Origin of the sequence: Faecalibacterium butyricigenerans (genome assembly GCF_020687345.1) — a bacterium.
GTDB lineage: Bacteria > Bacillota > Clostridia > Oscillospirales > Ruminococcaceae > Faecalibacterium > Faecalibacterium butyricigenerans.
Genome location: NZ_JAJEQL010000001.1, coordinates 170,388 through 225,522, shown reverse-complemented (window position 1 = coordinate 225,522; position 55,135 = coordinate 170,388). Strand labels below are relative to the sequence as shown.

The following is a 55,135-nucleotide window of genomic DNA, read 5'->3' as shown; positions in this document are numbered from 1 at the left end:
TCTAAAAATACTGGACAGATACACAGAAATGTGATATACTGTGTCAGTCATATGGTCGGTGACGATGACGGTGAGGTTCCACCTGTTCCCATTCCGAACACAGTAGTTAAGCTCACTCGTGCCCAAGATAGTTAGCTGGAAACGGCTTGTGAAAATAGGTAGCCGCCGACTTGAATATACCGCTCTGAGAGTTCTCAGGGCGGTTTTCTTTTACCCAGAAAAGAAGGTGGGCAGTGCGCCATGCGGTGCGCGGTGCGACAGACCTCGTCTGCTGTTGCATCGAAAAAGGCTGATCCCATGCTGCGGCTGGATAGAGCGAAGGAATTTACAGAAAATTCATTCAATAACCGGCTAAAATTCACGGTCGGGTTTGACGGGATGCCGCTTTTGGTGTATCATATATCTGTATGTGAATATTCGTTTTGAGGCTGAAAAAAGCCCGGACGTTTGCTATTTTAAAGAATCATGAGGTGTGACCAATGTCCTTAGCTGAAAAACTCTTTGGCAGCTTCTCTGACCGGGAGCTGAAAAAGATCAACCCCCTCACCAAACAGGTGCTGGCACTGGAAGGCAAGTATCAGGCCATGTCCGACGCCGAGCTGCAGGCCCAGACCCCCGCGCTGAAGCAGCAGCTGGCCGACGGCAAAACGCTGGACAATATCCTGCCCGACGCCTTCGCCGTCTGCCGCGAGGCCGCATGGCGCGTGCTGGGCATGAAGCACTTCCCGGTGCAGGTCACCGGCGGCATCGCCCTCCATCGGGGTGACATCGCCGAGATGCAGACCGGTGAAGGCAAGACCCTTGTGGCGACCCTGCCCGCCTACCTGAATGCGCTGACCGGCGAGGGCGTCCACATCGTTACTGTCAATGACTACCTCGCCAAGCGCGACAGCGAGTGGATGGGCAAGCTTTACCGCTGGCTGGGCCTGTCGGTTGGCCTGATCGTGCAGGGCATGGATGGCGATGCCCGCCGTGGGGCTTACAACGCCGACATTACCTATGGTACCAACAACGAGTTCGGCTTCGACTACCTGCGCGACAATATGGTGACCTACAAGGACAATATGGTGCAGCGCGGCCATGTCTACGCCATCGTCGATGAGGTGGACTCCATCCTTATCGATGAGGCCCGCACCCCCCTGATCATCTCCGGCCGCGGTGAGGATTCCTCCAGCCTGTACACGCAGGTGGACCGCTTCGTCCGCACCCTGCGCAAGAGCGTCGTGGTCGAGCTGGAAGACAAGCTGGAGGCTGACGAGCAGGCCGACGGCGATTACGTCGTGGACGAGAAGCACAAGACCTGCACCCTGACCGCCAAGGGCATCAAGAAGGCGGAGGAATATTTCAAGGTCGAGAACCTCGCCGCTGCTGAGAATATGACCCTCGCCCACCACATCGATCAGGCCATCAAGGCCTACGGCGTGATGCAGCGGGACATTGACTACGTCGTGAAGGACGGCGAAGTCATCATCGTCGATGAGTTCACGGGCCGCCTGATGATCGGCCGCCGGTACAACGAGGGCCTGCATCAGGCCATCGAGGCTAAGGAGGGCGTGAAGATCGCCGCCGAGAGCAAGACGCTGGCCACCATCACCTTCCAGAACTACTTCCGTATGTACAAGAAGCTGGCCGGTATGACCGGCACAGCCAAGACGGAGGCTACCGAGTTCACCGAAATTTATGGCCTGAACATCGTCACCGTCCCCACCAACCGTCCCAATGTCCGCAAGGACTACCCGGACGCCATCTACAAGACCATCAACGGCAAGTACAACGCGGTCATCCAGCAGGTCATGGAGTGCCATAAAAATGGTCAGCCTGTTCTGGTGGGTACGGTCAGCGTCGAGAAGAGCGAGACTCTCGCCAAGATGCTGCAGAAGTATACCCGCGATTTCAATGTGCTGAACGCCAAGAACCACGAGCGAGAGGCTGAGATCGTCGCACAGGCCGGCAAGAAGGGTGCGATCACCATCGCCACCAATATGGCAGGCCGTGGTACGGATATTATGCTGGGCGGCAACGCCGAGTATATGGCAAAGGCCCAGATGCGGAAAGAGCACTTCTGCGAGAAACTGCTGAACCCCGAAAAGCCCGAAGAGGCCCTGCCCGCCGCTGTGGAACAGCTGCTCATCGAGGCCGACGGCCACGGCGAGACCAGCGACGCCAACATTCTGGCAGTCCGCAAGCGTTTCGATGAGCTGTATGCCCAGTACAAGCCCCTGACTGAGGCGGAGGCCGAGGAGGTGCGTGCCGCAGGCGGTCTGTTCATCATTGGTACCGAGCGCCACGAGAGCCGCCGTATCGACAACCAGCTGCGCGGCCGTGCAGGCCGTCAGGGCGACCCCGGTGCATCCCGCTTCTACCTGAGCCTCGAGGACGACCTGATGCGCCTGTTCGGCGGCGACCGCGTGCAGAGCCTGATGGGCACGCTGGGCATCGACGAGGACACCCCCATCGAGAACCGGATGATCACCAGCACCATCGAGACGGCCCAGAAGAAACTCGAGGGCCGCAACTTCGAGATCCGCAAGAACGTCCTGAAGTACGACGACGTCATGAACCAGCAGCGTGAGATCATCTACGGCCAGCGCCACAAGGTGCTGAACGGCGAGGACATCAGCGCCGAGATGCACAATATGCTGAAGGAGAACATCGAGTCCAGCTGCAAGCAGTTCCTCGCAGGCGACGTGAAGGATGAGTGGGACTTCGGCGCACTCCGCCGCCACTATCTGGGCTGGCTGACCACCGACGAGGACTTCCACTACACTGTGGCCGATTACGACAACATCTCGCAGGAGAGCATCGCCGATATGCTGTATCAGCGCGGCATGGACATCCTGAACGACAAGGAGCAGCGCTACGGCGCACCTCTGATGCGGGAGCTGGAGCGTATCTGCCTGCTGAAGTGTGTAGACCGCCAGTGGATGGACCATATTGATAATATGGACCAGCTGCGTCAGGGCATCGCCCTGCGCGGCTACGGCCAGAAGGACCCCGTCGTCGAGTACCGCATCGAGGGCTTCGATATGTTCGACCAGATGGTCGATTCCATCCGGGAGTCCAGCATCAAGATGCTGCTGACCATCGAGGTGCGCGAGGCGGGCGCAGCCCCCAAGCGCGAGCAGGTGGCAAAGCCCACCGGCGAGGGCTATGTGCCCGGCAACGGTGCCCCCGGTGCCAAGGGCGCGCCCAAGGGCCAGCCTGTCCGGGTCATCAAGATCGGCCGCAATGACCCCTGCCCCTGTGGCAGCGGCCTGAAGTGGAAAAAGTGCACCTGCGCCAAGTACCACCCCGAAGGAAGCCACACGGAGGGCTGAATAAGACCATAGCAAGAAAGCTCTCCCTCGGGAGAGCTTTTTCTGAATCAAAAACAAAGGAGCGGATGAGTATGAATATCACACCGGAAGAGCTTCTGAAGGAGTCCCGCACGCTGGAACCGCAGCTGCAGCAGTGGCGGCGGACGCTCCATCGTCACCCGGAGGTGGGCTTCGACCTGACCCAGACGAAGGCGCTGGTCAAGACGGCACTGACGGAGATGGGCTATGAGCCGAAGGACTGCGGCAGGGCCGGCGTCCTCGCGCTGGCGGGCGGAAAAAAGCCCGGCAGGACCATCCTGCTGCGTGCCGACATGGACGCGCTGCCCATCCCCGAGGAGTCGGGCGAGGAGTTCCGCTCGGAAGTGCCCGGCAAGATGCACGGCTGCGGCCACGATATGCACACGGCCATGCTGCTGGGTGCGGCAAAGCTGCTCAAGGCCCACGAGGACGAGCTGGAAGGCACGGTCAAGCTGGAATTCCAGCCTGCCGAGGAGATCTTCCAAGGCTCGCCGGATATGCTGGCCAACGGCCTGCTGGAGGACCCCCATGTGGACGCAGCGGTCATGTTCCACGTGCTGGCCGGGATGCCGCTGCCGACGGGCACGGTGCTGGTGCCGGGCGGCGGCATCACCATGGCCAGCTGTGAGCAGTACCACATCGTGGTCAGGGGCAAGGGCGGCCACGGCTCGACGCCGGAAAACTGCATCGACCCCATTACGGCTGCGGCCCACATCCACATCGCTTTGCAGGAGATCAACAGCCGCGAGCTGAAGCCCGGCGACGTCGGGGTGCTGACCACCGGCCACTTCGAGGCGGGCGCAGCCTCCAACGTCATCCCGGACGTGGCCCAGATGTGGGGCACCATCCGCACCACCGACCCGGAAAACAAGGTGGGCGAGCAGATCCGCACCCGGATGACCGAGATCGCGCAGGGCGTGGCGGCGGCATTCCGCTGCACGGCGGAGGTGTCCTTCGCCGACTTCTGCCCCTGCATGGTGGTGGACAAGGCCCTCGCCGGAAACGCGATGGCCTATATGACCGAGCTGCTGGGCCGGGGCGCGATGGATATGACCGCCCTCACCGGCGGCAAGCCCGGCGGCGGCAGCGAGGACTTTGCCTTCGTGAGCCACGAGGTGCCTACGGTGAGTATGTTCATCGCCGCAGGCAGCCCGGAACAGGGGTACTGCTACGGCCAGCATCACCCCAAGGTGAAGTTCGATGACAGCATCCTCTACGAAGGCTCTGCGGCCTTTTGCTGGTTCGCTCTGCGCTGGCTGAAGGATAAGTCCTGATACGAAGAGAAAGCCCTCTCGGCGCCGCCAAGAGGGCTTTCTCTGTTTCAATCGTTCTTTACGGCGATGAGCACGCGGATCTTTTTGCCCGCTGCGCAGCCGAGATCATCGTAGTGTATGATTCCTTTCCTGTGCTGCTTTGGTATCAGTATAGCAGATATTTTCTGCTTTGGGGACAGCTTATCACATACTTCTTGGGATTTGGGGGATAAAATCCTAAGGAATTCTTAAGAATAAAGCGGGTCCCCCTCTTGCGGAGCGGAGCAGGAACGTGTATTCTTATAAAAGAACGATCAGGAAGTGAGGGTATCCCTATGCATAAAAAAGTTTTGGTCTGTCTGCCCCTGAGCGACGCCCGCCGCGCCGCGCTGGAGGCCTCTGTGCCGGAGTTTGAATTCCGCTTCAATGCGCTGGACGATGTCCACGCCGAAGACGTGCTCTGGGCCGATGTGGTGCTGGGCAACGCCCCGGTGTCGATGATCTCTCAGAACAAGCACATCGAGTGGTTCCAGTCCAACTCCGCCGGCCCGGACCCCTACCTGAAGCCCGGCGTCCTGCCCGAGGACTGTGTAGTGACCAACGCCACCGGCGCGTATGGTCTGGCCATCAGCGAGTGGATGCTGGCCATGTGGCTTGGCATCCAGAAGGATATGTTCCTCTACCGCGACCGCCAGAACCAGCGCGAGTGGGCCCCCATCGACCGCCCTGTGAGGGGCATCACCGGGGCGCGGGTGCTCTGCGTCGGCATGGGCGACATCGGCTCCAACTTCGCCCGCCGCGCTCATATGCTGGGCGCTGAGGTGGTGGGCGTCCGCCGTACCGTCCACCCCGACACCCCCTGCCCGGACTATTGTCTGCGGGTGGTGGCCCAGAGCCAGCTGGATGAGGAGCTGCCCGAAGCCGACCTTATCGCCCTGAGCCTGCCCGGCACCGAGGAGACCTACCATATGTTCGACGCTGGGCGCTTTGCCCGCTGCAAGGATGGGGCCATCCTCCTCAACGTGGGCCGCGGCACCACCGTGGACAGCGACGCCCTTGTGGAAGCCCTGCGCAGCGGCAAGATCTTCGGCGCGGGCCTCGACGTCACCGACCCCGAGCCGCTGCCCGCCGACCACCCGCTGTGGGGTGAGCCGGGGGCCATCATCACCCCCCACAACTCCGGCAAGTTCAGTCTGCCCAAGACGCTGGACAACATCGTGGACATCTTCGTCCACAACCTCAAGCGCTACGCCGAGGGCCTGCCGCTGGACAATCAGGTCAGCCGCACCACCCGCTATGCCGCCGACCAGAACGGCGGCCACCGCCTGCTGAGCACCCTGTAAAACGCGATAACGATGAAAACGCCATCTGCGCCGAGACGCAGATGGCGTTTTTGTTACTTCACGCGGATGACCGGTGGCGGGAAGCTGTCCAGCGCCGTCCAGTCGGGCTTGTAGATGCGGAGGAAGAGGTGGAACTTCTCGTCCGAGACGGGGAGCCAGTTGGTGGTATCCTCCGGCGCATCCTTGGAGAGGGTGACGTCGATGGAACCGTCCGGGTTCCGGTGGAGGCCGGAGCGGTCGTTCACGCAGTAGCGGCTGATGGGGTTATCGATGAGGAAGTTGTCCTCGCCGTAGGCCGTCACCGACCAGAATCCGGTGCCCACCGTGGGCGGCAGGGCGTCGAAGTGGAGGGTATAGGTCTTTTTGCCGGTGAGGTCGGCCCCGGTGCTGTCGGTGGAGGTGCGCGGGTAGATGGCGACGTCGGTGGTGTTGGCCCCAAGGCCCATCAGGGCCACCATGGTGCGGTAGTCGTAGGCCGTGCCGAAATCGCCGATGGGGTCGCCGTAGTAGGTCCACTGGCCCATCTGCCGGGCATAGCGTGCGGCCTGCGCCCGGAGGCTGCTCTTGAGCTGAAGGAGCATCCGCTTCCAGCGCAGCCCGCCGAGGGGGCCGAGGACGGAGGCGTCGAACCGCTCGCCCGGGCCGACGGAGAGGGCCGCGAGGCTGCGGAGAAGGGGCGCGTCCGCCTCGGCGGGCGGGTCGGTCTCCATCAGCCGGTTGGCGGTGTCGAAAAACTCCTGCGGCGTCATGGCGAGGACTTTTTCCACCGGGACGAAATCGTTTTCCGGGGAATAACTGCCCTCCGGCGCGGCGTCCGGCCCGGCGGGGTAGGCCGAGAGGGGCATCAGCTGCATCCGGCTCTGGAGCGCCGCCACGTTCGGCAGGTCGTCCGGCCCCGAGAGCATGATGCGGGCGATGGTCCAGACCGTCCGGGTGGGGACGTCGATGCGCCGGACGCCCTCGGGCAGGGTGCCCTCCCAGCCGGAATAGGCGATGGCGTAGGCCCCGGGCGCTTCCAGCACGGCGGCGGTGTTCGTCCATGCGTCCAGCACCTGCACGTTAAAGAAGCGGTCGGTCTCCGGCACGACGTAAATTTGCGGCTCGGCGCTGACGTCCAGCCATGCCTGCGTGTAGATGGTGTCCACATTGGGGCTGACGACGGTGCGGCTGGAAGCGTCCAGCAGCTTCCGGGCGTGGATGAACTGGTTGACGGGGGCGCGGTTGGCGGAGGGGGTCTTCGCGTTGGTGGAGACGGTCTTGGTGGCGTCCACGAGCACCAGCGGGAAGGTGTAGAGGTACGCTTCTTCCAGCAGGGTCTGGATCTCAGAAGCCGCATCGGCTTTCTGGGCCGGCAGAAGGGTGACGCCGCAGGCGGCGGCAGCGGCGGAAGAGAGCCTGAGAAAATCGCGTCGGGTCATTTTCATGGCAGGAGCCTCCTTTTTGCAGATTCAGCGGGCCAGAACGATGGAAAGGGTGACTTCCTTGGCGTCGGAGGAGAGGTCGAAGCTGCCGCCGTCCTGTGCGGGGACGCAGACGGTGTAGACCTTCTTCGCGCTGAAGCGGGCCGGGACGTCGTCAAAGCGCCAGCCGGACACCTCGTGGTAAAGACCGTCGGTGCCGAGGGCAAAGAGTTTGTAGTCGGCGGGGTTTCCGGTCAGGCCGTTGATGCGGAAGGCAACGGTGGTCTGGGGATGGAGATTGTCGAGGGTGACGGTGTGCAGCCAGCTTGCGGGGGTGCCTGTGCCGCCTGCGGCATGGAAAGCGTCGGCAGAAAGCACCCGGCGGGAGGTCTTGTCCAGATCGACCTTCCGGTAGGGCATCTCGGGCAGGAAGACGAAGCGGTCCTGCAGGCGGAGCAGCTCCTTGTAGCCGGTGGGGCAGTAGAGCTTGTTGCCGTCCCGGCCTGCATACATACCGATGGCCATGTTGTTGTAGCCGTAGAGGGAGGCAACGTCCACCGTGAGGACGGTCTTGCCGGTGTCGAAGTCCAGCACGATGTACTGCCACATACCGCTGTCCACATCCTGCACGAAGCCGTAGATGTAGCCGGTGGCGGTGGAGAGCTTCATCATGGAGGTGTCGCTGAGGTCGTCGCGGCACCAGATGCTCTTCATGGCCCAGCCGTCGGCGGTGCGGACGGTGTCCACACGCTCGACGCCGGGCATGATCATGCAGTTGCCCTTGAGCAGCCAGTTCCGGTCATAGATGTTCTCGTAGCTCTGGATGGAGGAATCGCTGTCGGGCTTTGCGAGGTTGGGGCTGCCTGCGCCGAACCAGTTGCAGACGATGGTGCTGACTCTGCCGTCGCCGTGGTCGTAGACGATGGCCGAGTTTTCGACGGAGACCGGCATATTGTCGGGCAGCTCGTCGATGACGGGATGGCTGGCCACGACCTCGCCGGTGCGGATGTCCACGGCCATGAGGCTGACGACCTCGAGGTTGTCGGTAAAAAAGACCAGCTCCCTGCTCAGAGAGGGCGAGCAGCCGCCGCCCCACGCCAGACCGCCGCCGGTAGTGGCTGCGCCCTCGCGGCTGTCCTTTGCGCCCACGCTGTCGTAGGGGGTGCGCCAGACGACCTCTACGCCGCCGTTTGCCCGCAGCAGGTAGCAGGCGAGGTTCGTGAGGATAACTGCGCCCTCCCGGCAGGAGGCGATGCCGTTTTCGGCACCCTCGCCGGGGGCGGGGGCGTAGACGTGCACCTCGCGGCTGAGGTCGGCGGTGCCGCCTGCAAGGATGGTGTCGATGGCTGCGCGGGAGATATAGCCCATCGCGCCCTGCTGGCCGCGGCTGGGGTAGATGCGGAAGCCGCCGGTGACGAACCAGAGGTTGCCGTCGTAGTCAAAGACGATGGAGAGCAGATTCTGCTCAAGACTGCGGCCCAGCACCCGCTCGGCAGCCTCCTTGATGTTGATGTCCAGCACCTTCTGGAAAACGGGCAGCGGCGTGCCGCTCTCGTCCGTGGCCCGCAGCATCAGGACGTGGTTGTGGCTGGTGGGGCAGACGATGAGGTTGCGCCCGTCCACGAAGGAATAGGAGCTTTGGATGAGGTAGCCGCCGCCGTCATGCTTTGCGGGGGAGAAAAAGCCGATGGTCCGTACCTCCTCTGCGTCGAGGTCGCGGATGGCCAGACCGCCGAGGAAGGGGCTGATGGGGTTGTCGAAGTTGTCGAAGAAGATGGCAGGGGAGGCATTGGGGTTCGTCTTTTCCATGGCCACATGGACCTCGGGGCAGATGCCTACGGGGAGGACAGCGTCGGTGGAGTCGGTGTTGTAGCAGTCGTGGTGGATGTTCGACTCGCTGCTGCCCATAAAGGGGTTCGCATCCACGCCCTTTGCCGTCAGGGGCTTCAAAGGCAGGGCGGTGTCTTGGCTGTGGAAAAGGCCGGCCAACAGGCTGTCGGACTTGGCCGCGCTGGCGGTGGGGGCCAGCGGACAGGACAGCAGAGCGAGAGCGGAAGCGCTGAGGAAGCTGCGTCGGGTCATTTTCATGGTGGAGTCCTCCTTTAATTAGCTGTGTCAACCTCTCCGTCATTGCTTCGCAATGCCACTGCCCGGGTTGCGGCACCCAGCATCCGCAGCGCTTTGCTTGCGTCTTGCTGGCCGCGGCCCCAACAGCGACTCCCTGTTTCCGCCACTGGCGGCGGTCGTCGTTGTTGCTCCTAACGAGGGGAGGCTTTGGCATTTCGTAAAGCTTTATCTCTTCGCCAGAGGCTCCCCTCGGTAGGGGAGCTGTCGAGCGAATGCGAGACTGAGAGGTTAAAGGTTCAATAAAATATTCACTCGGAACAGGCCGTTTTCGGTCTCGACGGTCATGGAGCCGCCGTATTTGGCTGCGGTGGTCTGGATGGAGACGAGGCCGATGCCCATGCCGTCGTGCTTGGTGGAGTGTAGCGCGCCTTTCTGGCGCTTGAGTACGCCGTCGTACCGGTTTTCGACTAGCAGGCCCAGCATGGCGGGGCTGAGCATCCGGGCCATCACCTTCACCTGCCGCTGCTCGGGCGGGAGCTTCTGGCTGGCATGGAATGCATTTTCCAGCAGGTTGCCCAGCATCATGCAGAGGTCGGCTTCCGGGACGGGCAGCTGGCGGGGCAGTTCCAGCCGCCATTCCACCGGCACGCCGAGCTGGCGGGCCTCATGGTCGTAGTGCCCGGCCAGCGCGTCCACGGCGGGGTTGGCGCAGAGGGTGGGGCGCTCCTCACTCAGCTCGGATTCGTACTGGCAGAGGTAGTTTTTCAGCTCCTCCAGCTGGCCGGCCTCGGTCAGGCCGGCGATGACGTGAAGGTGCTGGCGGAAATCGTGGCGCAGATGGCGCGTCTGCTCCATATAGGCCCGAAGCTCGGTGTAGCGGCGGGACTCCACAGCCAGAAGCTGGTTTTCCCGGTCCAGCTGGGCGCTGCGGGTGTACTCCCGGGCCACCTGATACATCTCATACAGCAGCAGGAAGATGCCCAGCAGTGAGATAGAGACGGCCAGCACGGAGATGATCATCAGCCGGTTGATGAGGATGACGCCCGGGTCCAGCGGCATACAGAACATGAGGAAGGCCGCGTAGATGGCGGGCAGCGGCCACGCCGACTGCCAGAAGGCTTCGCCCCGGTACTCCCGCAGCAGCCAGCGGCTCCATTGGACTGCGGTGAACCAGAAGAGGATGCAGAGCACCGCCGACAGCCCCAGCTTGAGCAGGGCAGTGGAGACAAGGCAGACCGGCGCGTCGTTGTCCACCTCGGCCCGGGCATTGAGCACGATGGAGAGCAGATTGCAGACGGCGATCATGACGGCAGAGAGGGAGAAGAGAAAGGCTGTCTGCCCGGTCGAGACTGCCGACTCCACCCGCCAGAGCAGCAGCCAGAATGCCGTCAGGAAGATGGGCAGGAGCATCATATTGCTGTTCAGCTCAAGGACAGTGCAGAAAGCCGCCGCCGCAAGGTCGATGACGGAGACGAGGAAGGCGGTCAGCAGGGCAGTGCGGCGGGGCGCTTTCAGATGCTCCCACAGCGGGGCGAGGCAGAGGAACGCCCCCGGGTAGAGGATGGAGAGGTCCAGAAAATAGCGTCCGAATAAAGTGATGTCCAAGGCAGGGCCTCCTTTCGTCGTCAAAGCTCCCGCCGCATATGGCGGAACTGGTATTGTGTGAACTGGGCGAACAGGGTGTTCTTATCCTTCAGGCGCACCGGCAGGTGGGTGCCATCCAGCATCTCGAAAGCGTCGCCGTCCAGCCGCAGCACCTTGTCCATGTTCAGGATGACGCCCCGGTTGCAGACGAGGAAATTTTCCTGCGCCCGCAGCAGCTGCTCCACCTGTGCGAAGGTGGAGACGGCCCGGCACTCGCCGTCATCGGTGACGACCCGGACATAGTGGTTCTGGGACATGGCGTACTGGATCTTCCGCAGTGGCAGCTGCACGGTCTGCCGTGCGATGCGGACGTCCAGCTCCGGCTCGGCCCGGAAGAGCACCCGCCGCAGCTCATCGGCCAGCTGAAAGAGCTTCTCTTCCCGGTAGGGCTTGAGCAGATAATCGAAGGGGTGGACGGGAAATGCATCCCACACATACTCCGGCGATGAGGTCACGAAGACCAGCGGCAGGTCCGGGTCGGTGCGGCGCAGGGTGCGGGCTGTGTCGATGCCGTTGGTTCCCTCCATGCAGATGTCCAGAAAAACGGCCTGATAGGCCCGGGAGGGGAACGCCTGCAAAAAGGCGTCGCCGCTCTCGAAGTGGTCACAGACCAGAATGTATCCATTGCCGAACGCCAGCCGGAGCAGACCTTCCAGCCGCTGGGCGTCGGGCAGGCGGTCTTCTACGACCGCGAATCGAAGCTCCATCCTCTCATATGCCTCCTTACGCTCCTATTATAACACACCCGCGCAGCCTTGAGGACAGTCATTCACGCAGGAAATGACCCCTTTCACGCAGGTTTGGCAGCAAAAAAGAGAGACCGGGCGGGCCGGTCTCTCTTTGGAAGAGGATATAGGATTCAGTGCCTGCTCATGGCGCAGACCATCCGGATGAACTCCCGCACCTGCGGCAGCTCACTTTCGCGCTTGCGGTAGAGCAGATAAGTAGAGCGGGTGAGAGGGGTGCCGTCGGCGAAGAAGAGCGGCTCCGAGATGCCGTCGAAGTAGTTCAGGCAGATGGACGGCACGATGCTCCAGCCAAGACCGGCATTGACCATGGCCACGCAGGTGGACAGCCCATCCACATTCAGCTGGGCGTCCGGCTCCATCTTGTGCTCCATCAGCCAGCGGGCTTTCATGCTCATGTGCTCCGGGTCAGAGTCCCGGCCGATGTACCGCAGCTCGCGCAGGGGCACGCTGGCATTCTCCCGGCTGCGGATGAGGCAGACCGGCTCCCGCTCTAACAGGATCTTGCCCTCGTCCCAGCCGTATTCACCCCGCACGATGGCGAGGTGGACGCTGCTGTCCTGCAGCGTCCGGAGACAGTCACGGCTGTGGTTGGTGGAGACTCTGAGGGTGACGTCCGGGCACTGAGCCGTGTAGGCCGCCAGAACCTGCGGTAGACGGTATTTGGAGTAGTCGATGGAGACCTCGATGCGCAGGGTGCCGCAGATGGTGTCCTTGCGCATCTGCAGCTGCTCCCGCAAGGTGTTGAGATCCCGGGCGGTGCGCTGGATGACCTCCCATGCGGTCTCTCCGGCGGGGGTCAGGGTGACGCCCTGTTTGCTGCGCAGGAAAAGCGCTGCCCCCAGATCTGCCTCCATGTTCTGGAGCCGCTTGCTCAGGGTGGGCTGGGAGAGGTAGAGCTTTTCTGCGGTGCGGGTCAGGTTGCCGGTGTCGGCCAGCGTCAGGAAGATCAGCAGGTCTTTTTCGTCCATGGGATGTCCCCGTCCTTTTCGTGGTATTTCTTTCAGTATACCGTTTTGCGGACGGAAGCGCAAGGCGGCAGAGCGGCGATCATTTATTGGCGGCGTGGTAGATGGCGATGATGTCGTCGAGGCTCAGCTTTTTGGCCGAGCCGAGGGCAGTGCCGGAGGCCTCGAGGCAGCGGCGGGCCATCTCGTCGATCTGTGCGTCGGTGGGGGCGATGCCCAGCTCGTGGAAGGAGGCGGGCATCCCGATGCTGTGGTAAAAGTCAACCATCGCGTCAATGCCCAGCAGGGCCACCTCTTCGTCGGTGCCGTCCGCCGTCACCCCCATGACATTCCGGGCAAAGCGGACGAAGCGGGGCAGGCAGTCCTTATAAACATACCGTGCCCAGCTGGGCCAGAGGGCGGCGAGACCCGCGCCGTGGGTCACGTCGAACATACCGCCCATCTCGTGCTCCATTTTGTGGGACATGAAATCGCCGCTGGCGATGCCGCAGCCGGTGAGGCCGTTGTGAGAGAGGCTGCCCGCCCACATCACCTCGGCCCGGGCTTCATCGTTGGCGGGGTCGGTGTGGAGGATGCGGGCGTTCTCCATCACCGTGCGCAGCAGGCCCTCGGCCAGCGCGTCGGTTAGCTCCATGTTGCCGCCGTTGGTGAAGTAGCGCTCCATCGTGTGCATCATGATGTCAGCGCAGCCGGATTCAGTCTGGTAGTCGGGCAGGGTCTTGGTCAGCTCGGGGTCCATGATGGCGAACTTGGGGCGGCTGAGGTCGTCGTTGTAGGCCCGTTTCTGGTGGGTGTCCTCGCGGGTGATGACACTGCTGTTGGATGTCTCGCTGCCCGCTGCCGCGATGGTGAGGATGCTGGCCACGGGCAGGCACTTCTGGGCCTTGCGGGTGTGCTCATACAGCTCCCAGACATCCTTGTCCGGCTCAGCGAGGCCGTAGGCGATGGCCTTGGCGGTGTCGATGACGCTGCCGCCGCCCACTGCCAGAAGAAAGTCGATTCCATTCTCCCGGCCGATGCGGATGCCTTCGTAGACCTTGTCGAGATGAGGATTCGGCACGACACCGCCCAGCGTCCAGCTGGACAGGCCGGCCTCCGCCAGCGACTTCTCGGCCCGGTCGAGCACGCCGGAACGGATGGCGCTCTTGCCGCCGTAGACCACGAGGACGCGGGTGCCGCCGTATTCGCGCACCAGCGCGCCCACGCGCTGTTCGGTGCCCTTGCCGAAGATGACCCGGGTGGGGGAGTAGAATTCGAAATTGCTTGCCATTGGCAGACGACCTCCTTTTTGGTTGGAACAAAATAAAACCTGCACTCTCCCGGCGGGAGGATGCAGGCTTCATTGGAAAACATCAGACAAAAAAACCTGCCGACACGAGGCGGTTGCAAGCCCTCTGTCGGCAGGATGCTTACTTCTTCGGAGTCATAGCCTCTTGACCTCGATTTCCTCATTTTTCGGTCTGTACCGGACGTTTCATGGAAGCTTCTCCTTTGAAACGATGAAGAACGATCAGCAGGGGAATGAATTTCTTAGTACATTGGAATGACCCTTTTCTTAACTGTTGGAGTGCGGGATACGAATCACAGAGATGAATTTCATATTACCACATTCTTTCGAGTTAGATTTGCGAAGGGAGCGTCATTACTAGTACATTGGAGTTTCTCCTTTGGAGTTATTCAAATACGATGCTCCGTACAAAAGCTTTCTTCATTTCGAATCACCTTCGGCGGATCTATTTGAACGCGAGGGATTTATTTCACAGACTGTACTGTTATCCGCTTTATTGAATGCTCAAGACCGGCTCTCGTTGTTGTGTTTTTATACGGGGGAAACATCCCGTTTGTGGTGAGCCTCTGTTTTGCTTCTCAGCGAACCCCGACAGTCTGTGCACACTGTGCGGGTTCCATATCAACCATCGGTCTTCGCTCCTTTCTTCTTAAAGTCAGCGGGGTGAGTTCTCATTTGAACTTCTGCTGTACTTCTCTGGTTTCTGGCTTTATTATACACGCACGAGCCTGTTTTGTCTATTCGCAGAGTGCACAATGAATTAGACATACTTTTTCAAGAAACGACTAAAAAACTGTGAGAGTCGTACAAATATCAGGACGAAAGATTTTCCCTGCGCCAAAACCGTCTGTGGCTCCGGGCGGGGGAGGCGGTGCAGTAACGAATCTGCCCGAAAATTTTGGGTCGTTCGTGGAAGGATTTGCGCAAAACGGGAGAAAACGGCGAAAAATGCTTACGCGGGGCGGGAGTTTGTGCTATCATAGCGGGCAATGAATGGTAGTCGTGCAAAGACAGACGAAGGTTCCGCCCTCGTCTGTCTTTTTTTGTGCGGCGAAAGTTCCAGAAGACATTTTACCCACAACCAAAAATGAGGAGAAAACAAAAATGCCCAAGACCCTGCTTGAAAAAATCGTCTTTACTCTCGTGATGGCCGCGATCATGGTCTACGGAATGATCGTCTACAATGTCGCCCTCGCCACCGGCGGTGTGACCAACGCCACCTTCGGCATGGCGCTGCATGAAATGCCCATCATGGTGCCGGTGGCCTTCGTGCTGGAGTTTTTTGTAGTGGAAAAGCTGGCCACCGCATTGGCCTTCACCTTTATGCGTCCTTCGGACAGCCCCCAGTTCATCACCTATGCCATCTCCCTGATGATCGTCTGCATCATGTGCCCCATCATGAGCCTTGTAGCGACCGTGCTGTTCAAGGAGCCCAGCTTTGGGATGTGGGCGCACACCTTCGGCTGCAACTTCCCGATGGCCCTGTGCTGGCAGATGTTCTACTGCGGCCCGCTGGCCCGCTTTCTCTTCCGGCACATCTTCCGCCGCGGGAAACAGTGAGCCTATTATAAACAGGTAATATTATATAAGTCTCCGGTTAACAAAATTTCAGGTATCAAGCGCTTGACAACTATATGAATTTTATATACACGATATACATGGAGTGTATATTTCTGCCGAGAGCGTTTCATATTACCTCAAAAAATGAAACGAATCGCTAAAAAATGGCTAAGAAATTGGTTGAAATGGACAGTTTGAAAGCGAAATATTGTGCAAGATGTACGACAGTTTCGGCACAAGCGTGAAATAAGATATAACAAAAAGTAGAATATCGACCGAAGGGCTTATCAAACCGGCCCAATCGTGCTATGATACCAGACGCAAAAGGATGCGCTGAGCGCGGAAAGAGGGTGTGTTTCCATGAAAAACGGACGCACCTTCTTTGATTTTCGGCGCGGCCTCTTTGACTAGAGAAACGAAAGGAGATAGAGTGAAAACGAACCACACCCTTACGCTTCAAGATAAGACTCTGCTCAGAAAGGAGGCAAAGCGATGAACGCATTGACTGCGGCCCTGAAAGAAGAGCTGAACGTGGAGATGGTCTCCATCGGCGGCTTGCAGGTGCCGGAATCCGTGGTGGTGAGCTGGGGCATCATGCTCTTTCTGGTGATCGTCTCCATCCTGCTCACCCGGAACCTCAAGGTGGATCACATCTCCAAGCGGCAGGCTGTCCTTGAGATGGTAGTCACCACCATCGACGGCTTCTTCATGGGCCTGCTGGGCGAGCAGGGAAGGCGGTATGTGCCCTACCTCGTGACGGTGGCTCTCTACATCGCCTGCGCAAACCTCATCGGCGTGTTCGGCATCAAGCCCCCCACGAAGGATCTGAATGTCACCGCTGCGCTGGCACTCATGAGCATCTGCCTCATCGAGTATTCCGGCGTCCGTGCCCGGGGCGGCAAAGGCTTCCTGAAAAGCCTCGCCGCTCCTACCCCCATCATGACCCCCATGAACATCCTCGAGATCGCCATCCGCCCCACCAGCCTGTGTATGCGACTGTTCGGCAATGTGCTGGGCGCTTTCGTCATCATGGAGCTGATCAAGCTGGTGGTCCCGGTGTTCGTGCCGGCCATCTTCAGCCTCTACTTTGATTTGTTCGACGGTCTCATCCAAACCTATGTTTTCGTCTTCCTCACCTCGCTGTTCATGAAAGAGAGCATTGGCGGAGAAGAGTGACCCACCCCAAAAGCCTCTCCCAAGGGGAGAGCCAAAGAAGAATATTGACCATAAAGGAGAAATAATTATGAACGGACTCGTAGCTCTGGGCGCTGGCATCGCAGCGCTGACTGGTATCGGCGGCGGCATCGGCATCGGCATCGCCACCGGCAAGGCAACGGAGGCCATCAGCCGCCAGCCGGAGGCTTCCGGCAAGATCCAGACCAACCTCCTGCTGGGCGCAGCTCTGGCCGAAGGTACTGCCATCTTCGGCTTCGTCGTTGCTCTGCTCATCATCCTGTTCCTGGGTTGATCACGGAGGCATGACGAATGCTGACTCTGAATCTGAACCTTCTGTATACAGTCGTCAACATTCTGGTTCTGTTTTTGCTGCTGCGCAAGTTCCTGTACAAGCCTGTCATGAACATCATCGCGCAGCGCCAGAAGCAGGTGGATGACGCCTTGAACGCCGCCGAGACCTCCAAGCAGGAGGCCGCAGCGGCCCTGAACGACGCGCAGGCTAAGCTGCACAATGTGGACGCCGAGGCAGCAGCCCGCCGCACGGCCTACGAACAGCAGGCCGAAAAGGACAAGCAGCAGCTGCTGGCCGACGCCCAGAAGCAGGCCGACGCCATTCTGGCCGAGGGCAAGGCCGCCGCTGAGGCCGAGCGCCAGCACAAGCTGCGTCAGGCCGACGCCCAGACCACCGCACTGGCCCGCGCCATGTGCGAGAAGCTGCTGGCCCGCAACCTGAACGAGCAGGACGACGCACGCCTGCTGGACGACCTGTTGGAGAAAGCGGGGACTGAAAATGGCAAGTGAATTCAGCAAGGAGTTCTTTGAGGCCAACCGCATCGTCAAAGCGGACCTCCGTGCCGCCCGAACCCCCCGCGAGGAGGATCTGGACCGGATCAAGAAAGAGGTCTGCAAGCTGTACGACGCCACCGAGGTCATCCTGAACGTCACGGTGGACGACAGCCTCCTCTCCGGCTATGTGCTCCAGATCGGCGACCGCGTCTTTGACAACTCCGGTCGTCACGCCATCGACCAGATGATGGCCGACAAGCCCTCTCTGGCCACCCTCAAGACCCGCATCGAGGACTACAAGCCCGCGGCCACCAGCGAGGAGGGCGGCGTGGTCGTCTCCTCTGCCGATGGCATCGTGGAAGTAGAAGGAATGGACCGCGCTGTCTACGGCGAGATCGTCACCTTCGAGAACGGTGCAAAGGGCATGGTGGAGAGCGTCGAGCCGGGCCGTCTGGGCATCATGCTCTTTGACGGCGCGGAGAGCGTCGGCGTCGGCACCATGGTCACCCGCAGCGGCAAGCGCGCGGGCATCCCGGTGGGCGAGGGCTTCCTTGGCCGTGTCATCGACCCGCTGGGCGAACCCATCGACGGCAAAGGCCCTGTCGAGGCTGTGGGCTACAACCCCATCGAGAAGCAGGCCCCCGGCATCCTCGAACGCCAGAGCGTGGACACTCCGCTCCACACCGGCATCCTCGCCATCGACTCCATGTTCCCCATTGGCCGCGGCCAGCGTGAGCTGATCATCGGCGACCGCCAGACCGGCAAGACCTCCATCGCCACCGATGCCATCCTGAACCAGAAGGACACCGGCGTGCTCTGCATCTATGTCGCCATCGGCCAGAAGGCTTCCTCCATCGCCCGCGTGGCCGAGGACCTGAAAAAGCATGGTGCCATGAGCTACACCACCATCGTGGCGGCGACCGCCTCCGACAGCGCCCCGCTGCAGTACATCGCCCCCTATGCGGGCACGGCGCTGGCCGAGTACTTCATGGCGCAGGGAAAGAGCGTCCTCATCGTTTACGACGACCTTTCCAAGCACGCGGTGGCCTACCGTGCCATCTCGCTGCTGCTCCGCCGCTCTCCGGGCCGTGAGGCTTACCCCGGCGATGTCTTCTATCTGCACTCCCGTCTGCTGGAGCGCTCCTGCCGGATGAGCGACGCGCTGGGCGGCGGCTCCATTACCGCTCTGCCCATCGTGGAGACGCAGGCCGGCGACGTGTCCGCCTACATCCCCACCAACGTCATCTCCATCACCGACGGACAGATCTTCCTTGAGAGCGCCCTCTTCAACGCCGGCAACCGCCCGGCCGTCAATGTGGGCCTGTCCGTCTCCCGTGTGGGCGGCGCAGCCCAGACCAAGGCCATGAAGAAGGCCAACGCCAACCTGCGCATCGAGCTGGCCCAGTACAAGGACATGGAGTCCTTCGCTCAGTTCAGCTCGGATCTGGACGCCGAGACCCGCCATCAGCTGGAACACGGCAAGGCCCTGACCGAGATGCTCAAGCAGCCGCTCTATCAGCCCAAGACCGACGCCGAGCAGGTGGTCATCCTCGTGCTGGCCTCCCACGGGATGCTGGACGATGTGCCCCTCGCGGAACAGCGGGCACGCACCGCCGCCTTTGTGCGCCAGTTCCATGCAGACGTGTCCGGCACGATGGACGCCATCACGGCCACCGGCAAGCTCACCCCCGAGCAGACCGACACCATTCTGAACGCATGGAAGGCCTACGAGGGAGGCGAGAATCATGGCGTCCAGTAAGCTGCTGAAAGAGCGCATCGAGAGCATTCAGGATACCCGCAAGATCACGAATGCGATGTATCTGATCTCTTCCTCCAAACTGCGCAAGGCACGCAGGAATTACCAGAACGTCCTGCCCTACTTCACCCGCATGAGGGACACCATCTCCCGTGTCGTCCCCCATCTGCCCGAGGAGCCGGTGCACCCGTATTTCCACGAGCGGCAGCGGGAGGACGGCAACCCCCGCCGCGCCTATCTGGTGCTGACGGCGGACAAGGGCATGGCAGGCTCTTTCAATCAGAACGTGCTGAAGCTCCTGCTGGAAAAGGCCGATGAAAACGACCGGTTCTATGTCATCGGTCAGGTGGGCTACCGCGCCCTCCGCAAGGACCCCCGGCTGGTGAAGGAGTTCCAGTACGGCGCGACGGCACCGTCTTTGCAGCGTGCCCGTGACATCACGGTGGACGCCATCGACGATTTTAAGTCGGGCAAGCTGGATGAGATCTATCTCATCTATACCAAGATCCAGAACGCGCTCACCAGTGAGCCGGTCATGGAGCGGCTGCTGCCGCTGGACCGCGAGCATCTGCAGCCCGCTCCCAAGGGTCTGGGCGATCCCCGCGGCGAGGTGGAGCTGGTGCCCGATGCTTGGACAGTGTTCGAGCAGACCGCGCCCATCTATATGCACGGCATGATCTTCGGCGCCATGACCGAGAGCTTCTGCGCCGAGCAGAGCGCCCGCATGACGGCCATGGACTCGGCCACCAAGAGCGCAAACGATATGATCCGCGACTTGCAGCTGGAATACAACCGCACCCGCCAAGGCTCCATCACACAGGAGATCACCGAGATCATCGGCGGCGCGTCGGCGGTGAAGAATCAAGAATAACAAAACGAGGCAAATCTATGATACAGGGAACTATTATCCGCGTAGCCGGCCCTGTGGTGGACGTCCAGTTCGCCGCAGGCCGACTGCCTGCCCTGCAGGAAGCGCTGACCGTGACCGCAGAGGGCACTGAGCGCACGATGGAGGTGGCGCAGCACGTCAACGAATCGACGGTGCGCTGCATCATGCTCTCGGCCAGCGAAGGTCTGGGCAAGGGCATGGTGGTCACTGCCACCGGCCACGGCCTGACTGCCCCGGTGGGCGAGGCCACGCTGGGCCGTATGTTCGACCCGCTGGGCCGCCCCATCGACGGCAAGGGTTCGGTGGACGAGGTGCCCCACTGGCCCATCCACCGCAAGGCCCCCAGCTTTGCAGAGCAGAAGCCCGCTACTGAAATTCTGGAGACCGGCATCAAGGTCATCGACCTGCTGGCTCCCTACGCCAAGGGCGGCAAGATCGGTCTGTTCGGCGGTGCAGGCGTCGGCAAGACCGTCCTGATCCAGGAGCTGATCCATAATGTGGCCACCGAGCACGGCGGCTACTCCATCTTCACCGGCGTCGGCGAGCGCTCCCGCGAGGGCTGCGACCTCTGGGGCGAGATGAACGCCTCCGGCGTCCTCAACAAGACTGCGCTGGTCTTCGGCCAGATGAACGAGCCTCCCGGAGCACGTATGCGCGTGGCCGAGACGGGCCTGACCATGGCGGAGTATTTCCGTGAGGAGACGCATAAGGACGTGCTGCTCTTCATCGACAACATCTTCCGCTTCGTGCAGGCAGGCTCTGAGGTCTCCGCCCTGATGGGCCGTATGCCCTCCGCCGTCGGCTACCAGCCCACGCTGGCAAACGAGCTGGGCGCTCTGCAGGAGCGCATCACCTCCACCCGCGACGGCTCCATCACCTCGGTGCAGGCTGTCTACGTCCCTGCCGACGACCTGACTGACCCCGCTCCCGCCACCACCTTCGCCCATCTGGACGCTACCACCGTCCTGAGCCGTAAGATCGTGGAGCAGGGCATCTACCCCGCCGTGGACCCGCTGGCCTCCACCTCCCGCATTCTGGAAGCAGACATCGTGGGTGAGGAGCACTACCGCGTGGCCCGCAAGGTGCAGGCGACGCTGCAGCGCTATCAGGAGCTGCAGGACATCATCGCCATCCTCGGCATGGATGAGCTGAGCGAGGAAGACAAGCTCACCGTCACCCGTGCCCGTAAATTGCAGAAGTTCCTCTCCCAGCCCTTCGCGGTGGCCGAGAACTTCACCGGCCTGCCCGGCAAATATGTGCCGCTGGCCGAGACGGTCAAGGGCTTTGCCGCCATCGTGGACGGCAAGTGCGACGACCTGCCCGAGTGGGCCTTCTTCAACGTGGGCACCCTCGACGACGCCCGCAAGAAGGCAGCGGACAAGCTGGCGGAGGAAAAAGGCGGTGAGGCCTGATGAACAGCTTCATCCTCAACATCACGGCCTCCAGCGGTGAGTTCTATCAGGGCAGCTGCGAGAGCATGGTGCTGCCCGTGAAGGACGGCGTCTACGGTGTGCAGGCCGGTCACAGCCCGGTGCTGGTGGCCATCCACATGGGAATGCTCAAGTTCACCGTGGACGGCGAGACCCGGGAAATTCTGGTCGGTGACGGCATCGCCGAGGTGACGCCCACCTTCGTGCTTTTGCTGGTGGACAGCGCCGAGCGGCCCGAGGACATCGACAAGAACCGCGCCGAGGCCGCCCGCATCCGCGCCGAAGAGCGCTTGCAGCACAAGCAGAGTATGCACGAGTACTATCAGACGAAGATCGCCCTCGACCGTGCCATGCAGCGGCTGCAGACCGCATCCAAATACAAGCGTTAAGACTCCTTTCGAACATAAGCGATATTTCTCCAATTTCTCCAAAGCAGAGGGCCTGCCTGTCCATTTTACGGATGGGCGGGGCCTTTTGCGTTTCCTTTGACAGAGAAGGGGGAAAGTGATATGATTCTGGTATCCCCAAAGGAAAGACGGCCCGCATGGGAAATGCGGAGCCGCCGGAGTCCATGGCAGACGGATATGGCAGACAGCAGAGAGCCGTACAGGCAGAAAGGGCGCAGTTATGACGCTTATGACAGTCCCCGCAGCAAGCATCGCAGGCATGGTATTTTCCCTTGTCGTCTCCTTCGCACTTCCCATAGGCCTTTTCATCTACGCAAAGAAGAAGCTGGGCGCGAAGGCGGCACCGTTCTTTATCGGGTGCGGCGTTTTCTTCGTGATGGTGGTGATGCTGGAAGCTGCCATCCATCGCATCGTGTTCCAGCTGGCCGGAGAAGCGCTGACCGGAAGCGTGATCCTATACGCGGTCTATGGCGGCCTGATGGCAGCACTTTTTGAAGAGACTGGCCGTTACATCGCCATGAGGTTTCTGGTGAAGCCGATGGACTTTCCGAACGCCTTTATGTATGGTGCCGGACACGGCGGCGTGGAGGCAATGCTTCTGTGCGGCGTGGCATCCATCAGCAACATCGCAAGTGCCGTGATGATAAACTCCGGCACCATGTCTGCACAGCTGGCGTCTCTTGACGCAAAGAAGGCGGCAGACACGGCAGCGGCTCTTTCGGCGCTGTGGACGACACCGAGCCTGACGTTTTTTGCAGGCGGCGTAGAGCGGCTTTTGGCGGTGGTGCTCCATGTGAGCCTTTCGATTCTGGTGTTCCAGTCCATCCGCAAAAAGTCCCGGAAAGACCTGCTCAATGCGTATCTGTTCCACTTTGTCATCGATTCGCTGGCCGTTCTGCTCAGTGCAGTGGCATCTGTCTGGGTGGTGGAGCTTGTCGTTGCACTCGTGACCGGCGGAGCTGTCCTGATGGCAAAGTATGCCTGTATGGAAGAGTGAACGCACGGAAATATTTTTGATATATAGGATATAAAAGTCCCCTCTTCGTCATTGGAGCAAGAACCGTGACGAAGAGGGGACTTTCGCTTTCTGTTACTTTTTCTCGTGGTCAGACCAGCCGCTGGAGCTTATAATATCGCCGTCCGGCGTGCACCAGAGGGCCTCCACGCCGTCGAGGGACTCGACGAGCTTCTGTCCCTCTTCCAGCGGCATACAGAACAGGCCGGTGGTGAGGCAGTCGGCCGCGCCGGAGTCGGGGGAGAGGACGCTGACGCTGTCGAAGTAGCGGGCGGGCCAGAGGGTGTCCGGGTCGATGAGGTGGTGGTAGCGCACGCCGTCCACGACGTAGTACCGCTGGTAGTTGCCGCTGGTGACGAGGGCCATGTCGCTCATGTTGACGCCGGAAACGTAGGAAGAGCTGGCGGTGTAGACCTCGGAGGAGTTCCACGGGTTTTCCACGCCGCCCGACCACTGGGAGCCGTCGGGTTTTGTGCCGATGGCGCGGAGGTTGCCGCCCACGCTGATGAGGGCGCTGGTCAGGCCCCGGGCCTCAGCAGCCTGCGCCACCATCTCGACGGCGTAGCCCTTGCCCACGCTGCCCACGTCGAGGGACATGGCGGGGTCGGAGAGGTAGACCGTCTTGGCCTCCTCGTCGATGACGAGGTCGGAGATGTCACAGTGCTGTGCGGCGGCATCCAGCGCTTCCTGCGAGGGCAGCTGGTTGTCCGCCTCGCTTTCGGTGGCCTCGGCGGCTTCGCGGCAGTCGTGCCAGATGCGGAGGACGCTGCCCATGGCGATGTTCAGCTTGCCGCCGGTGGTGTCGTACATCTGCCGGGCCAGCTCCAGCATCCCGAGGATCTTATCGTCCACCTGAACCGGGGCAGTGCCCGCGTTGTCGTTGATGGTCTTGACGTTCACCACGCCGTCGTAGTCGTTGTAGATGTCGTAGAGACGGTGGTATTCCAGCAGGTCGGTGTGGAGGGCGTCCATCTGGCGGTTGAACTCCTCCTCGCTGTCGCAGTAGGCGATGACCTGCGTTACGGTGTCAAAAGCGTCGTAAAAGATGGTGCTGTACCGCTGGGCATCCGCGCTCACGCCGGAGGCCGCAGGCTTTTGGGATGAGCCGCAGGCAGCAAGGAGGCTCAGGCAGAGCGTCCCGGCCAGCAGGGCGGAAACAAAGCGCTTGATGCTCATGCCTGCTCCTTTGCCGCAGCCGTGAAGGCGGCGTGCTCCTCAGACAGGTGAGCCAGCAGGTCGCCGAAGACCCAGTTCTTGTTGGAGGGGGTGATGACGGCCTTGAGGGGAATGTTCACCTGCGCCTGCTTCATGAGGTCCAGCAGGGTGTCGAGGTCTTTTTCCCGGAAGTTTGCCAGCACCAGCGCAGGAGGATAGGCCCCCGGCTCCAGCACGAGGGTGCGGGAGGTCTTGACCTCCACCTCGCCCAGCAGCTGGGCGACGGTCTTGCCTGCGTCGGCGGGGGAGACGGGCAGCAGCTTCATGCCAAAGGCGGGGGCCATCCCCTCAAGGATGCCCCGGTCGGCGGCGGACAGGTTCCAGCCCAGCGCCAGCGGGACGCCGGCGTTCTGGTTGCGTGCGATATGTGCTTTCATTGCATTGTACCTCTTTTTCAAAGGATAAATCAAAATACACTATAGTATACCATAAAGAACGGAAAAAGAAAACGACTGCCGACCCTTTTTGCAAAGCGGGCAGCAGTCGAACAAGAAAGACGCTATTGTATTTTGTCAAAAGTTGTGATATTCTGAAACTGCCGTCGGAAATGGCGGCAGGCACTGTCTGCAAATGCAGGTGGTCACGCTCCTCCGGCCAAGCGCCAGTGGAGACGAATATCTTTTTGCTTCCCCTGACGCGAGAGCGAAAGGGGGGATGTTCTATGACGCTGAGTGAAGTTATTCAACTGCTTGCCCTGATTGGCGGAGCAGTTTTTGTGACCTTTCAGATTACATGGACGATTTCCAACGGCAAAAAGAAATGACCGCCCCTGCCTCTCCAAGCAAGCGGTCATTCTTTTTGACTTAACGCCGGAAGAGCGCTGACCATTTGTGGGACAGTGCCTTCTTTATTTGTAGTATAATCGTTTCAGCGTGAATTGTCAACGCTGAAAGCGTAACTTAGTTCATCTTCTTGCCGAAGAACTCCACCTCTTTGCCGATGAAGTCCATCAGCTCGTCGAACTGGTCGGGGGTCAGGCTCTGGGCACCGTCGCACTTGGCCTTGGCGGGGTCGTTGTGGACCTCGATCATCAGGCCGTCGGCACCGGCGGCGACGGCGGCCTTTGCCAGCTGAGGCACCATCCATGCGTGGCCGCAGGCGTGGCTGGGGTCCACGATGACGGGCAGGTGGGTCATCTTGTGGAGCATGACCACGCCGGCAAGGTCGAGGGTGTTCCGCATACTGGTCTCGAAGGTGCGGATGCCGCGCTCGCAGAGGATGACATTCTCGTTGCCCTCGGCCATGATGTACTCGGCGCTCATGACGAACTCCTCCAGCGTGTTGGCAAGGCCGCGCTTGAGCAGGACGGGCTTCTTCTGACGGCCCACGGCCTTGAGCAGCTCGAAGTTCTGCATATTGCGGGCGCCGACCTGAATGAGGTCCACATTCTCAAAGAGGGGCAGATGCTCGGTGTTCATGATCTCGGTGACGATGGGGGAGCCGGTGGCACGGCGGGCCAGCTTGAGCAGGTCGAGGCCCTCGCTGCGCATCCCTTGGAAAGAATAAGGGGAGGTGCGGGGCTTGAATGCGCCGCCGCGCAGCAGGGAGGCACCGGCGGCCTTGACGCGCTGGGCGCAGTAGGTGATCTGGGCCTCGCTCTCGATGCTGCACGGGCCTGCGATGACAGCAAAGCTGCCGCCGCCGATCTTCACGCCCTCCACATCAATGACGCTGTCGTCCGGATGGAATTTGCGGTTGGCTTTCTTATACGGTTCAGAGACGCGGCGGCAGGTCTCGACCACCGGGTTTGCCAGCACCCAGCTCTCGGCGATGGCCTTGGTGTCGCCGATGAGGCCGAGGATATGGGTGTCGCTGCCCTTGGAGTCATTGATCTGCAGGCCCATGCCTTCCAGCTCGCGGCAGAATTCGTGGACCTTGGCTTCGGGGGCGTCCTGTTTGAGTACGATGATCATGGCGGGTTCTCCTTTTCCTATTTCCGTACGGCAGGGGAGAGGAAGCCGCCTTGCCGCAGATGTTTCAGTATCATGAACTTCACTATCGTGAAGTGACGGGGCATGGACATAGCATATCACTTCAGTTTCATGAAGTCAAGAGCTTTCTCAAAAGTTTTTGAATTTTGGGAGAGAAAGTGGTAGAATAAATCTGGACTCAACCTCTCAGTCTCGCTTCGCTCGACAGCTCCCCTACCGAGGGGAGCCTCTGGCGAAGAGGAGAAGTTTTCCGCTATGCCAAGGCCTCCCCTCGATAGGGGAGGTGGCACGCCGTAAGGCGTGACGGAGAGGTTAATACAACAATAGAGGTCTTACATATGGGCAAAGAAGCAAAAACGAACGCCATGCGCATCTTGGAGCGGGCCAAGGTGGCCTATACCGCGCATGAATATCCCCACGAAGAGGGCGTGGCGGTGGACGGCGTGACCGTCGCCGCCAGCATGGGCGAGGACCCCGCCTGCGTCTACAAGACGCTGGTGACGCAGGGGGCCAGCAGGAACTACTTCGTTTTCGTCATCCCGGTGGCAGCGGAGCTTGACCTGAAGGCCGCCGCCCGCAGCGTGGGCGAAAAGAGCGTGGCGATGATCCACGTTGCCGACATCAACAAAGTCACCGGCTATGTCCGGGGCGGCTGCAGCCCGGTGGGCATGAAGAAGCAGTACACTACCGTCTTTGACGAGAGCGTGCTGAGCCAGCCGAAGGTCTACGTCTCCGGCGGGCGCATCGGCACGCAGGTGTGCTGCGCCGCTGCCGACCTCATCAAGGCTGCACGGGCAACGACCGCGAAGATCATCTTCTGAAAAGCCCCTCAGGCGCGTTGCGTCAGCTCTCCCGGAGGGAGAGCCTTTAAAAGAATATTTATTATAGAAAGTTTCTCCAAGAAGTCGTACTTAAAAAGAAAAACGATGTCGAAACTGCACAAAATTTTAGAAAGTTTTTTGACAGCAGAGAACACAAGGGAAAATTTGCCCGAACGCTCTTTGCAAAGGCGTTTTTTTGCCGTATACTGTATCTAGACGGCGGACGGAAGGGCAGGCAAACTCTTTTTTCAGCCGGAAAGAACAGCGTGGACAACGAGGTTTGCGGAGGAGGAGCAGAATGTGGAATGAGCTGCTGAGTACCAAGTGCCGTCTCGGCGCGGGGATGCATCAGGGCCTTCGTGTAACCTGCTGCGAGTCTATGCTGTCGCAGACGAAATAAAAGGCCGTGGTGTAGGTGCATCACAGCCTTTTTTGTTTTTGTGTCGTGGGATTTTGAGAAAGAGAGGTTGGATACAGATGATTCGTAAAGTGGCAGTCATCATGGGTTCGGATAGTGATTGGCCGGTGGTCAAGGGGGCCTGCGCCCAGCTCAAGGCGCTGGACATCCCCTTTGAGGCCCACATCCTGTCGGCCCACCGCACCCCCGCCGAGGCGGCGGACTTCGCAAAAAAGGCAAAGGCAGACGGCTTCGGCGTCATCCTCTGCGCGGCGGGCATGGCAGCACATCTGGCTGGTGCTTTCGCCGCCAACACCACCCTGCCGGTCATCGGCATCCCGATGAAGGGCGGCGCGATGGACGGTCTGGACGCACTGCTGGCCACCGTCCAGATGCCCAGCGGCATCCCGGTGGCTACGGTGGCCCTGAACGGCGCAAAGAACGCCGCATGGCTGGCTGCTGAGATCCTGGCCCTCGGCGACGAGGCGCTGGCCGGCCGTCTGGAGGCTGAGCGCACCGCGATGGCGCAGCAGATCGCCGCAAAGGAAGAAAAACTGCAGAAAGAGATCGAGGAACTGTAATGTCTGATTTTGCATACCCGCTTCACGAAGAGTGCGGCGTTTTCGGCATCTATGACCGTGCAGGCACGGAGGATGTGGCGGCTGCCGCTTACTCGGCCCTGTACGCTCTGCAGCACCGTGGGCAGGAGAGCTGCGGCATCGCCGTGAACGATGACGGCGTCATCAACGGCCACCGAGACCTCGGCCTTGTCAATGAGGTGCTCACCCCGGCGGTGCTGGCTTCGCTGGCAAAGCCCACGGCCCATATGGCCACCGGCCATGTCCGCTACGCCACCGCCGGCAGCCGCGTCCGGGCCAACGCCCAGCCCATGATCGTCCGGCATGGCCGGGGCACCATGGCCCTCTGCCACAACGGCAACCTGACGAACGCTCTGGAGCTTCGCCGCCAGCTGGAAAACGAGGGCGCTATCTTCCACGGCTCCTCCGATACCGAGGTCATCTGCTACCTCGTCACCCGCAACCGCCTGCGGATGGGAAGCATCGAGATCGCCATCAGCAAGACGATGGATGTCCTCGAGGGCGCTTACAGCCTTGTGGTCATGTCGGCCACCAAGCTCATCGCGGCCCGCGACCCCCGGGGCTACCGGCCCCTGTGCATCGGCACCCTGCCCGGCGGCGGCTATGCCTTCGCCAGCGAGAGCTGTGCGCTGGACGCCGTCGGTGCGACGCTGCTGCGGGATGTGGAGCCGGGCGAGATCGTCATCGCCGACACCAAGACTGGTGAGCTGCGCTCCATCAAAGACCACTGCGGCCGTCCCGACCGCCAGATGTGCGTCTTCGAGTTCATCTACTTCGCCCGCCCCGACAGCATCATTGAGGGCAGCTCGGTGCATGAGGCCCGCAAGCAGGCAGGCCGCTTCCTCGCACAGGAACACCCCGTGGAGGCCGATGTGGTCATCGGTGTGCCGGACTCCGGCCTTGATGCGGCCCTCGGCTACTCGCAGGAGAGCGGCATCCCCTACGGCATCGGCTTCATCAAGAATAAATACATCGGCCGCACCTTCATTCAGGGCAGCCAGAAGCAGCGCGAGAACAGCGTCCGCATCAAGCTGAACGTCGTGTCCAGCACCGTCAAGGGCAAGCGGGTGGTGCTGGTGGATGACTCCATCGTGCGCGGCACCACCTCCGCCCGCATCATCAAGCTGCTGCGGGACGCCGGAGCGAAGGAAGTCCACTTCCGTGTTTCCGCGCCCCCCTTCAAATATCCCTGCTATTTCGGCACCGACATCCCCGACCAGAAGCTGCTGGTCGCCACCGGCCGCACGGTGGACGAGATCAACGAGATCATCGGGGCCGACACGCTGGGCTACCTTTCGACGGAGCACGTCGTCCGGCTGGCCCAGAACGCGAACGGCGGCTTCTGCACTGCCTGCTTCACCGGCCAGTACGCCGTGAAGCCGGAAGAGGTGCTTTCCACCGATATTCATGAACGCCACCTGAATGACCGTCCCAAGGACGAGAAAAAGTTAGGAGAGTAACAATGGAAAAGAGTTATTCGGAAAGCTATGCAGCCGCAGGTGTGGACATCACCGCAGGCTACCGCTCGGTCGAACTCATGAAGCAGTATGTGGCCCGCACCATGAACGAGCACTGCATCGGCGGGCTGGGCGGCTTCGGCGGCCTGTTCGAGCTGGACTGCACCGGCTATCAGCACCCCGTCCTCATCTCGGGCACCGACGGCGTGGGCACCAAGCTGAAGATCGCCATGATCCTGAACAAGCATGACACCATCGGCATCGACTGCGTGGCCATGTGCGTCAACGATGTCATCTGCGCCGGTGCAAAGCCGCTGGTCTTCCTCGACTACATCGCCTGCGGCCGGAACATCCCCGAGAAGATCGCCGAGATCGTCAAGGGCGTGGCCGAGGGCTGCGTGCAGGCCGACTGCTCTCTGGTGGGCGGCGAGACCGCAGAGCATCCGGGCATGATGCCGGAGGAGGAGTATGATCTGGCCGGCTTCACCGTGGGCGTCGTGGACAAGGAAAAGATCCTGAGCAACGAGACCATGAAGCCCGGCGACGTCATCATCGCCCTGCCCTCCACCGGCGTCCACTCCAACGGCTTCTCGCTGGTGCGCAAGATTTTCGACATCGACGGCGACCCCGCCGTTCTCAAGACTGCCCCCGCAGAGCTGGGCGGCAAGACCCTCGGCGAGGCCCTGCTGGCCCCCACTAAGATCTACGTCAAGCCGGTGCTGAAGGTGCTGGAAGAGGTGGATGTCAAGGGCATCTCCCACATTACCGGCGGCGGCTTCTACGAGAACATCCCCCGCAGCCTGAAGAAGGGCTGCTGCGCCCGCATCAAGAAGGAGGATGTCCGCACTCCGGCTCTCTTCCAGCTGATGCAGAAGACCGGCAATATCTCCGAGCACGATATGTTCAACACCTTCAACATGGGCGTCGGCATGGTGCTGACCGTCCCCGCCGAGCAGGCCGACAAGGCACTGGACATCCTCCACGCCAACGGTGAGCCGGAGGCCTATCGTCTGGGCGTCATCGCAGAAGGTGAGGGTGTCGAGCTGTGCTGAACATCGCTGTGTTAGTGTCCGGCGGCGGCACCAATTTGCAGGCCCTGCTGGACAGTGAGGCCCGGGGCGAGAACCCGGACGGCAAGATCACGCTGGTGGTGGCATCCAAGCCCGGCGTCTACGCGCTGGAGCGCGCAGCCAAGGCAGGCGTCGAGGGCGTGGTCGTCCGCCGGAAGGACTACGCCACCAGCGAGGCGTTCGACGCCGCCCTGCTGAAGACGCTGAAGGAACACGACATCGACCTCGTGGTGCTGGCGGGCTTCCTCTCGGTGCTCGGTCCCAGCGTCATCGAGGCCTATCCCCGCCGCATCCTGAACATCCACCCCGCCCTCATCCCGTCCTTCTGCGGGCCGGGTATGTACGGCCTGCGCCCCCACGAGGCCGCGCTGGCCCGGGGCTGCAAGGTGACGGGCGCCACCGTCCACTTCGTCAATGAGGAGTGCGATGGCGGGCCGATCCTGTTACAAAAGGCCGTGGACATCCTGCCCGGCGACACCCCCGAGGTGCTGCAGAAGCGGGTGATGGAGCAGGCCGAGTGGAAGCTGCTGCCGCAGGCGGTGGCGATGGTCTGCAGCGGAGAGGTTTAACGATAGGAGAAAGACAATGGAAAAGATCGACCTGAACGAATATCTGGCCTCCAACGAGTACCCCGGCCGCGGCATCGCGGTGGCAAAAGCACCGGATGGCCGTCAGATGTTCATTGGCTATTTCATCATGGGCCGCAGCGAGAACAGCCGCAACCGGGTATTCGACCCAGTGCCCGAGCGGGGCGGCATCTGCACGATGGCAGCAGACCCGGCCAAGCTGGAGGACCCCAGCCTCATCATCTATAACCCCGTGCTGACCCTCGGCAAGACCCACATCGTCACCAACGGCGACCAGACCGACACCATCTTTGACGAGATGAGCCGGGGCCGCAGCTTTGCCGACGCCCTGCGCACCCGCACCTTCGAGCCGGACGAGCCGAACTACACCCCCCGCATCTCCGCTGTGGTGTACGCTGACGGCAGCTATCAGATGAGCATCCTGAAGTCTGCTGACGGCAACGGCGAGAGCGTGCAGCGCTATTTCTTCGACTACCCGCAGCCCGTGGCCGGGGAGGGTCACTTCATCAGCACCTATAAGCACAACGGCAGCCCCATCCCCAGCTTTGAGGGCGAGCCGCTCCGTTTCGCCTGCCCCCGCACCATCGGCGATTTCGCCCATGGCCTGTGGCAGAACCTGAACCCCGACAACAAGGTCAGCCTCTTCGCCCGGGTCATCGACCTCGAGACCGGCGAGAGCGGCGACATGATCTTCAACAAATACGACGCTGTGTGCAGCGACCTCGACGACCCCGAGGAGCCGGAGCTGCTGCCCGAGGAGCTGGAGCTGCTGAAGAAGCTCGACGCCGAGGAAGAATAACACGAGATACAAGGAGGATGCACCAAATGAATGAACTTGCGCTGAAGTACGGCTGCAACCCCAACCAGAAGCCCAGCCGCATCTATATGGAGGACGGCTCTGATCTGCCCGTCACCGTCCTGAACGGCAAGCCGGGCTACATCAATTTTCTGGATGCCCTCAACTCCATCCAGCTGGTCAAGGAGCTGAAAGAGGCCTGCGGCCTGCCTGCCGCCGCCTCCTTCAAGCACGTCTCCCCGGCGGGCGCGGCCCTCGGCCTGCCCCTGAGCGAGGTGGAGCGGAAGATGTACCACATCGCCCCGGACATGGAGCTTTCGCCGCTGGCCTGCGCCTATGCCCGCGCCCGCGGCGCAGATCGGATGTCCTCCTTCGGCGACTGGATCGCCCTCTCCGACGTCTGCGATGTGCCCACGGCAAAGCTCATCCAGCACGAGGTGTCCGACGGCATCATCGCCCCGGGCTATGAGCCGGAGGCCCTGACCATCCTCGCCGGCAAGAAGAAGGGAAACTACAACGTGGTCGCCATCGACCCTGCCTATAAGCCCGCCTCCGTGGAGCACAAGCAGGTCTACGGCATCACCTTCGAGCAGGGCCGCAACGAGCTGGTCATCAACGCCGACACCATGCTGAACAACTGGGTCACGGAGAACAAGACCGTGACCGAGGAGCAGAAGCGCGACCTCATCATCGCCCTCATCGCCCTGAAATATACCCAGTCCAACAGCGTCTGCTACACCGCAGGCGGCCAGACCATCGGCGTGGGCGCAGGCCAGCAGAGCCGCATCCACTGTACCCGTCTGGCGGGCCAGAAGGCCGACAACTGGCAGCTGCGCCATATGCCGAAGGTGCTGGACCTGCCCTTCCGCGACGATGTGGCAAAGCCCAACCGTGACAACGCCATCGATGTCTACATCGGCGACACCCCGGAGGACGTCATCGGCGACGATGTCTGGGCCGAGACCTTCACTCGTCAGCCTGAGCCGCTGACCGTTGAGGAAAAGAAGGAGTATTTGAGCCATGTCACCGGCGTCTGCCTCGGCTCGGATGCGTTCTTCCCCTTCGGCGACAACATCGAGCGGGCACGCCGTTCCGGCGTCACCGCCATCGTCCAGCCCGGCGGCTCCATCCGTGACCAGCAGGTCATCGACACCTGCAATAAGTACGGCATTGCGATGGCCTTCTGCGGCATCCGGCTGTTCCATCACTAAGGGGGCATAAAAATGGCAAAGAAAATTCTGGTCGTTGGCGGCGGCGGACGTGAGCACGCCATCATCAAGGCACTGAAAAAAAGCCCCGACTGCGGTGAGGTCTGGTGTGCGCCCGGCAACGGCGGCATCGGCTATGACGCCCACTGCGTCAACATCAAGGCCACCGATGTGGAGACGATGGTGGGCTTTGCAGAGACGGAAAAGTTCGACTATGTCGTAGTAGCGCAGGACGACCCGCTGGCACTGGGCATGGTGGACGCTCTGGCAAAGGTCGGCATCCCGGCGTTCGGCCCGGACAAGGCTGCGGCCCGCATCGAGGCCTCCAAGGTCTTCTCCAAAGACCTGATGAAGAAGTATGGCATCCCCACCGCGAAGTATGAGACCTTCGACGACCCCGCCAAGGTCATGGAGTACATCAAGGCCGAGGGCAAGTATCCTGTGGTCATCAAGGCCGACGGCCTTGCGCTGGGCAAGGGCGTGCTCATCTGCGAGAACGAAGAGCAGGCTGCCGAGGGCGTCAAGGAGATCATGCTGGATAAAAAGTTCGGCGCTTCCGGCAACCATGTGGTCGTGGAGGAGTTCCTCACCGGTCCCGAGGTCAGTGTCCTCAGCTTCACCGACGGCAAGGTGGTCAAGCCGATGGTGTCCTCCATGGACCACAAGCGTGCCAACGACCACGACACCGGCCTGAACACCGGCGGCATGGGCACCGTCGCCCCCAACCCCTACTACACCCCGGCCATCGCCGCCGAGTGCATGGAAAAGATCTTCCTGCCCACCATCAAGGCCATGAACGCTGAGGGCTGCCCCTTCAAGGGCTGTCTCTACTTCGGCCTCATGCTCACCCCGGACGGCCCGAAGGTCATCGAGTACAACTGCCGCTTCGGCGACCCCGAGACGCAGGTGGTGCTGCCCCTGCTGGAGAGCGACCTGCTGAAGATCATGACCGCCTGCACCGAGGGCACGCTGGCCGACACCGAGGTGAAGTTCTCCGACGGCGCGGCTGCCTGCGTCATCCTCGCCTCCGGCGGCTACCCTGTGGCCTACGAGAAGGGCAAGCCCATCACCGGCCTTGTGGACGGTCAGCTGCCCGATGAGCCGGACGTCACGGTCTACCACTCCGGCACGGCCATCGCCGAGGACGGTCAGCTCGTCACCAACGGCGGCCGCGTGCTGGGTGTGACGGCCACTGCGCCCGGTCTGCCCCGGGCCATCGCCATCGCCTACGAGGCCGTAGAGCACATCCACTTCGACAAGCTGCACAAGCGCACCGACATCGGGATGCGGGCGCTGAAGGCGCTGGCGGAAGAATAACCTCTCAGTCTGCTTCGCAGACAGCTCCCCTATCGAGGGGAGCCTCTGGCGAAGAGGAAAACTTCTCCGATATGCCAAGGCCTCCCCTCGGTAGGGGGAGGCGGCGCGGCGGAGAGGTTCCGCCCGGACGGAAAAATCGATACAGGAGGGAAATACCCAATGGTATATCGTATCTATGTTGAAAAGAAACCCGGCTTCGACGGCGAGGCCCAGAGCCTGCGCAACGAGCTGGTCTCGCTGCTGGGCATCAAGGAGCTGAGCGGCCTGCGGCTGCTCAACCGCTACGACGTGGAGGGCATCGACGAGGCATTGTTCGAGCAGTGCGTGCCCACTGTGTTCAGCGAGCCGCCGGTGGACAATACCTATGCGGAGCTGCCCGCTGCGGACGGCTGCGTGTCTTTTGCCGTGGAGTACCTGCCCGGCCAGTTCGACCAGCGCGCCGACTCTGCCGCCGAGTGCATCCAGCTCATCAGTCAGGGCGAGCGCCCGCTGGTGCGCTCTGCCCGCGTCTACCTGCTGGAGGGCACCCTGACCGACGAGCAGCTGGCCGAGATCAAGAAATACGTCATCAACCCCGTGGAGGCCCGCGAGGCTTCGCTGGACACCAAGGCTACCCTGAAGATGGAGTATCCCGTTCCCACCGAGGTGGCCGTTCTGGACGGCTTCAACGAGCTGGACGAGGAGGGCCTGAAGAAGTTCATCGATGAGAAGGGCCTTGCGATGGACCTCGGCGACATCAAGTTCTGTCAGGAGTATTTCCGCTCGGAGAAGCGGGACCCGACCATTACTGAGATCAAGATGATCGACACTTACTGGTCCGATCACTGCCGCCATACCACCTTCGGCACCATTCTGGACGACGTCCAGATCGACGATGCCGTGGTGCAGAAGGCATTTGACCGCTACATGGCTATGCGCGCCGACCTTGGCCGTGAGAACAAGCCCCGCTGCATGATGGACCTTGCCACCATCGGTGCCAAGGAGCTGAAAAAGCAGGGTGTCCTGAAGAACCTCGATGAGTCTGAGGAGATCAACGCCTGCACCGTCAAGATCAAGTGTGATGTCAACGGCAAGGACGAGGACTGGCTCTTCCTCTTCAAGAATGAGACCCACAACCATCCCACCGAGATCGAGCCGTTCGGCGGCGCGGCCACCTGCATCGGCGGTGCCATCCGTGATCCCCTGTCCGGCCGCAGCTATGTCTATCAGGCCATGCGCGTCACCGGCGCAGGCGACCCCCTCAAGCCCGTCAGCGAGACCCTGCCCGGCAAGCTGCCTCAGCGCAAGCTGGTGACGACCGCTGCCGCCGGTTATTCCTCCTACGGCAACCAGATCGGCCTCGCCACCGGTCAGGTGGATGAGATCTATCACCCCGGCTATGTGGCAAAGCGTATGGAGATCGGTGCTGTCGTGGGCGCGACCCCCGCTTCCCACGTCCGCCGCGAGTGCCCCGCCCCCGGCGACGTCATCGTCCTGCTGGGCGGCCGCACCGGCCGTGACGGCATCGGCGGCGCTACCGGCTCCTCCAAGGCCCACAAGCTGGACAGCCTCGAGCACTGCGGTGCCGAGGTGCAGAAGGGCAACGCCCCCATCGAGCGCAAGCTGCAGCGCCTGTTCCGCCGCGAGGATGCCTGCAAGATGATCAAGCGCTGCAACGACTTCGGCGCAGGCGGCGTCTCCGTCGCCATCGGCGAGCTGGCCGACGGCCTGTATATCGACCTGAACAAGGTCACGAAGAAGTACGACGGCCTCGATGGCACCGAGCTGGCCATCAGCGAGAGTCAGGAGCGGATGGCCGTGGCGCTGGCTCCCGAGGATGTGGACAAGTTCATCGCCATTGCCACCGAGGAGAACCTTGAGGCCACCCCCGTGGCGAAGGTCACGGAAGAAAAGCGTCTGAACATGGTGTGGAACGGCAAGTCCATCGTCAACATCAGCCGCGAGTTCCTGAACTCCAACGGTGCCGAGAAGCACCAGAACGTCCACATCGAGAAGGGCACCGTCTGGCAGCCTCAGTGGGCCGGTGTGACCTTCGAGCAGAAGATGAAGAACATGGTGGGCGACCTGAACGTCTGCAGCAAGAAGGGCCTTTCGGAGCGGTTCGACTCCACCATCGGCGCAGCCACCGTGCTGATGCCCTTCGGCGGCGCACGCCAGCTGACCCCCCAGAACGCCATGGTGGCCAAGCTGCCGGTGGACGGCGAGACCAACACCTGCTCCGGCATGGCATGGGGCTACAACCCCTATCTGATGAGCGCTGACCAGTATGTAGGCGCACAGATGGCCGTGATCGAGAGCGTGACCAAACTGGTGGCCAGCGGCTTCCGCTATGAGGACGCCTACCTGACGTTCCAGGAGTATTTCGAGCGTCTGGGCAATGTGCCGGAGCGCTGGGGCAAGCCGCTGGCCGCTCTGCTGGGCGCTCTGGATGCCCAGATGGGCCTCGGCATCGCCTCCATCGGCGGCAAGGATAGTATGTCCGGCTCCTTCGAGCAGCTGGATGTGCCTCCTACGCTGGTGTCCTTCGCCACGGCCATCGGCAAGGCCAGCCGCGTCGTCTCCACCGAGTTCAAGAAGCCGGAGAGCACGGTCGTCCTCCTCCGGCCCATCCTCGATCCGGCGACCGGATGCCCCAACTTCTTCTCCCTGAAAGCCAACTATAAGATCGTCGAGCAGATGATGGAGGAGGGCATCGTGGCCTCCGCCTGCTCTGTGGGCTACGGCGGTCTGGCCGAGGCCCTCTTCAAGATGGGTCTGGGCAACCGCATCGGCTTCAAGATGATGACCAAGATGTCCACCCACGATATGTTCAAGCCCATGTACGGCTCCATCGTGCTGGAGATGGTCTCCGACGCCCCGGCCGGTGAGCTGCTGGGCGAGACCACGGCGGACTACGTCTTCGAGTGCTGCGGCGACAAGCTGGATATGGCACAGCTGCAGGAGATCTGGGAGTCCAAGCTCGAGCCGGTCTACCCCTACCGCAAGTCCGGCCCCGTCGTCGAGAAGATCAGCGGCAGCCTGACCGCTCCCGCTGCGCCCAAGATCGGCGTGGCAAAGCCGAAGGTCATCATCCCGGTCTTCCCGGGCACCAACTGCGAGTACGACACCGCCCGCGCCTTTGCCCGCGCCGGTGCTGACCCCGAGGTGCTGGTCATCCGCAACCTGACCCCCGCTGACGTCACTGCCAGCTGCGAGGCACTGGTGAAGGCCATCAACGAGAGCCAGATCGTCATGCTGCCCGGCGGCTTCTCCGGTGGCGACGAGCCGGACGGCAGCGCCAAGTTCATCGCCTCCTTCTTCCGCAGCCCGGCCGTCACCGAGGCGGTCCGCGACCTGCTGCAGCACCGTGACGGCCTGATGCTGGGCATCTGCAACGGCTTCCAGGCCCTCATCAAGCTGGGTCTGGCCGCTTACGGCGACATCCGCCCCATCACGTCCTGCGACCCGACCCTGACCTTCAACACCATCGGCCGCCACCAGAGTATGCTGGTGCGCACCCGCATTGCTTCCACCGGCAGTCCGTGGCTGTCCAAGTGCAGCGTGGGCGACCAGCACACCGTGGCCATCAGCCACGGCGAGGGACGCTTTGTGGCACCCCAGAGCGTGCTGGATACCCTCATCGCCAACGGCCAGATCGCAACTCAGTACGTCGATCAGGACGACAACCCCAGCATGGACCTGCGGTATAACCCCAACGGCTCCGTCCTCGCCATCGAGGGCATCACCAGCCCGGACGGCCGCGTCTTTGGTAAGATGGGCCACTCGGAGCGCAGCGGCGAGTACCTCTACAAGAATGTCACCGGCGATAAGTATCAGCCGATCTTCGAGGGCGGCGTGGACTATTTCAAGATTTGATGGTAGAATAAGAAAAACCTCTCCGTCACGGCTTTGCCGTGCCACCTCCCCTATCGAGGGGAGGCTTTGGCAGGGCGGAAAACTTTACCTCTTCGCCAGAGGCTCCCCTCGGTAGGGGAGCTGTCGAGCGATAGCGAGACTGAGAGGTTGAGCCTTTTGCAAAACTTACCCAAGGAGGACAGCTTAATGTCTCAGCATGACCGTTATATCAGCCCCTTTTCCACCCGATATGCCTCCGATGAGATGCAGTACATCTTCTCGGACGACAACAAGTTCCGCACCTGGCGCCGTCTGTGGGTGGCGCTGGCCCGGGCCGAGATGAAGCAGGGCCTGACCAATATCACCCCCGAGATGGTGGCCGAGCTGGAAGCTCATGTGGACGACATCAACTATGAGGTCGCCATCGAGAGGGAGAAGCTGGTGCGCCACGACGTTATGAGCCATGTCTACGCCTACGGCCAGCAGTGCCCCAAGGCAGCAGGCATCATCCATCTGGGCGCCACCAGCTGCTACGTCGGCGACAACACCGACATCATCGTGATGCGTCAGGGCCTTGAGCTGGTGCGCAAGAAGCTCATCGGCGTGCTGGCAAAGCTGGCCAAGTTTGCCGAGGAGTACAAGGATATGCCCTGCATGGCCTACACCCACTGCCAGCCCGCCCAGCCCACCACCGTGGGCAAGCGTGCCACCCTGTGGGCCAACGAGCTGGTGATGGACCTCAACGAGATCGACCACCGCCTTGCGACCCTGCAGCTGCGCGGTGTCAAGGGAACCACCGGCACGCAGGCCTCTTTCATGGAGCTGTTCAAGGGCGACGCCGATAAGATCCGCGCTGTGGATGCCTCTATCGCCGAGGAGATGGGCTTCGACCGCGAGGCCGTTATCCCGGTGTCCGGCCAGACCTACAGCCGCAAGGTGGATGCTTTCATCCTGAATGCTCTGGCCGGCATCGGCCAGAGCTGCATGAAGTTTGCCACCGACCTGCGCCTGCTGGCCAACTTCAAGGAGATGGAAGAGCCTTTTGAGAAGAACCAGATCGGTTCCTCTGCCATGCCCTACAAGCGCAACCCCATGCGCTGCGAGCGCATCTGCGCACTGAGCCGCTACTTGATGGTGGATGTGCTCAATCCCAGCTTCACCACTGGCACCCAGTGGTTCGAGCGGACGCTGGATGACAGCGCCAACAAGCGGGTGGCAATGGCCGAAGGCTTCCTCGCCACCGACGCCATCCTGAACATCATGCTCAACGTCACCGACGGCATCGTGGTCTACCCGAAGGTCATCCGCAGCCGCCTGATGGCGGAGCTGCCCTTCATGGCCAGCGAGAACATCATGATGCAGGCCGTGGAGAAGGGCGGCAACCGTCAGGAGCTGCACGAGCGCCTGCGCCAGCACGCCATCGCCGCCGGCAAGCAGGTCAAGGAAGAGGGCCTGCCCAACGATATGGTAGATCGTGTCGCCGCTGACCCCGCCTTTGGCCTGACCAAGGAGGAGATAACAGCGGGCCTTGTGCCCGAAAACTTCGTGGGCCGCGCTCCCCAGCAGGTGGAGGAGTTCATTGCCCACATCCTCAAGCCCATTTTCGACACGAATCCGGATGCTGTGGAGCAGCATGCGAATCTGAGTGTCTAAGGCTTCAAAACATTAGCTCACAAAGGGAGAACGCTGCTGCGCGTTCTCTCTTTTGTTTTGAGACAAAGCTTTTTGGGGCACTGCAAAAGGCTCTCCCAAAGGAAGAGCCTTGAACCGTTCTACCTAAAATGCTACAATATATCCGCACAAAACATTGAGAATCAGGAGAACACCATGCGACTCGACAAATATCTGGCCGAGACGGCCCAATGCACCCGGAGCGAGGCCAAGGCGCTGCTGGCAAAAGGGCGCGTCACCGTGAACGGTGCGGTCTGCAAGAAAGGGGACACCCAGCTGAAGGCCGCCGACGCCGTGGCAGTGGACGGCAGGGCGCTCGATTACCAGCAGTTCGTCTACCTCATGCTCAATAAGCCCGAGGGCGTCGTCAGCGCCTCCACCGACAAGAGGGACACCACCGTCGTCGATCTGGTGGGGGACGCCTACCCCCGGCGGGAGCTGTTCCCGGCGGGGCGGCTGGACAAGACCAGCACCGGCTTCGTCCTGCTGACGGACGACGGCGGCTTTGCCCACGACATCCTCGCGCCCAAGCGCCATGTCTCCAAGACCTACACCGTTACCATCGACACCCCGCTGACGGAGGAGATGCGCGCAGGCTTTGCCGCCGGCGTCACGCTGGCCGACGGCACGGCCCTCTCTCCGGCAGAGGTGTCCGCCCTTACGCCCGACGGCCTGACCGTCCGCGTCCTGCTGCGGCAGGGCGTCTACCACCAGATCAAGCGGATGTTCGGCATCTACGGCGCGGGCGTCAACGCCCTCCACCGGGACGCCATCGGCGGCCTTACGCTGGACGAGAGCCTTGCGCCGGGCCAGTGGAGGGAGCTGACCGCCGACGAAGTGGCGAAAATTACCACGGGGTGAGGCGGCGCTTTTCACCCCTTCTTCAAAAAAGTATCACAATTTGCCGGTAAAATAGCTCTCAGAACCACGCAGAAAGGCCTTTTTTGGCCCTGAAAATGCCCCGAAAGATAATTTCAACAAGAAAGAAGAATTTTTTTTGGTGAAATATGTTGCAAAAGTAAATTCTTTTGTGTAAAATATAAAATGTAATGCGGCGAAATTGTTGAAAATCACAATCCCGCCCACCTGCGGTTTGCACAAGAGAGGAAAAGGGGTATCCATTTATGGCCAATAGAGTATTTCAGAGCGTGATCTACCAGATGAAGGACGCGATCGACCGTGTGGTCGGCGTGGTGGATGAGACCGGCGCTGTCATCTCCTGCTCGGAGCTGAATCTGATCGGCGAGGTGCGCGAGGGCTTTATGGCAGAGCGTCTGACGGCCGGAGACCGCTTCGTGCGGGATGGCTACACCTATCAGCAGTTCTCCAGCGCAAAGCATAACGATTATGCCGTCTTCGTGGAAGGCGCTGACGAAACTGCGGGCCAGTTCGCCGCGCTGCTGTCCATCAGCCTCCAGAGCATCAAGCAGTATCACGATGAGAAGTTCGACAAGTCCAACTTTATCAAGAATGTGGTGCTGGACAATATCCTGCCCGGCGACATCTACGCCAAGGCCCGTGAGCTGCACTTCGCCACCGACGTCTCCCGGGTGGTGTTCATTGTCCGCGTCACCAGCGGCGGCGACATCTCCGCTTACGACGTGGTGAGCAGCCTGTTCCCCGATAAGCAGAAGGATTTCGTCTTCAACATCAGCGAGACGGACACCGTTCTGGTCAAGGAGATCCGCAAGGGCATCGACCGCTCCGATATGGAAAAGCTGGCGGCCAGCATCGTGGATACCCTGTCCGGAGAGCATTACATCAAGGCTGTCGTGGGCATCGGCACCCCCATCGCCAACGTGAAGGATCTGGCCACTTCCTTTAAGGAAGCACAGATCGCCATGGAGGTCAGCAAGGTGTTCGATACCGAGAAGCAGATCATCCGCTACGACAATCTGGGCATTGCACGCCTCATTTATCAGCTGCCCACCACGGTCTGCGAGATGTTCCTGCGCGAAGTGTTCAAGCAGGGCAGCATCGAGAGTCTGGATCAGGAGACCCTCTTTACCATCCAGCGCTTCTTCGAGAACAACCTGAATGTCTCCGAGACCAGCCGCGGCCTGTTCGTCCACCGCAATACGCTGGTGTACCGTCTGGAAAAGATCAAAAAGCTGACCGGTCTGGATCTGCGTGAGTTCGACGACGCTATCGTGTTCAAGGTAGCGCTCATGGTCAAGAAGTACCTGTCCAACAATCCGGCCAAATATTGATATTTCGTCTCAGCCGCCCCGGCTGCGGACGCCGAAACCGGCCGCTCGACCCCGATGCTGGCCGGTTTCTTTTGTTATAGCCTGTATGGACAACCTCTCCGTCACGGCTGACGCCGCAACCCGGCCTTGTCGAGCGAAGCGAGACTGAGAGGTTTAAGCTTGGAACTTCTGTACCAAATAACTTTTCAGGAGCAAGATTACTCATGATAGATTTTGAACATGTCACCAAGATATACAAGAGGAGCGACAAGCCCGCGCTGGAGGACATCGACTTCCATGTGGCGGACGGCGAGTTCGTCTTTCTGGTGGGACACTCCGGTGCAGGCAAGTCCACCCTGCTCAAGCTCATCCTCCGGGAGGAGCTGCCCACAGAGGGCCGCGTGCTCGTGGACGGTAAGGATGTCGCCCGGCTGCGCCGGGGCAAAGTGCCCTATCTCCGCCGCCAGATGGGCATCATCTTTCAGGACTTCCGCCTCATCCCGACCATGACGGTCTACGAGAACATCGCCTTTGCGATGCACGTCACCAACATCGGCAAGAAGGACATCAAGGAGCGGGTCAACTATATGCTGGAGCTGGTGCATCTGGAGGATAAGGCAAAGGTCTACCCCGAGTTCCTCTCCGGCGGCGAGCAGCAGCGGGTGGCCGTGGCCCGCGCTCTGGCCCACAGCCCTCGTCTGGTCATCGCGGACGAGCCTACCGGCAACATCGACCCCGAGATGAGCCTTGAGATGATGGAGCTGCTGGAGCGGGTGAGCGAGATGGGCATCACAGTGCTGGTCGTCACCCACGAGCATGAGCTGGTGCGCCGCTTCAACCGCCGCACCGTCACCCTGAAGAACGGCCGCATCATCTCCGACGTCCCGGCCAGCTTCGGCGAGGAGGTGCACGCATGAAGATCTCGACGTTTGGTTTCCTGACCCGGCGCGGCGTGCGCAACCTCGGCAAGCACTGGGCCATGACCATTGCCTGCATCGCCTCGCTCAGCGTCTGCATGACCCTGAACACCTTCGCCAGCCTCGTTGAGGTGAACGTGGACAGCATGGTCAACTATCTGGGCACCCAGAACGAGATGGTGGTCTATGTGGATCCTGAGGCCGACAACACCCTCATCGAGTCGGTCGGCGCGGCCATCGGCAGCACCGCAGGGGTGAGCCGGGTGCAGTATATGTCCAAAGAGGACGTCCTGAACCAGTACAAGGGCTATATGTCTGAGTACGCCGACCTACTGGACGAGTTCGAGAACGACAACCCCTTTAAAGCAAATTACCGCGTCTCCCTGTCGGATCTGAGCCAGATGGAGACTATGAGCAGGAAATTCGAGGCCATTGAGGGCGTCTACAGCGTCACAGCCCCTATCGAGATGACCAAGACCTTCGTGGACGTCCAGAAGGCCGTCACCAAGGCCGGGCGGATCGTCGTGCTGGTGCTGATGGCCGTGAGCATCATCACGGTGGGCACCACCATCCGGCTGAGCGTCTTTGCCCGCCGCCGCGAAATTGAGATCATGAAGTACGTCGGCGCCACCAACGCCCTCGTCACCCTGCCCTTCGTCATCGAGGGTCTGGTGATGGGCCTCATCTCCGGCATCATCACAGCGGCGGCCAGCATCGGCGGCTACGCCTATATCGTGGAGATCTCGCCCACACTGGGCAGTCTGTGGCAGATGCTCATGGGCATGGCTCTGGTGCCGCTGGAAAACGTCTGGCCCACCATCCTGACCTACAGCCTCGTGGCGGGCGCTCTGGTGGGCGGTCTGGGCAGTATGTTCTCCATCCGCAAGCACCTTAATGTGTAAGGAGGGCCTACTGTGTATCACGATAAGCATTCCGCAGGCTTCGTCCTGCGCCACTCGCCCCGCCACGCAAAGCCCTCCGGCCACTCGGTCATGATGCGTGCTGCCTGCGCCTTTGTGGCGGCGGCCTGCCTTGTGCTGAGCATGACGGTCTATCCGGCCAGCGCGGCCACCAGCATGAGTTCGCTGCAGAATAAGCTGGATAAACTCTCCCAGTCCATCCAACAGCATAAGACAGAGCTGAACAACGCCAAGAAGAAGGAAGCCGCCGCAAAGGCCCTCGAGTCTGAGCTGAAGGAAAAGGTCTCGGTGATCCAGAGCCAGATCAGCGTGCTTCAGGGCCAGATCGCCGAGGTGCAGAACAGCATCGGCGTCAAGGAGCAGCAGATCAGCGCCAAGCAGGCCGAGATCGCCCAGAAAGAGCAGGACATCGCCGACCAGTGGGAAGGCTTCAAGAGCCATATGGCCGCGATGCAGGAGCTGCGGGACGGCGGCAGCGTGGCCATGCTCAGCTCGGTGAACGACCTGTACGAGCTGCTGACCTTCAACGAGGTCATGCAGGACATCTCGGTGAAGGATACCGAGATCCTTGACACCATGAAGGCTGCCCGAGAGAGCCTTGTGAATGACCGCACCCAGCTTGTGGCGGAGCGCACCCAGCTGCAGAACAAAAAGGCCGAGCTGAGTGCCCAGAACAAGCAGATGCAGAGCAAGCAGAACGAGCTGAACTCCAGCGTCAAGGAGGCCCGCCTGAGCGCCGCCGAGGCTCAGCAGGCCCAGAAGAACGCGCAGGCGGCCATCGAGTCGGATGAGATGAACTACGAGGCCGTCAAGAAGGAGATCCAGAAGCTCATCGCAGCCGCAGCGGCCAGCAAGCCGCAGCTGAGCTTCAGCGGCTTCATCTGCCCCCTCAAGAGCTATACCCGCATCTCCAGTGAATACGGCTGGCGCAAGAACCCCGTCTCGGGTGTCAACAAGCTCCACGCGGGCACCGACTTCGCCGCCCCCGCCGGCACCCCCATCTACGCAGCCGCCAGCGGCTATGTGCAGGTGGCCGGATGGTCCAGCGGCGGCTACGGCAACTACGTCATCATCTACCACGGCAAAATGTCGGATGGCAACGCCTACTCCACCCTCTACGGCCATATGCGCTCGGTGGCAACGTCGGCGGGCAAGTATGTCAAGCAGGGCGAACTCATCGGCTATGTCGGCTCTACCGGCAACTCGACGGGCAACCATCTCCACCTTGAGGTGTGGAAGGGCGGCTCCAAGGCCAATGCAGTCAATCCCCGTGGTTATATTCCTATGAAATAATACTGTGTCGAGGGGTCAAAGGAGGCCATAAGGCGAAATGAACGAGCAAAAACGCAAGCGTATCCTTCGGGCGGGCTGTCTGCTGCTGGCGGGAGTATTCCTGCTGTCGGTGCTGGGCAGCGTCGTCCTGATGCTTTTGGTCTGAACCGGGGAGGAAAACTGAATGAACCGTAAAATTTCCGTAGGGATGACTGTGACCATCGTCATTCTGGCGATGACGGTCACATTTTCCATCACGATGCTGTTGGCGATGCGGCTGTTTGACCGCACCGTCACCAGCGTGAAGGAAAAGGAGAGTATGTACAACAAGGTGGCCGAAGTAGACCGCTATGTGCGTGCCAACGACTACTACGACATCGACGAGACGATGCTGTACGACCGTCTGACCGCAGGCTATCTGCTGGGCACCGGCGACAAGTACGCCCGCTACTACACCGCCTCGGCCTACACCGACCTGCTCAATGCCCAGAGCGGCAAGCTGATCGGCATCGGTGTGGAGCTGGCCATCGACCAGTCCGGCTACGCCAAGGTCACCAAGGTGTACGACGAGTCCCCCGCAAAGGAGGCCGACCTGCAAAAAGGCGATTACATCATCACCATCGACGGCACGGACGTCAAGAGTCTGGGCAGCGCAGAGGCCGTCCAGAACAAGCTCCGGGGCGAGAGCGGCATCACCGTCAATGTGGTCTGGCTGGACAGCGAGAACGCCCAGCACACCGCTGACCTGACCCACTACGGTTTCACGGCCAACAGCGTCGATTCCGCCATGGTGCAGGACAATGTGGGCTATATCAAGATCTGGCAGTTCGACAACTCCACCCCCAGTGAACTGGACTTTGCCCTGCGCAGCCTGACCGCCAGCGGTGCACAGAGCTTCGTGTTCGACCTGCGCGACAACAGCGGCGGCATCCTTGACGATGCCATCAGCTGTATCGACCTCGTCGCACCGGAAGGCGTGCTGGCCTATGCCGAGGATAAGACCGGAAACCGCACCCTGCTGGGCAGCAGCACCGACGACACCGTCATCAGCCAGCCCTCCGTCTGCCTCGTGAACGAGAACACCGCCAGCGCGGCAGAGCTGTTTGCGTCCAGCCTGCGCTCCCTGTGCGGCGCACGCCTCGTGGGCAGCAGCACCATGGGCAAGGGCACCATCCAAAGCAGCCCTCAGCGCCTCTCGGACGGCAGTGCTGTGGTGGTCACGGTAGCTAAGCTCATCTGCGGCGACGGCTCTTGCTTCGACGGCACCGGCCTGACCGTGGACGTGGAGCGTCCGCTGACCCCGGACGAGCAGGTAAGCTATTACGACTACACTCTCGACACCGACCCCCAGATCCAGCGTGCCGTCAGTTGCGCACAGCAGCTCACCGGCACCACCACCGTAGGCGGCGTGAACGATGCCGACCTCGCAGCAGACTCCGCCGCCGCCTCTTCCGAGGCAGCAGGGGAGGGCGAGGCTTCCTCGGAGGCGGCTGCTTCCAGTGTGGAAAGCGCGTCTTGAGATAAGAGAAAGGAAAAAACACTATGCCGGAGCTGACCGACCTCTCCGTGATCCGTACCCTGTGCGAAAAATACGATTTTGCGCTTTCCAAGGGTTTTGGACAGAACTTCATCATCAATCCCGGCCTGCCTCCGAAGATCGTGGATGCCAGCGGCGTCGATAAGAACTGGGGCGTGCTGGAGATCGGCCCCGGCATCGGCGTGCTGACCAAAGAGCTGGCCAGCCGCGCCGCCAAGGTGGTGTCCATCGAGGTGGACGAGCGTCTGCCGCCTCTGCTGGCCGAAACGATGGCCGGTGTGGATAATTTTAAACTGGTATTACAGGATGTTTTGAAAGTGGATCTCCGTGCCCTCATTGAGGAGGAGTTTCCCGGGATGCCGGTGGCCGTCTGCGCCAATCTGCCCTACTACATCACCAGCCCCATCGTCATGAAGCTGCTGGGCGACCGCCTGCCCATCCAGAACCTGACGGTCATGGTGCAGAAGGAGGCCGCCGACCGTCTGGCCGCTGCGCCCGGCACCCGCGCCTCCAGCGCCATCAGCTGTGCCGTGAGCTACTACGCCACCTCCAAGCTGATGTTTACTGCCGCGCCGGGCAGTTTCTACCCGGCCCCAAAAGTCACCAGCGCCGTCGTGCGGATGGACATCCGCCCCGCTCCTGCCGTGCAGGTAGAGGATGAGGACGGTTACTTCGCCCTCATCCGCGCGGCCTTTGGCCAGCGCCGCAAGACCGCCGCCAACGCCATCGCCAGCGGTCTCGGCCTGCCGAAGGAGAAGGTCATCGCCGCCATCGAGGCGGCGGGCTTTGATGCCCGCATCCGCCCTGAGGCCCTGACCCTCGAGAACTTCGCCGCCATCCAGCGGGCAATGGCCGCACAGTAACACTCACAAAACCACTCAGGCGCCCCGCCGTTCTGTCAGGAACGGCGAGGCGCTTTCGCATTCTGAGGCAGAAGCCGCAGAAGATATTGACAACCGGGGAAGTTTCTGGTATTCTACTAAAGTACCCTGCGCGATGCGAGAGGGTACGCTTTGCTGGTGTGGCGCAATGGCAGCGCAACTGATTTGTAATCAGTGGGTTGCAGGTTCAACTCCTGTCACCAGCTCCAAAAAAGCCCTGCGATATACCGCCGAAAGGCGGCGTGTATCGCGGGGCTTTTGCTTTTTGCGGCGTGGCGGTATCCGACCATTCGGAAAAATCATGCTGCCGGAGGGCTTGCGGGCCTTGCACTTCCTGCACCATGCCGGTATAATAAATTCATCAAAAATTCATCAAAAGAGGACGTTCAAACGAGAGGGGAATATCTGTGCCCGAGTTTTCCACTATGCTGAGCCTGCAGGCACAGATGATGCTGCTGTTGGCCATTGGCATCTTTCTGACGAAGAAGCACATCATCACCGAGCAGGGCCGCGCCTGCCTGACCGACCTGTTGCTCTTTCTCATCCTGCCGGCAAACACCATCCAGTCGTTCCGCATCGAGTTCAATGCGGAGATCTTCCGCAGCACGCGGGACATCCTCATCCTGTCCATCGTGCTGCAGGTGTTTTATGGCGTGATCTGCGCGGTCTGCTATGGCCGCTACGCCTTCGCGCGGAAGGCTGTGATGCAGTACGGCACGGTCTGCTCCAACGCGGGCTTTCTGGGAAGTCCGCTGACCGAGGGCCTGTTCGGCGGAGTGGGGCTGCTGCTGACATCCGTTTACCTCATCCCGCAGCGCATCGTGATGTGGTCGATGGGCGTGTCCTACTTTATGCAGGACGATGCAGCCGCCAGCCCCGGAGGAAGGACGCGCCACCGCGCCGTCCTCCGCAAGACCCTGACTCACCCCTGTATTCTGGCGGTGTTCGTGGGCATGGCCCTCATGCTGACCCAGTGCCAGCTGCCCGCCTTTCTCGGCAAAGCTCTCCAGTGCACCAGCAACTGCAACATGACCATGTCGATGCTCCTCATCGGGGCTATCATCGGCAGCTGCGACCTCCACCCGCTGCTGGACCGGGACGTCATCCTCTACTGTGTCATCCGGCTGTTCCTGATGCCGCTGGTGGTGCTGGTGGGCTGCCGCGCAGCCCATGTGGGAGAGCTGGCCACCGGGGTCGCTGTTGTTCTGGCGGGGATGCCGATGGGCGGCACCACCACCATCCTTGCCGAGAAGTACGGTGCCGATTCTGCGTTCGCCAGCAAGTGTACGGCCCTCTCTACGGTGCTGTCGCTCATCACGACGCCGCTGTGGTGTCTGGTGGTGTAGCCGCTCCGCCGCAGGCCACATACCCTGCCGTTTCGATGCATCGGCGGCCCTCGTCGGTGCTCAGCCAGTCGTAGACCTTCCGCTGGGGGCTGTCGGGGGCGGCATTCCCATGGATGACCGCATAAAACTCGTTGCACAGGGGGTAGCTCTCGCTGGCGATGGTGTCATTGCCGGGGGTCACACCATCCACGGCCAGCAGGCGGAGGCCGGGCTTCGAATACATCTGGTCGATGTAGTAATAGACGGAGAAACCGATGGCGTTGGCAGAGTTGTTGTACTCGGCGATGCGGTCCACCAGCCCGCCCATGTCGGCGGGAGCCAGCTCGGTGGGGGCGGTCATCAACTGGCCATCGCCCTTGTCGATGAGCAGCTTTTTGAAAAGGGTCTGACTGCCCGAGTCCACCCCCCGCTGGAAGGCCACGATGGGGGCGTCTGCGCCGCCGACCTCCTTCCAGTTGGTGATGCGGCCTGCATAGATGTCCCGCAGCTGCTGCTGGGTCAGGCTTTGGACGGGGTTGGACTCGTTGACGATGAAGACCAGCGCGTCCCGGCCGATGGCTTTCTGCTCCAGCTTTGCGTCGGCCTCGGCCAGCTCTTCCTTGACGTACTCGGGGGCCTCGTAGACGATGAGCAGCTGTGCGCCGTAGTCGTCGCTGTCGCTGCGGGACCAGAGGCCGAAGTTCTCCCACGCATAGGCTGTGGTGCTGACGGTGATGCCGGTCTGGGCTTCGAGCAGGTCCATGCCGGTGACGTCAGCCTTGAGCTGGGCCATCAGAGGGATGCAGGCCGTGGAGCCGTCGAGGCGGGGGAACTCCTCCACGGTCAGGAAAGGTTCAGGGGTGGTGTCCGGGTCGGGGACGGACGCCGCCGGAGAGTTGACGGGGGAGTCTGCTGCGCCGGGGGTGCAGGCGGTGAGCACTGCTGCCCCGAGACCGAGGCCCAGCACCTGCAGGAAGTTGCGGCGGGAAATCTTCTCTTTCATATCCAAAAACCTCCGTTGTCAATACAGATAGCCTCCGCCGAAGTCGTCGCCGGGGGAGGAAAAGATGCTTTCGCGGTAGAGCCACTGGCCGGTGGAGTCCATCAGGCCGTAGTCGAAGCCCTGCCGCGCGATAAAGCAGTCGTCGGGCAGGCCATCGGTGCTGTAGCAGCTGCCGAGGCGGCGGAGGAGCACATTGCCCTCCATGTCCAGCACGTCGGAGAGGTTCGACGAGTCGCTGTTGTCCCGGTGGGCCGTGAGCAGAGGGCCATTGGCGGTGTTGGTGAGGTAGGAGACGTAGGTGTACTGCTCCGTCTCGTCAGCAGACGACCAGAGCAGCCCTTCGCCGCCGTAGGTCTGGATGGCGAGGGTATTGTAGTCCTCGTCGTCATATTGCAGCAGGGCATAGCCGCCGGGCAGGGCCGTCACACTGACATGACGAGCCTCTTCAATGGGTGCCACTTCCACATCGGTCAGGAGTGCGCCGGTGGTGCCGTCGTAGACCTTCAGGACGTTGTCCGCCGTCAGGACGGCGACATTGCCGGAGTGATAGTCCCTGTCGCACCGCTGGACAGCGATCTTTTCGCCGCTGGCGAGGTCGATGAGGGTGTAGGGGTTATCCGGGTCATCGCTGCCGAGGAGGGTGACACAGCCGGGCGTGTGGTCCATCACGCACCAGTCGAAGCGGCCCAGTTCCACGGCCTCGTCGCTGTTCAGGTCGTAGAGGATGGAGTGGCTGTCCTGACGGCTCTGGAGGCAGGCGATGCCGACGCCGCAGGCAGAGGCGGAGCTGTCGTCCTCGCCGGTGAGCAGCTGGCCGGTGAGGATGTTGTAAAGCCCTTCCCGGGCGATGCCCCAGTCTGCGCCGCGAAACCAGCTCAAGGTCAGCCAGTCGGCGAAGCTGCCGCGATACGACGCAAGGCTCTGGGCCGTGCAGCCGTCCTCCCGCAGCAGCACATTGCCCTCCCGGTCGGTGACGAGGACGTATTGATGCAGGGGCTGGTCGGGGTCGTCGTAGGCGTAGGTGAGGCCCTCGGGCAGGTCGTAGCAGTTGAAGATGAGGCGCTGGCCGCCCTCATCCACCACGAGACAGTCAAGAGCCGTTTCCGGCACGGGCAGCTCAGCCCCGGTGGCGAGGTCGTACACCCGGATGCCGCCGGTGGCACCGCTCTCGAAAGCCCAGACGTCGGCGTCGTCCCGCAGGATGAGCAGCCCGCCCGAGAGGGTGGCGTTCACGGCATGGGGAAAGGCCATGACGGCTCTGCCGTCGGCGTCGTAGAGGGTGGAGGTGCGCTCCTCGGTGCCGGGGGTGGAGTGGGAGACAAGATAGTAGTCCGCCTCGCCGGTGAGGGTGTTCCGCACCAGCTGGACACTGTCGGAGCGGCTGCCCTGATAGAGCACTTTCCCGCCCCGGAGGATGGTGCCGCCGCCGTTGCCGGCGTAGGAATAAATGAAATGGAGCGCATCGTCGGTGAGCCACGATTCGCTGTAATACTGCGGTGCCTGCGATGCCGCCGTCCCCTCGGGCCGGGGCGACGCCGCAGGCAGCAGCGAACAGCTCGTCAGCAGCCCGCCTGCCAGCACAAGGCAGGCGGCGCGGCAGCGGAGTCGAAGCAGAGCGGTCTTCATAGAAACACCTCGCAGTTTCCCAGAATTTGACTTTCCTGTTTATAGTATATACGAAAGACCCGGCCATTTCATTGCAGAAAGTTGGCCGGGTCTGGTTACAGTTTGGTGACAATGGGGCGCAGCGGAAGCTTTCTCCTCAGACACGGTTCGGGCCATTCCATCGCCCGCCCTATTGCCTTCGGCAACAGGGTCCCACCCCAGCGGACGGTCTTCGGAGAAACTTCCGCCGCTGGCGGGCAGTTATTCTTCGTCCCCTTTTTCTCCCAGCTCTTTCAGAAAGGGCAGGAGGAAGGGCATTGAGATGCAGAAGGTGAGGGCGTCGGCGATGGGCTGGCACAGCTCGATGCCGGGCAGGCCCCAGATGCGGGGCAGGGTAAGGATGAGGGGGATGAAGCAGATGCCCTGACGGCAGCAGGCGAGGAAGGTGGCCCGGCCCGATTTGCCGATGGACTGGAACATCATGTTGGTGACGATGATGACAGGCTGCAAGAACATGGCGATGCACTGATACCGCAGAGCGGGCAGGGCCACGGCGGTGACAGCAGGGTCATCGCGGAAGAGGCGGATGAGAGGCTCGGCATTGAACCAGCAGAGGATGTTCAGCACCGTGACGAAGCAGAAGGCCGTCGAGAGGGTGAAGATGGCCGCCTGCCGCACCCGGGCGAAGCGGCGTGCGCCGTAGTTGAACGCCGCCACAGGCTGCAGGCCCTGCCCAACGCCGATGGCCACCGACAGCAGGAACTGGAAGATGCGGGATACGATGCTCATGCCTGCCACGGCGGCGTCGCCGTGGCTGCGGGCTGCGACGTTCAGCAGCATACTGCCGATACTGTTCAGGCCCTGACGGCCAAAGCTGGGTGCACCGTTGAAGAAGATGAGGCCGAAGTCCCGGGCGCTGCGGGTGACTTTCGTGATGCGGAACTGGCTCACCGTCCTGCCCCGCAGGAACATAGACAGCAGGATACAGAAGCCGATGCTCTGGCTCAGAGCAGTGGCGACACCCGCGCCGCCGGTGCCCATGCCGAAGCCGAAGATAAAGATGGGGTCCAGCAGGATGTTGAGCACGCCGCCGGTGACAAGGCCGATCATGGCGAAGCTGGCCTTGCCCTCGTAGCGCAGGATGTTGTTCATCACAAGGCTGGACATCATGAGGGGCGCAGCGATGAGGATGGGCCGCGCATAGGCGCAGGCGTGGGGCAGGATGGTGTCGGTGCTGCCCAGCAGCATCATGAAGCCGGGCAGGGTGGAAAGGCCGACCCCCGCCAGCACGATGCCGAAGACCAGCGCCGTGAAAAAGCTGGTGGAGGCGAACTTGGTGGCGGCGTGGGTGTCCTGATTGCCGAGGCTGCGGCTGATGATTCCGCCTGCGCCATGGCCCAGCATGAAGCCAAGGGCCTGAATGATGGCCATGAGGCTGGACACGACGCCAACCGCGCCCGACGCGCTGGTGGACAGCTGGCCCACAAAGAAGGTGTCGGCCAGATTGTAGATGCTGGTGATGAGCATACTCAGGATGGTGGGCGCGGCGAGGCCGAGGATGAGCTTCGGCACAGGGGTCTTGGTCATCTTCTCGAACTGGAGCGCACTGCGCGCGGTCTCATCGGCTTGGGACGGGGAATGCATGGGCTGGATACCTCGCTTTCATAATTAAAATAAGTATAACGCAGATCCTGCAAAATGTCGAGGTCTGGGAGTTTGGGGCTGACGGCTCCAAAAAGTTAGGGCATTGAGCGCAAAAGCAGGAAAAAATGGAATGTCTTTTAGCACATTTGACAAAGAAAGGTCGAATTGCTTGTGGGAAATCACGTCAAGTGGTATAATTTGGTACATGAGAGAAAAACGCTGCGAGAAAAAACAGCGCTGAGAAGAGATTTGAGGGAACAGTCCCTCAGAACACGGAGGGAAAATTTATGAAATCTGTGGCACAGACCGTTATCGAAGCAGACCGCTTCTACACCATCGCCGCCAAGACCGGCAGCGTCATTCAGGCTGTGGAGAACGCCAAGGATGGCGGCAGCATCCGTCTGGGCAAGTACGGGCACGCGCCCGAGCAGGAGTGGGCCTTCGTCCGGGAGGGCGATGGTGTCTACCGCATCCGCAACCGCGCCTCCGGCAAGCTCATCGACCTGATGATGACCGGCACCGCCAACGGCACATGGCTGCACCTGTGGGAGGACGTGGGCGGCACGTCCCAGATGTGGAAGGTGGAGCCGACCCCGGCGGGCACCGTCCGTCTGCGCTCCATGTGGGCCGCAGGCAAGTGCATCGACACCGTGGGCATGGGCACCGCTGATGGCGCTGTCCTCCAGATCTGGCAGGAGACGGCTGGTGAGGACCAGCTGTGGACCATCTCGGAGGTAAAGGACCGTGCAAAGCACGCTCCCAAGGCCGAGGACAAGCCCGCTGAGGCCAAGGCTGAGGCTGAGGCCGCTGTCCCCGCCGCCGCAAAGACCGAGGAAAAGGCTGCGCCCGCAGCGAAGAAGCCTGCCGCCAAGAAGGCAGCCCCCAAGGCTGAGCCGAAGACCGAAAAGAAGCCTGCGGCCAAGAAGTCCGCTGCCAAGGCCGCTGAAAAGGCTGTCGAGAAGGTTGCCGAGGTCAAGGCAGAGACTGCCCCCGCCAAGGCTGAGGAGAAGCCCGCCGAGGCCGCTCCGGCTGCAAAGGCCGCTGCCCCTGCCGCCAAGGCTCCCGCCGCAAAGCCTGCCCGCAAGACCGCCGCACGGAAGAAGTGCACTAAGGCCAGCAAGTAAGTAAGAGTTACATATTAGAAACAAAAGCCTCCGATTTTCGCAGAAAATCGGAGGCTTTTGTTATCTGTTTCAGTGCCCCATCTTCTCCTTCTTGGCCTTCAGCGCGGCGGCGATGAAGCCCTTGAACAGGGGGTGTGCGCGGTTGGGGCGGCTCTTGAACTCGGGGTGGAACTGTGCGCCGAGGTGGAAATCGCGGCCCGGCAGCTCAACGGTCTCCACGAGGCGGCCGTCGGGGCTGGTGCCCGAGATGACAAGACCGGCATCCTGCATCTCCTGACGGTATTCGTTGTTGAACTCGTAGCGGTGGCGGTGGCGCTCCCAGATCTCGCTCTGGCCGTAGCACTCGGCCATCTTGGTGCCGGGCAGGACGGCGCAGGGGTACTTGCCCAGACGCATGGTGCCGCCCTTGGGGATGTTGCCCTGCTGGTCGGCCATCAGGTCGATGACGTTGTGATGGCCCTCCGGGGTGAACTCGCTGGAATTGGCGTCGGCGTAGCCCAGAACGTGGCGGGCGAACTCCATCACCATGATCTGCATACCGAGGCAGATGCCGAAGTAGGGGACATGGTTCTCACGGGCGTACTGTGCGGCCTGGATCATGCCCTCGATGCCGCGGTCGCCGAAGCCGCCGGGCACGATGATGCCGTCCACGTCCGCAAAAGCCTCCCGGCAGGCGGCCTGATCGGGCAGGTCCTCGCTCTCGACCCACTTGATCTCCACCTGACTGTCGTTCTCAAAGCCGGCGTGATAGA

General features: G+C 61.4%; 44 protein-coding genes, 1 tRNA gene and 1 rRNA gene (1 of these 46 running past the window's edge). 33 read left to right on the top strand and 13 right to left on the bottom strand.

What is annotated here, in order from left to right; translation table 11 throughout:
- Positions 1-54 precede the first annotated feature (54 nt).
- The 4 genes from rrf (at position 55) to LKD23_RS01000 (ending at position 5,931) form a co-directional block, all read left to right on the top strand.
- A 5S ribosomal RNA gene (rrf, locus tag LKD23_RS01015) occupies positions 55-171 on the top strand.
- A gap of 308 nt (positions 172-479) precedes the next feature.
- Complete coding sequence (gene secA, locus LKD23_RS01010) at positions 480-3,317, top strand: preprotein translocase subunit SecA (RefSeq protein WP_227619949.1); 2,838 nt, start codon at positions 480-482, stop codon at positions 3,315-3,317.
- 71 nt (positions 3,318-3,388) lie between these two features.
- Positions 3,389-4,609, top strand: coding sequence for a M20 metallopeptidase family protein (locus tag LKD23_RS01005; protein WP_227619947.1), 1,221 nt, complete (start codon positions 3,389-3,391; stop codon positions 4,607-4,609).
- A 314-nt stretch (positions 4,610-4,923) separates the two neighbouring features.
- A complete protein-coding gene (locus tag LKD23_RS01000) occupies positions 4,924-5,931 on the top strand; it encodes a D-2-hydroxyacid dehydrogenase (RefSeq protein WP_227619946.1) in 1,008 nt (335 codons plus the stop codon).
- 53 nt (positions 5,932-5,984) lie between these two features.
- Here the strand turns inward: LKD23_RS01000 and LKD23_RS00995 are convergent, their stop codons facing one another.
- The 6 genes from LKD23_RS00995 to LKD23_RS00970 form a co-directional block, all read right to left on the bottom strand.
- Complete coding sequence (locus tag LKD23_RS00995) at positions 5,985-7,355, bottom strand: DUF1254 domain-containing protein (RefSeq protein WP_227619944.1); 1,371 nt, start codon at positions 7,353-7,355, stop codon at positions 5,985-5,987.
- A gap of 24 nt (positions 7,356-7,379) precedes the next feature.
- A complete protein-coding gene (locus tag LKD23_RS00990; RefSeq protein WP_227619943.1) occupies positions 7,380-9,419 on the bottom strand; it encodes a hypothetical protein in 2,040 nt (679 codons plus the stop codon).
- Positions 9,420-9,686: 267 nt separating this feature from the next.
- A complete protein-coding gene (locus tag LKD23_RS00985) occupies positions 9,687-11,003 on the bottom strand; it encodes a sensor histidine kinase (RefSeq protein WP_227619942.1) in 1,317 nt (438 codons plus the stop codon).
- 20 nt (positions 11,004-11,023) lie between these two features.
- The gene (locus LKD23_RS00980) at positions 11,024-11,749 is read right to left on the bottom strand and encodes a LytR/AlgR family response regulator transcription factor (protein ID WP_227619941.1); all 726 of its coding nucleotides are present in this window, start codon (positions 11,747-11,749) and stop codon (positions 11,024-11,026) included.
- A 152-nt stretch (positions 11,750-11,901) separates the two neighbouring features.
- Positions 11,902-12,759, bottom strand: coding sequence for a LysR family transcriptional regulator (locus LKD23_RS00975; RefSeq protein ID WP_227619940.1), 858 nt, complete (start codon positions 12,757-12,759; stop codon positions 11,902-11,904).
- A 79-nt stretch (positions 12,760-12,838) separates the two neighbouring features.
- A complete protein-coding gene (locus LKD23_RS00970) occupies positions 12,839-14,026 on the bottom strand; it encodes an iron-containing alcohol dehydrogenase (protein WP_227619939.1) in 1,188 nt (395 codons plus the stop codon).
- A 1,122-nt stretch (positions 14,027-15,148) separates the two neighbouring features.
- On the opposite strand from LKD23_RS00970, the gene LKD23_RS00965 reads away from it, so the two are divergent.
- The 9 genes from LKD23_RS00965 (at position 15,149) to LKD23_RS00925 (ending at position 23,045) form a co-directional block, all read left to right on the top strand.
- Positions 15,149-15,604, top strand: a complete 456-nt coding sequence (locus tag LKD23_RS00965) for a DUF2798 domain-containing protein (RefSeq protein ID WP_227619937.1) — start codon at positions 15,149-15,151, stop codon at positions 15,602-15,604.
- Positions 15,605-16,096: 492 nt separating this feature from the next.
- Positions 16,097-16,780: a F0F1 ATP synthase subunit A gene (locus LKD23_RS00960; RefSeq protein WP_227619936.1), complete on the top strand. Its 684-nt coding sequence runs from the start codon at positions 16,097-16,099 to the stop codon at positions 16,778-16,780.
- Positions 16,781-16,847: 67 nt separating this feature from the next.
- Positions 16,848-17,072 carry an ATP synthase F0 subunit C gene (gene atpE, locus LKD23_RS00955; RefSeq protein WP_015563599.1) on the top strand — a complete coding sequence of 75 codons (225 nt, stop codon included), beginning with the start codon at positions 16,848-16,850 and terminating at the stop codon, positions 17,070-17,072.
- A 17-nt stretch (positions 17,073-17,089) separates the two neighbouring features.
- Complete coding sequence (atpF, locus tag LKD23_RS00950) at positions 17,090-17,581, top strand: F0F1 ATP synthase subunit B (RefSeq protein WP_227619935.1); 492 nt, start codon at positions 17,090-17,092, stop codon at positions 17,579-17,581.
- Positions 17,571-19,325 carry a F0F1 ATP synthase subunit alpha gene (atpA, locus tag LKD23_RS00945; protein WP_227619934.1) on the top strand — a complete coding sequence of 585 codons (1,755 nt, stop codon included), beginning with the start codon at positions 17,571-17,573 and terminating at the stop codon, positions 19,323-19,325. Before atpF ends, atpA begins: the two co-directional genes overlap by 11 nt.
- On the top strand, positions 19,312-20,193 hold the full coding sequence (gene atpG, locus LKD23_RS00940) for an ATP synthase F1 subunit gamma (RefSeq protein ID WP_227619933.1): 882 nt from the start codon (positions 19,312-19,314) through the stop codon (positions 20,191-20,193). The genes atpA and atpG overlap by 14 nt, the downstream gene beginning before the upstream one ends.
- A gap of 17 nt (positions 20,194-20,210) precedes the next feature.
- Positions 20,211-21,623: a F0F1 ATP synthase subunit beta gene (gene atpD, locus LKD23_RS00935; protein WP_227619932.1), complete on the top strand. Its 1,413-nt coding sequence runs from the start codon at positions 20,211-20,213 to the stop codon at positions 21,621-21,623.
- Positions 21,623-22,030: an ATP synthase F1 subunit epsilon gene (gene atpC, locus LKD23_RS00930; RefSeq protein ID WP_227619931.1), complete on the top strand. Its 408-nt coding sequence runs from the start codon at positions 21,623-21,625 to the stop codon at positions 22,028-22,030. The genes atpD and atpC overlap by 1 nt, the downstream gene beginning before the upstream one ends.
- A gap of 238 nt (positions 22,031-22,268) precedes the next feature.
- Positions 22,269-23,045: a YhfC family intramembrane metalloprotease gene (locus LKD23_RS00925; protein ID WP_227619929.1), complete on the top strand. Its 777-nt coding sequence runs from the start codon at positions 22,269-22,271 to the stop codon at positions 23,043-23,045.
- A gap of 93 nt (positions 23,046-23,138) precedes the next feature.
- Here LKD23_RS00925 and LKD23_RS00920 read toward each other — a convergent pair whose 3' ends face one another.
- The 3 genes from LKD23_RS00920 to aroF form a co-directional block, all read right to left on the bottom strand.
- Positions 23,139-24,239 (bottom strand): FAD:protein FMN transferase, encoded by a 1,101-nt coding sequence (locus LKD23_RS00920; RefSeq protein ID WP_227619928.1) that lies wholly within the window; start codon positions 24,237-24,239, stop codon positions 23,139-23,141.
- The gene (locus LKD23_RS00915; protein ID WP_227619927.1) at positions 24,236-24,655 is read right to left on the bottom strand and encodes a DUF3783 domain-containing protein; all 420 of its coding nucleotides are present in this window, start codon (positions 24,653-24,655) and stop codon (positions 24,236-24,238) included. The genes LKD23_RS00920 and LKD23_RS00915 overlap by 4 nt, the downstream gene beginning before the upstream one ends.
- A gap of 522 nt (positions 24,656-25,177) precedes the next feature.
- On the bottom strand, positions 25,178-26,191 hold the full coding sequence (aroF, locus tag LKD23_RS00910; RefSeq protein WP_227619926.1) for a 3-deoxy-7-phosphoheptulonate synthase: 1,014 nt from the start codon (positions 26,189-26,191) through the stop codon (positions 25,178-25,180).
- Between the two features lie 356 nt (positions 26,192-26,547).
- Here aroF and ybaK point away from each other — a divergent pair, with 356 nt between their 5' ends.
- The 19 genes from ybaK to LKD23_RS00815 all read left to right on the top strand — a co-directional run bounded on the left by ybaK (position 26,548) and on the right by LKD23_RS00815 (position 49,028).
- The gene (gene ybaK, locus LKD23_RS00905) at positions 26,548-27,030 is read left to right on the top strand and encodes a Cys-tRNA(Pro) deacylase (RefSeq protein ID WP_227619925.1); all 483 of its coding nucleotides are present in this window, start codon (positions 26,548-26,550) and stop codon (positions 27,028-27,030) included.
- A 477-nt stretch (positions 27,031-27,507) separates the two neighbouring features.
- Positions 27,508-28,008 (top strand): 5-(carboxyamino)imidazole ribonucleotide mutase, encoded by a 501-nt coding sequence (purE, locus tag LKD23_RS00900; RefSeq protein WP_227619924.1) that lies wholly within the window; start codon positions 27,508-27,510, stop codon positions 28,006-28,008.
- Entirely contained in the window at positions 28,008-29,486 is a 1,479-nt protein-coding gene (gene purF / locus LKD23_RS00895) for an amidophosphoribosyltransferase (RefSeq protein WP_227619923.1), read from the top strand. The genes purE and purF overlap by 1 nt, the downstream gene beginning before the upstream one ends.
- 2 nt (positions 29,487-29,488) lie before the next feature.
- The gene (purM, locus tag LKD23_RS00890; RefSeq protein WP_227619922.1) at positions 29,489-30,535 is read left to right on the top strand and encodes a phosphoribosylformylglycinamidine cyclo-ligase; all 1,047 of its coding nucleotides are present in this window, start codon (positions 29,489-29,491) and stop codon (positions 30,533-30,535) included.
- Positions 30,529-31,122: a phosphoribosylglycinamide formyltransferase gene (gene purN, locus LKD23_RS00885; RefSeq protein ID WP_227619921.1), complete on the top strand. Its 594-nt coding sequence runs from the start codon at positions 30,529-30,531 to the stop codon at positions 31,120-31,122. Before purM ends, purN begins: the two co-directional genes overlap by 7 nt.
- Before the next feature lie 16 nt (positions 31,123-31,138).
- Entirely contained in the window at positions 31,139-31,939 is an 801-nt protein-coding gene (locus LKD23_RS00880; RefSeq protein ID WP_227619920.1) for an IMP cyclohydrolase, read from the top strand.
- A gap of 17 nt (positions 31,940-31,956) precedes the next feature.
- Positions 31,957-33,147: a phosphoribosylaminoimidazolecarboxamide formyltransferase gene (locus LKD23_RS00875; protein WP_349138516.1), complete on the top strand. Its 1,191-nt coding sequence runs from the start codon at positions 31,957-31,959 to the stop codon at positions 33,145-33,147.
- A 12-nt stretch (positions 33,148-33,159) separates the two neighbouring features.
- Positions 33,160-34,461, top strand: coding sequence for a phosphoribosylamine--glycine ligase (purD, locus tag LKD23_RS00870; RefSeq protein ID WP_227619918.1), 1,302 nt, complete (start codon positions 33,160-33,162; stop codon positions 34,459-34,461).
- 159 nt (positions 34,462-34,620) lie between these two features.
- Positions 34,621-38,316: a phosphoribosylformylglycinamidine synthase gene (locus tag LKD23_RS00865; RefSeq protein WP_227619917.1), complete on the top strand. Its 3,696-nt coding sequence runs from the start codon at positions 34,621-34,623 to the stop codon at positions 38,314-38,316.
- Positions 38,317-38,502: 186 nt separating this feature from the next.
- Positions 38,503-39,948 (top strand): adenylosuccinate lyase, encoded by a 1,446-nt coding sequence (purB, locus tag LKD23_RS00860; protein WP_227619916.1) that lies wholly within the window; start codon positions 38,503-38,505, stop codon positions 39,946-39,948.
- Between the two features lie 174 nt (positions 39,949-40,122).
- Positions 40,123-40,827 (top strand): pseudouridine synthase, encoded by a 705-nt coding sequence (locus LKD23_RS00855; RefSeq protein WP_227619915.1) that lies wholly within the window; start codon positions 40,123-40,125, stop codon positions 40,825-40,827.
- 263 nt (positions 40,828-41,090) lie between these two features.
- Positions 41,091-42,176, top strand: a complete 1,086-nt coding sequence (locus LKD23_RS00850) for a PucR family transcriptional regulator (RefSeq protein ID WP_227619914.1) — start codon at positions 41,091-41,093, stop codon at positions 42,174-42,176.
- 203 nt (positions 42,177-42,379) lie between these two features.
- The gene (ftsE, locus tag LKD23_RS00845; protein ID WP_227619913.1) at positions 42,380-43,072 is read left to right on the top strand and encodes a cell division ATP-binding protein FtsE; all 693 of its coding nucleotides are present in this window, start codon (positions 42,380-42,382) and stop codon (positions 43,070-43,072) included.
- Entirely contained in the window at positions 43,069-43,974 is a 906-nt protein-coding gene (locus tag LKD23_RS00840; protein ID WP_227619912.1) for a cell division protein FtsX, read from the top strand. The genes ftsE and LKD23_RS00840 overlap by 4 nt, the downstream gene beginning before the upstream one ends.
- 12 nt (positions 43,975-43,986) lie before the next feature.
- Positions 43,987-45,285 (top strand): murein hydrolase activator EnvC family protein, encoded by a 1,299-nt coding sequence (locus LKD23_RS00835; protein ID WP_227619911.1) that lies wholly within the window; start codon positions 43,987-43,989, stop codon positions 45,283-45,285.
- A 163-nt stretch (positions 45,286-45,448) separates the two neighbouring features.
- The gene (locus LKD23_RS00830) at positions 45,449-46,783 is read left to right on the top strand and encodes a S41 family peptidase (protein ID WP_227619910.1); all 1,335 of its coding nucleotides are present in this window, start codon (positions 45,449-45,451) and stop codon (positions 46,781-46,783) included.
- Positions 46,784-46,806: 23 nt separating this feature from the next.
- Positions 46,807-47,664 carry a 16S rRNA (adenine(1518)-N(6)/adenine(1519)-N(6))-dimethyltransferase RsmA gene (gene rsmA, locus LKD23_RS00825; protein WP_227619909.1) on the top strand — a complete coding sequence of 286 codons (858 nt, stop codon included), beginning with the start codon at positions 46,807-46,809 and terminating at the stop codon, positions 47,662-47,664.
- 152 nt (positions 47,665-47,816) lie between these two features.
- Positions 47,817-47,891, top strand: a tRNA-Thr gene (locus tag LKD23_RS00820).
- Positions 47,892-48,107: 216 nt separating this feature from the next.
- Positions 48,108-49,028, top strand: coding sequence for an AEC family transporter (locus tag LKD23_RS00815; protein ID WP_227619908.1), 921 nt, complete (start codon positions 48,108-48,110; stop codon positions 49,026-49,028).
- Here LKD23_RS00815 and LKD23_RS00810 read toward each other — a convergent pair.
- The 3 genes from LKD23_RS00810 to LKD23_RS00800 all read right to left on the bottom strand — a co-directional run bounded on the left by LKD23_RS00810 (position 48,997) and on the right by LKD23_RS00800 (position 53,259).
- Positions 48,997-50,010 carry a PstS family phosphate ABC transporter substrate-binding protein gene (locus tag LKD23_RS00810; RefSeq protein WP_227619907.1) on the bottom strand — a complete coding sequence of 338 codons (1,014 nt, stop codon included), beginning with the start codon at positions 50,008-50,010 and terminating at the stop codon, positions 48,997-48,999. The two genes, LKD23_RS00815 and LKD23_RS00810, sit on opposite strands and share 32 nt — an antisense overlap.
- A gap of 18 nt (positions 50,011-50,028) precedes the next feature.
- Positions 50,029-51,636, bottom strand: coding sequence for a DUF5046 domain-containing protein (locus LKD23_RS00805; RefSeq protein ID WP_227619906.1), 1,608 nt, complete (start codon positions 51,634-51,636; stop codon positions 50,029-50,031).
- 240 nt (positions 51,637-51,876) lie between these two features.
- Complete coding sequence (locus tag LKD23_RS00800; protein WP_227619905.1) at positions 51,877-53,259, bottom strand: MATE family efflux transporter; 1,383 nt, start codon at positions 53,257-53,259, stop codon at positions 51,877-51,879.
- Positions 53,260-53,546: 287 nt separating this feature from the next.
- Between LKD23_RS00800 and LKD23_RS00795 the strand changes: the two genes are divergently transcribed.
- Complete coding sequence (locus LKD23_RS00795; protein ID WP_227619904.1) at positions 53,547-54,383, top strand: RICIN domain-containing protein; 837 nt, start codon at positions 53,547-53,549, stop codon at positions 54,381-54,383.
- A 69-nt stretch (positions 54,384-54,452) separates the two neighbouring features.
- Here the strand turns inward: LKD23_RS00795 and pyrG are convergent, their stop codons facing one another.
- Positions 54,453-55,135, bottom strand: partial view of a CTP synthase gene (gene pyrG, locus LKD23_RS00790; protein WP_227619903.1) — the 3' portion only. Its footprint extends 937 nt past the window's final position; 683 of the gene's 1,620 nt are visible here — the last part of the coding sequence; the start codon falls outside the window, past its right edge — the gene reads right to left on this strand; its stop codon occupies positions 54,453-54,455.

What these genes read in the sequence shown, in the direction of transcription:
- secA (WP_227619949.1), top strand. Translation starts at nt 480, where the DNA reads ATGTCCTTAGCTGAAAAACTCTTTGGCAGCTTCTCTGACCGGGAGCTG.
- LKD23_RS01005 (WP_227619947.1), top strand. Translation starts at nt 3,389, where the DNA reads ATGAATATCACACCGGAAGAGCTTCTGAAGGAGTCCCGCACGCTGGAA.
- LKD23_RS01000 (WP_227619946.1), top strand. Translation starts at nt 4,924, where the DNA reads ATGCATAAAAAAGTTTTGGTCTGTCTGCCCCTGAGCGACGCCCGCCGC.
- LKD23_RS00995 (WP_227619944.1), bottom strand. Translation starts at nt 7,355, where the DNA reads ATGAAAATGACCCGACGCGATTTTCTCAGGCTCTCTTCCGCCGCTGCC.
- LKD23_RS00990 (WP_227619943.1), bottom strand. Translation starts at nt 9,419, where the DNA reads ATGAAAATGACCCGACGCAGCTTCCTCAGCGCTTCCGCTCTCGCTCTG.
- LKD23_RS00980 (WP_227619941.1), bottom strand. Translation starts at nt 11,749, where the DNA reads ATGGAGCTTCGATTCGCGGTCGTAGAAGACCGCCTGCCCGACGCCCAG.
- LKD23_RS00975 (WP_227619940.1), bottom strand. Translation starts at nt 12,759, where the DNA reads ATGGACGAAAAAGACCTGCTGATCTTCCTGACGCTGGCCGACACCGGC.
- LKD23_RS00970 (WP_227619939.1), bottom strand. Translation starts at nt 14,026, where the DNA reads ATGGCAAGCAATTTCGAATTCTACTCCCCCACCCGGGTCATCTTCGGC.
- LKD23_RS00965 (WP_227619937.1), top strand. Translation starts at nt 15,149, where the DNA reads ATGCCCAAGACCCTGCTTGAAAAAATCGTCTTTACTCTCGTGATGGCC.
- LKD23_RS00960 (WP_227619936.1), top strand. Translation starts at nt 16,097, where the DNA reads ATGAACGCATTGACTGCGGCCCTGAAAGAAGAGCTGAACGTGGAGATG.
- atpE (WP_015563599.1), top strand. Translation starts at nt 16,848, where the DNA reads ATGAACGGACTCGTAGCTCTGGGCGCTGGCATCGCAGCGCTGACTGGT.
- atpF (WP_227619935.1), top strand. Translation starts at nt 17,090, where the DNA reads ATGCTGACTCTGAATCTGAACCTTCTGTATACAGTCGTCAACATTCTG.
- atpA (WP_227619934.1), top strand. Translation starts at nt 17,571, where the DNA reads ATGGCAAGTGAATTCAGCAAGGAGTTCTTTGAGGCCAACCGCATCGTC.
- atpG (WP_227619933.1), top strand. Translation starts at nt 19,312, where the DNA reads ATGGCGTCCAGTAAGCTGCTGAAAGAGCGCATCGAGAGCATTCAGGAT.
- atpD (WP_227619932.1), top strand. Translation starts at nt 20,211, where the DNA reads ATGATACAGGGAACTATTATCCGCGTAGCCGGCCCTGTGGTGGACGTC.
- atpC (WP_227619931.1), top strand. Translation starts at nt 21,623, where the DNA reads ATGAACAGCTTCATCCTCAACATCACGGCCTCCAGCGGTGAGTTCTAT.
- LKD23_RS00925 (WP_227619929.1), top strand. Translation starts at nt 22,269, where the DNA reads ATGACGCTTATGACAGTCCCCGCAGCAAGCATCGCAGGCATGGTATTT.
- LKD23_RS00920 (WP_227619928.1), bottom strand. Translation starts at nt 24,239, where the DNA reads ATGAGCATCAAGCGCTTTGTTTCCGCCCTGCTGGCCGGGACGCTCTGC.
- LKD23_RS00915 (WP_227619927.1), bottom strand. Translation starts at nt 24,655, where the DNA reads ATGAAAGCACATATCGCACGCAACCAGAACGCCGGCGTCCCGCTGGCG.
- aroF (WP_227619926.1), bottom strand. Translation starts at nt 26,191, where the DNA reads ATGATCATCGTACTCAAACAGGACGCCCCCGAAGCCAAGGTCCACGAA.
- ybaK (WP_227619925.1), top strand. Translation starts at nt 26,548, where the DNA reads ATGGGCAAAGAAGCAAAAACGAACGCCATGCGCATCTTGGAGCGGGCC.
- purE (WP_227619924.1), top strand. Translation starts at nt 27,508, where the DNA reads ATGATTCGTAAAGTGGCAGTCATCATGGGTTCGGATAGTGATTGGCCG.
- purF (WP_227619923.1), top strand. Translation starts at nt 28,008, where the DNA reads ATGTCTGATTTTGCATACCCGCTTCACGAAGAGTGCGGCGTTTTCGGC.
- purM (WP_227619922.1), top strand. Translation starts at nt 29,489, where the DNA reads ATGGAAAAGAGTTATTCGGAAAGCTATGCAGCCGCAGGTGTGGACATC.
- LKD23_RS00880 (WP_227619920.1), top strand. Translation starts at nt 31,139, where the DNA reads ATGGAAAAGATCGACCTGAACGAATATCTGGCCTCCAACGAGTACCCC.
- LKD23_RS00875 (WP_349138516.1), top strand. Translation starts at nt 31,957, where the DNA reads ATGCACCAAATGAATGAACTTGCGCTGAAGTACGGCTGCAACCCCAAC.
- purD (WP_227619918.1), top strand. Translation starts at nt 33,160, where the DNA reads ATGGCAAAGAAAATTCTGGTCGTTGGCGGCGGCGGACGTGAGCACGCC.
- LKD23_RS00865 (WP_227619917.1), top strand. Translation starts at nt 34,621, where the DNA reads ATGGTATATCGTATCTATGTTGAAAAGAAACCCGGCTTCGACGGCGAG.
- purB (WP_227619916.1), top strand. Translation starts at nt 38,503, where the DNA reads ATGTCTCAGCATGACCGTTATATCAGCCCCTTTTCCACCCGATATGCC.
- LKD23_RS00855 (WP_227619915.1), top strand. Translation starts at nt 40,123, where the DNA reads ATGCGACTCGACAAATATCTGGCCGAGACGGCCCAATGCACCCGGAGC.
- LKD23_RS00850 (WP_227619914.1), top strand. Translation starts at nt 41,091, where the DNA reads ATGGCCAATAGAGTATTTCAGAGCGTGATCTACCAGATGAAGGACGCG.
- ftsE (WP_227619913.1), top strand. Translation starts at nt 42,380, where the DNA reads ATGATAGATTTTGAACATGTCACCAAGATATACAAGAGGAGCGACAAG.
- LKD23_RS00840 (WP_227619912.1), top strand. Translation starts at nt 43,069, where the DNA reads ATGAAGATCTCGACGTTTGGTTTCCTGACCCGGCGCGGCGTGCGCAAC.
- LKD23_RS00830 (WP_227619910.1), top strand. Translation starts at nt 45,449, where the DNA reads ATGAACCGTAAAATTTCCGTAGGGATGACTGTGACCATCGTCATTCTG.
- rsmA (WP_227619909.1), top strand. Translation starts at nt 46,807, where the DNA reads ATGCCGGAGCTGACCGACCTCTCCGTGATCCGTACCCTGTGCGAAAAA.
- LKD23_RS00815 (WP_227619908.1), top strand. Translation starts at nt 48,108, where the DNA reads ATGCTGAGCCTGCAGGCACAGATGATGCTGCTGTTGGCCATTGGCATC.
- LKD23_RS00810 (WP_227619907.1), bottom strand. Translation starts at nt 50,010, where the DNA reads ATGAAAGAGAAGATTTCCCGCCGCAACTTCCTGCAGGTGCTGGGCCTC.
- LKD23_RS00805 (WP_227619906.1), bottom strand. Translation starts at nt 51,636, where the DNA reads ATGAAGACCGCTCTGCTTCGACTCCGCTGCCGCGCCGCCTGCCTTGTG.
- LKD23_RS00800 (WP_227619905.1), bottom strand. Translation starts at nt 53,259, where the DNA reads ATGCATTCCCCGTCCCAAGCCGATGAGACCGCGCGCAGTGCGCTCCAG.
- LKD23_RS00795 (WP_227619904.1), top strand. Translation starts at nt 53,547, where the DNA reads ATGAAATCTGTGGCACAGACCGTTATCGAAGCAGACCGCTTCTACACC.